This is a genomic window from Rhizobium sp. SJZ105 (assembly GCF_007828365.1).
Classification (GTDB): domain Bacteria; phylum Pseudomonadota; class Alphaproteobacteria; order Rhizobiales; family Rhizobiaceae; genus Agrobacterium; species Agrobacterium tumefaciens.
Map to the genome: position 1 here is coordinate 1 of NZ_VIUP01000016.1, position 51,902 is coordinate 51,902.

The following is a 51,902-nucleotide window of genomic DNA, read 5'->3' on the forward strand; positions in this document are numbered from 1 at the left end:
GATGTCATGGTCTGGCTGCATTCTCTCCATGACCCCATGCGGGCGACCTACATATACGCCCGTATTCGGATGCCGCCGACTTACGTGTCCGGCAGATTCATCAGCATTCCACCTGTTAAGCCGTGTAGGCGGAGGCGACATTTCAGCCCTCAGATGCGGGTTAACCGGTTCGTGTTCCTCAACCTTCCAATACTTCAGCCTCGGGAACCATCTTGGCGTAACGGCTTCGCCTCAATCCCCTTTACCTGCGGGCTACGTCACCCTGCCAGTTGACGGCAGGTCACCGCCGCTTGGGCTCATGCCCCCTCGCAGCAGGGGGCAGGCAAGTCTTCACATCCTCCTTTCTCTTTGCATTCCAGTCATATGCCTCCCCGTTTGGGGCGAGGCGCACCATAGGTGAAGTCCGACACCCACAGCCTGTTTGGTGCTGGGGCTTTGAACTGGCGGTTTACCCGGTCAAGCGGGCTCGGGGCTGCCTTGTCCGAGAATGTCGTGCGGACCGGCTTTCCTCGAATGATCCCCTGTAGGCTCATCGACCTCATAAGCCGAGCGACCGTGCAGCGGGCGATGTCGTAGCCTTCTCGCTGCAATTGCCGCCAGACTTTACGCACGCCGTAGACCTGGAAGTTCTCATTGAACACCCGGCGTATCTCGATCTTCAGGCCGATATCGCTGCGGGCGCGAACCGACAGGCGGTCCACATCCAGGCGCTTGGCGACGTACTCGTAGTAGGTTGATGGGGCAATCGGCAAAAGCTTGAAGATCGGCTCGACCCCGAACACGCCACGGTGTTCGTCAATGAACGAGATCATCGTTTGAAGGGGCGGTCGAGCGCCGCCATCGCGAAATAAGCAGACGCCTTGCGCAAAATCTCGTTGGCCTGACGAAGCTCGCGGTTCTCCCGCTCAAGAGCCTTCATCTTCTCGGCCGCGTCGCTCGGCAAGCCTGCTCGTTTGCCGCTGTCGACCTCGGTCTTCTTCACCCATTCATGCAGAGTGGCTGGCGAGCAACCGATCTTGCCCGCAATAGATGAAACGGCTGCCCACCGCGACGGGTGCTCTGCCTCGTGATCCAGCACCATACGGATGGCGCGTTGGCGGACTTCGGGTGAAAACTTGTTCGTTGTCTTGCTCATATCGGCTCCACTCTCTCAGAAGTTGGAGCCTCCGGCAAACCCGGTGCGGTTCAAAGAGTGCTGGTGACCGATCTCGATATGCGCTTTCAGGAATCCTGAATCGATGTGGCCGCAGAATGTAAGATCGTGCCCTCTGTGAGAGCGCGGCTATCGGTGAAAAACTCCTCAGATGCCGCTTTTTTCCAGAAGGATCAGTTGCGCCTCTGTGCCGGAACTGTACTCTCGCCTGAGTAGTAACGAGCTTCGGTCCGCAATGTCCCTTAGCATGAAAGAAGCAAGCGCCGTAGCCGCGCTGGCAAGCCTACTCTACGACTTTCTCCCAGGGAGCGGGAACAACGCAACCGCGTTTCCTCTCGCTGCGCAAAAGGTTGGCTTGGCCGAGTTCTGGCCAGGCAGCAGCAAGCTTCCCGCTGTCACCCGGTTACTAACCCTTACCTTGGAGCGGAAGCGTGGCTTGTTTTGCGTGCTGATCCTTGGGGTGGTGAAACAGTCGATGACCTAGCGGGGGAAGCGGGAGCCGCTAACCCGAGCTGAAATAGACCTGCTAAACAACTTGCTGCCGAGTGTTGGCTTCAAGATTACCGACCTGCTGGATCCTGACTTTCTCGCGACCCTCGCCGGCCCATCAATCGCCGTACCGTCCGGCGGGCTTGCCGCGTCCTTGTCCGCTACGCCTGAACCAGCCGCACTGGCCGCTTTAGCTGGTCGCCTGCTGGATCTCGCGGGCCTCGCCCCCCAGGCGCGCGGCTTTGCCTTCGAGAGTTTCTTGACGGATCTGTTTCAAAGCTATGGTCTTGCCCCACGTGGATCTTTTCGCCCGCGCGAAGGGGAACAGATTGATGGAAGCTTTGAGCTCGACAACGATACATATCTGGTCGAGGCAAAGTGGGCATCAGGGGCGTTCAAGTATCATTTGCATGGACGGCTTCGACCTTCATCAAACCCTCAGCCAGGGACTGCCGCTCGACCGCGTCATTGTGCGCAAGGCACGGCGGGCAGTGGAAACCGGTGACGTCTTCGTGCCGGTCCGAGACCTATTTCCCTGAGTACGAAAATAGAAAGACGGTTTGAACCGTGATGAAGCATAGACCCAAGAACAGGCCGAGCGGGAGGCGAACACCCAAGAAAGAAAATGTCACCGCGATCATAGTCGATGAGCGGTCAAAGCGAGTGATGTTTGTCACCAAAGATATGCTAACGAACCAGATTTACCGCGATGGGCTGCCGCAGGCTATCCTGCGGCGCCAGCAGACCCGTTCTCTAAATGCTTGATGGTAGTATCCTTGCGCCGGAAATGTTCATCGGAACATTGTAAATATGTTCAATCAATAACGGCTATCGTTTGGCGACCGTCTTTGAATTCGAAGGCGAGCTCGACGTCGCGCTCAATGGAGCGGCTTCGCGATAATGGTGGAAGTCGGCCGCGTTCGAAGAAACAAACTTCGCTGGTTTCCAGCCCGCTTGTCAGCGTCAGTTCACCCGTTCGGCGGCAAAGGAAGAACATCTTGTAAAAGTCCCGCGCATCTGGCTCATAACTGCTCTTGGCCTTGTGGCGAACGCTGTAGAGTTGACACACCGAAACGGCGATACCAGCTTCTTCCCGTACCTCCTTTACTACATTCTCGGAGGCCGAAAGCCCTACGTCTGCAAAGCCTCCCGGAAGCGTCCACAGACCGTCGGATCTCTCGCGCACAAGCAGTATTTTGCCATTTTCGATCAGAGCTGCGCGAACGTCGATTTTAGGCGTGGCATACCCTTTGGCAAAGTCAGAGACCAAGTCGCGAATGCGTTCCACCGGAACATCGGCGAGATCAGCCAACATGGCGTTCGCTATTGCTGCGATTTCCTCGTAGCGTTCACGATCAAACTCATCTTTGCAGAACGAAAGCCCGGTCGAAGCTATCGCTTGGAGACGCTTCGCCTTTGCCAACCAGGGTGCTTCAGACATCGATCGCTCCTTCACCAGACGGCTCGATCGAGACAGTATTGATCATAAAAGATGGCTGCAATGGGTCGCGGCTTACCTTCAAGTGGTCTGAAATATGCCGAGCTTGCCAGGCGGCTTCACCTGAAATCTCGGGCTTTAGGGAACGGGCTCGGCATAGTCTCCGGCTCGGGATAAACTCCTTTGTGCCGAACTCGGCATAATGGCGTGAACATGTCTCGTGGGACAACGGGCGTCGGCCTGTCGCGTGAATCCGGACCGCCGCCTGCATAGGAAAATTCATCGCCTCCCCCCGTCGGCAGCCTGAAGTCAGTGTCCCGATCGGCAACGCCGCTGAGGTCACCAGAGATCGAATAGCTGCTGGGTGACAAGATAGACGACCACCCCTTCTCGCCGGATCCTGCCATTGATGGCCATCATCCAGGATCGAAGCACGACGCGTTGGCGTTTCTCGAGCAGGGTGGGCCACACAACGATATTCGCAGGTACCGTTTCGTCTCGTGATAAACATCATGCCCTTGCCGATACTGGCTTCTGCCGTACGGGAAGAGATCAGTCTCGCATGGCGCTTTTTGACGGGCCGGCAACGGGCGTCTCGGCGCCGTTTTGCAAATCCGCCATATCGGCGACGATGGCCGCCGCTTCTTGCCGCAAGACGTCCTTTGAGTTCTTACGAGCGTTCTCGATGGCAATGTCATCGGTTAAGCTACGCTCATTTGCTTGTAAGCCGTCATCATCACGGCCGACCATCGCGCCGCCCGTCTGCTCGCGCACCTTGCTACGCTTGGCCTGTGCGGCCATTTCCTTGCGACGCTCCTGTTCATTGAGGGAAATAGTGCGCTTGTCGCGTAGCGCCTTAAGCTCTTCGATATCTTCGGCAAACTGCAGGAAATCCCGCTCTTTTTTGACACGGGCATCATGACGAAGCCTTGTGCCGCCTTCAGTCTATCACGGGATCAGTCGGCAGATGCAGGGCCTGCGCCTTCCAAGGGCTTGTGCTCGCTCCACTCGCAAAAGAAAGCCTGTCTTGAGCCATTTTAGAATGCATCAGAAGTCCTCCCAGGTTTCCTTGACGGCGGCATTACCGGAGAAGGCTTTTGCAACTTTGCCCGCCAGCTTTCTGACCGGTGAGACGACAGGACGATGGGCGGGACCTGCCGCCATGATGGATGCGGTGTGGCGAAGCGCGCCACCCAGTTGGAACTGGGAGATCAACTCGCGCAGTTTGCCGCTCTCGTTGGCAAGGGCCGCCCCCGCCGCACTGGTTTCCTCGACCATGGCCGCGTTCTGCTGGGTCACCTGATCCATCTGGTTGACGGCAGTGTTTACCTCGGCCAGTCCGACCGACTGTTCCTTTGCCGATGTCGCAATCGAGTCCATATGCTGATTGACGGTGACGATATAACTCTCGATCGTTTTCAGTGCTGCGCCGGTGTCACTCACCAGTTTGACGCCGCTCTGGACCTCGACGGAGGAGTTGCGGATCAGGTCCTTGATCTCCTTGGCGGCCTTTGCCGAACGCTGGGCAAGCTCACGGACTTCTTGTGCAACGACGGCAAAACCCTTGCCGGCATCGCCAGCACGCGCCGCCTCGACGCCAGCATTCAACGCCAGAAGGTTGGTCTGGAAGGCAATTTCGTCGATTACGCCGATAATATTGGAGATTTCGTCGGAGGACTGCTCAATCTTCTGCATGGCATCAACGGCGTCAGCGACCACCTTGCCGGACTGCGCAGCGCTTTCATTGGCAAGAACCGCCACCTTGCGAGCCTCATCAGCGCGCTTGGAGGAGTTGGCAACGTTGACAGTGATCTGGTCGAGAGCGGCAGCCGTCTCTTCGAGCGAAGCCGCCTGCCGTTCGGTCCGTTTGGATAGATCGTCAGCACTAGCGCTGACCTCACGGCTGCCGGTGTCGATGCCGTTGGTTGCATCTGATACGGCACGCAGCGTTTCCGAAAGTTGGCCGACCGCAGCATTGAAGTCTGCGCGGAGCACCTCGAAATCGGCTGCGAAGGGGTCGGAGAGCTGGAAGGTCAGATCGCCGCTTGCCAGATGCTTTAGGCCCTCGCCCAGCCCGGCTGTCGCCTGCGCCATTTCCTCAGCCTTCAAGCGTTCAGCGTCCGCCCTACGGCGACGTTCTTCTTCTGTCATATCGCGCTGAGCATTTGCTTCACGCTCAAGTTCGATCTTCGAAAGGGCAGCTTGGCGAAAAACCTCAACGGCGCTTGCCATTTCTCCAACCTCGTCCTTGCGTCCGTTGCCCGGAACTTCCAGGTCAGTTTTTCCAGAAGCTAACTCGGACATTGCGCCGTTGATGCCTATCAAAGGCCTAACAAGAGCACGGTGGAGGAGAAGGAGGCTAAAGCCTGCGACGACGAGCAGGGAAATCCCGCCGATCAAGCTCACCATGCGCGATGTCTCAACCGCGGCTTGCGCGAGCGCTGTGCGTTGCACGAGCAATGTTTGTTCGACCTCGATCATGTCTTTGGCCTTGGACTGCACGCCCTCCATGTATTCCTTCCCCGCGCTGGACCGGACATGCTCCATAGCCTTGTCTGCGGTCGCGGGATTGGACATCAATGTCATTCTCGGCTTTTGAACGTTCTCAATCCAGCCCTTCACAAACGCATCGAGTTCATCGAGCCTCTTCTGCTGCGCAGGATTGTCAGACGTCAGGCTCCTCACCTGCGCCAAATTTGCCTGATATGCAGCAGCGGCGGCATTCTGAGAGGCAATAAAACGGTCGGTTTGCGTCAGCAAATAGCCACGAAGTCCCGACTCCTGTCCCGTCATCGCGAGAACGACATTATTCAGGGACCCGATTACCTGGTAGGTATGCTCCGTCATGCCGCCCGTCTGTTGTTGTTTCGAGAGCGACCGAGCCCCCATGATCGTGACGGCCAGCGCGATGACGATAATGATCGTCAAGGCTACAGCAATTTTGGGGAGTATTCTCAGGTTATTGAAGAAATTCATGAATCTGTCTCCTAAGCGGACAACGTGATTACTGTACCGGGAGGCAAAATCATTCTACCGAGGGCGTTTCCGAACGAATGACATTTCGTCCATTTATCGCAAAATCGCAGTTAGCAACATTGTCTCTGCAACTTAGAAACTAATGTTTAATAATTGGATTAAATTTCCCGCTAACGCGTCGCTCGAGTTCTCGAAGACCGCTCGAGATATTTGCACCATCGTTCGAACGGCAGCTGTGCGAGGCAATTCTCGTCAAGAAAGGTCGCGACAAGCTGACACGGAGATTCTCGATCTGCGACGCGCGTAAGGTAAATCTGGTAGAACAAGATTGCCTCCCGCGTTCCGCGAAGGGCATGCACACTGCCTGCATCACCGCCTTGCGCCCCGAGGCTTGGAGCGAGAATGATCGAATGTGCCAGAAGCATGCCCATTCGTCTCCCCTCGGTTGGACAACCTGCTCTGTTCAACTGCGCCAACGGGGTGGCTCCCGAGTGGGAGTTGGCGCTGAGAGTTCATGTTTAGACGGCTCTGCCGTCGTAGCGTGGTAGGCTCTAATGCTGGCGTTCCCCCGATGCTCGCGACATTCGATAGTCGCTCATCAAACAGCGACGAGCTTACCCTGAATGCCCTTTCCCACGGTTTTGTTGCCGCCCCGCAATTATGCATCCGATCGCAGCGAGTTGTATCACGGCTGCGCAAAGGAAAATCGGTGCCGACCCCAGCGCATCAACTACATCACGTCCACGCAGCAACCCGAAAGCCGCGGGTGCAAAGGCATAACCGGCCAGACCAATGGCGACGACATGCCAGCCAAATAAACGGGCCGACGGTGGATGAGGGCTGGGACATGGGAACCTCTCGTTGATGACCAACCGGTATGGACCTTATCGTAGAGCAAATGCTTCGGTGACGGCCGAAGCATTCTTTGGATTTTCTGTGGCAGGGTGCCATCAGTCAAAGGAGCCGAGATGGCCACATCGAACCGCATTGCCGAGGTTGCTGCCGCTATCGGAGAGCCACCGCGCGGCGCCATGCTGGCCGCGTTGATGGATGGGCGTGCCTTGACCGCAACGGAACTGGCCGACGTCGCCGCAATCACGCCTCAGACAGCCAGCGGTCACCTCGCTCGGTTGAGCACCGTCGGGTTGATCGCCGTCGAAAAGCAGGGCCGCCACCGCTGCCACCGTCTCGCCAACCCTGAGGTCGCGCAGATGATCGAAAGCGTCATGAAGATCGCGGGCGGCGCCACACTGGCTCGCCCCCCACGTCGTGTCGGTCCAAAAGATACAGCCCTGCGCGAGGCACGCACCTGCTACGATCATCTAGCAGGCGCGCTCGGTGTCAGTATCGCTGGTGCCCTGCACACCAGTGGCGCGGTTGAAATCGCGGGCGATGCTGCGGCCCTCACCGAAAGAGGTCGGGCACAGATGCAACACCTCGGCATCCTCTGTGCTCGATACACGAAGCGCTCGGCCCATCTGTCGTGCGTGTCTGGATTGGAGCGAGCGCCGCCTCCATCTGGCCGGCGTTCGGGAGCCGCGATCCTCGCCTATGCATTGAAGGAGGGCTGGGTCCGGCGTCACTCCGGAACGCGGGCGCTGGAGATGACACCTGCGGGCAGAAGCGGTTTCAGGCTGGCCTTTGGGGTGGAAGACCCCGTTGGCTGATTGAGCCCCGCTGGGAAGGATTTCATTTTTCCGTTGACATGATCCGCATGCGCCGGGAGCGTGCGATGTACATCTTACTGACGGAGGAAGAAATGGTTCAGTCGATCGTGGAATTGCGCAATGTAGCAGGTACTGAAGCTGCGATTGGCTGGGCTGGCGGCCATACCGTCGTGGTTGACAGGTCGGAAGGCAAGGCCGGCGGAATGGGGCTGGGTTTCAACGGCGGGCAGTTGCTCGCTTTGGCAATAGGAGGTTGTTATTGTAACGACCTTCGATATGTGGCCCATGATCTCGGGATCAAGATCGGAGAAATAGCTGTAACGGTAAAGCTGGAGCTGCACGGCGCGCCTCTCGTCGCCACCAACGCCGTCCTATCCGTGAGATGCACGACATTGGATGGATCCGACCCTAAGACGATGATCGATCAAGCATGGTCGATCTGCACGATAGCAAATTCTCTCAATCGCGGCGTGCCGACCACGCTGAACGCGGTCTAATTGCCGGAATGAGTGGTCCACTGTCTGGCGCGCTGCGCGCGGTAGCGAGGCCCGTATTAGTTATCTGCATCGGCGCCATTGAACTGCAGTCCGCTCTTTGATCGCGAGATGCCTAGGGTAGCCAAGCGAACAAACAAGGCCGCCCTCGCTCGGCTCGTACGATAGATCGACGACAGCGCCTTTTGCCCTCTGCTAGCGTCTATGGTGCCATGCGCAACGCCCGCCGCGCAGCAACAAGCATCCTCGGCAAGCCGGGCAAAGGGCGATGACCGCGACTGTCATCGCGCTTTCGCTTTTTGCGGCCGTCCTTCACGCGACATGGAACGCCTTTTTGCGCCCGGGCGCGGATCGTTTGTTGATGGCTACATTGATGAGCCTGTCGACGGCTGCAGCTGGCGTATCGCTGACGCCGATGTGGCGAAAATGACGATGTATCGGCCCTTTTTCGGCAAGAACGGTCTGATCGTTGAAGTCCTCCGTTACAGGACAGAGAGGTTCAATACCCAACTTGACGATCTCGCCAAAACGGTGGCGATGGCGGACGAGACGATAGCCACCATGACGGCCCCGCTTATCAGGAAGCATTAAAGCACCGCCATCTTGGGGCTGACTATCGTTCCATGTTCATCGAAGGATTTACGGTCTGATCCAAGCGTACAGTGGCGTATAGTCCGCGCGCAGCATTATCGCAGCGCGCGGACAAATGCCACAAACGCCCGCATGCCTGCGCTCATGTGTCGGTTCCGTGCGTAGTAAAGGGCCATACCTGGGTAGGGCGGTGTCCAGTCCTTCAGACATTGGACAAGCCTGCCTGCGGCAAGATCTTCTTCTACTGTGGAGAGCAAAACATATCCAACACCAAACCCTGCCAGCGCCGCGGCAGGCACGAGGCGGCCATCATCCACAATCAGCTGCCCCTCCGTCTCTTGGCTGAAGGCGACACCGTGCCGAACGAACTCCCACCGGTATCGGCCAGCTTTGCCTAAGCGCAGCTGGATACAGTTATGCCCTGCCAGGTCGGCAGGTGTCTGGAGGGGCGGTCTGGTTTGCAAGTAGGTGGGTGCCGCCACCACGACGTGTTGTTGCTGACCTCCAACCGGGATCGCTACCATCTCCTCCGGCACGAGGTCCATCAAGCGTAGTCCACAATCAAAACCAGCGCTTCCAAGATCCAGCAAAGCATCATCGGAGCGAACATCCAGTTGCATGTCGGGATACTGCCGCAGGAAACCTAGGATTAACGTCTCCAGCACGAGGCTGACTGCGCCGGCCGATGCATTGATACGGATCGTGCCTCTCGGTTGGTCGCTGTAATCTTCTAAGGCACCCAGCGCAGCGCCAAGTTGTTGAAGCGCCGGTCGTAAGGCCTCTGCAAACCGTTCGCCCGCCTCTGTCAGCGACACATTGCGCGTCGTACGGACGATCAACTGAACCTTCAAACGCGCTTCAAGTCCTGCAACCGCATGACTGAGAGCGGATGGGCTGTTGCCGATTGCCCGTGCTGCGGGACGGAAACCGCCATGTTCCACCACTGCCAGAAACGCAGAAATCTCTCCCGGAGGGAGTTGTGCGACTGTGCGAAAAATCTCATCACTGCGTGCCATTCTGTGTGTCTAACCGAAACAATGATGTTCCGCTACATTCATTGAAGCAAAAATAGGATGACAGTGATGACACTTTTCGAAACGAAATTTGGCTTCTCCTCGACGGCAGCAGAGGTACTCGAAGACGTCGATCTTCGCGGCAAGACGATGATCGTCACGGGCGGAGCTAGTGGGATCGGCGTCGAGACCGTACGTGCTTTGGCCATCGCCGGTGCGGCGGTGACGATTGCGGCGCGGCGTCCGGATGCTGCGGAAAAAGTCGCTGCAGACCTACGAGAGGCAACGGGTAACGCAAATATTGAGGTTCGCAGTCTGGATGTCGCGGATCTTGCGTCCGTGCGCCGCTTCTCAAAAGAGTGGGACCGACCGCTGCATGCCCTGATCAACAATGCCGGCATCATGGCTCTTCCCGAACTGGAACGGACACCCGAAGGGCGTGAGATGCAGTTTGCGACCAATTACCTCGGACATTTTGCCTTGACGCTCGGGCTGCATTCGTGGCTCAGGGCTGCGCAGGGCTCACGGGTTGTATCGGTTTCTTCGACGGGAAGTCTCTGGAGCCCGATCTTATGGGACGACTTCGACTTTCGATTCACACCCTACAATCCGATCGTCGCCTACGGCCAGTCGAAGACTGCCTGCATCTTGTTGTCGGTCGGCATCGCCGAAAAATGGCGCGGCGATGGTATTATGTCGAACGCGCTCAACCCCGGCGCAATCGCAACAAATCTTCAGCGGCACACAGGCGGATTGAGGACACCCGAGCAGTTCCGGAAAACACCTCAGCAGGGCGCGGCAAACTCGGTTCTTTTGGCTGCATCCCCGATTCTCCATGGAGTTACGGGGCGCTACTTCGACAATTGTACCGAAGCAACGCCGGTGGATGCCCGCGGCGATCAGCCTATGGAGACGGTGGCTCGCTATGCACTCGACCCCGAAAATGCGACGCGAATGTGGGATCTCGCCTCGGGCCTGATCGGTGTAGCGCAATGACCCGTCTGAAGGTGGGTTTCATTGGCCTTGGCGATCAAGGTGCGCCCATGGCCGAAGCCCTTATGGAGCGACATGACCTGTTCATCTGGGCGAGGCGTGCAGAAGCCGTAAAGCCCTTCGAGACAACCGGAGCGACGATCATGGAAACGGCCAAGGCCGTCGCCCAGGATGTGGAGGTGCTGTGCCTTTGCTTGCCTGGAGATTCCGAGCTAGAGACCCTTTTGTGGGAGGATGGTTTGGCAACGGCTCTGCGCAGAGGCGCCGTCGTGATCAACCACGCTACCGGCGATCCGCAAAGGGCCGTTGCGATTTCGGGAAAGCTGACCAGCATGGACCTTGCCTTCTTAGACGCTCCGGTCAGCGGCGGGCGACCGGGCGCCGTGGCGCGATCGCTGACATGCTTCGTCGGTGGTGATGCGGAAACACTCGCCAACTGCGAAGCTATTATCGCCTGCCACAGCAAGGCAATCCGTCTGATGGGAAAGGCTGGTGCCAGGCAAATGACCAAGCTCTTGAACAATGCGCTGACAGTCAGCAACCTGCGTAATCTCGTCGAGGTCTTCGGATTGGCTGCTCAGGCCGGGCTTGACCTTGTTTCGCTTCAAGACGCGCTGGCAACCAGCAGCGGCGGCAGCTTCATGGCACAGGCCGTCGGCAAGCAAATCACGCGCGAAAACGCAGCACATATCGCAGGGTTGAATCGCAAGGATGTGAATGAGTTCAACGAAGCAATGGAGCATCTGGGACTGGATGCGCATGAGATCGTCAACTGGGCGATGAAAGGCCCGGATGGACTGGCAGACCTAGCCTGGGACCTTGATCCACGGCAAGTGGCGAGTGCGTGATTATCAGGTTGAGAAGCCGGCATTCTTGCCAGCCCTTATGTCAACGCGGGTTCAGCCGGAACGGTAGCGTCGGCGTTTTCGGTCGCGCCTGTCCATGACGCTTCGATAGATATCGCAGGCACCCCAATTGGAGAATAACATGTCAAACACTGAACTTTTCCATGAAGATCTGGAAAGCATTGAAGTAGATGCCTGGCACGATTTGTACGCGGCAGCTCCCAAAGAATATGCGGTCGAGAATGGATTGCATTCTCGGCGGTACGAAAACGGAGTTGCCCTTGTACACGAGCGGCTACCATCTGCGGAGTTTTGCCGGATCGTTGGTGTTCGGTCCTTAACGGAACTTGAGCGTGCCGTAGCTTGGACACGGGAACTGAAATCAAATTGCTTTATTCAGGTACCCGAAAAGGCGAGTACTCAGAGCCTCCGAGATGATCTCGCGTTACGCGGATACAAGCAGCGTGGAAACGGATGGTCCAAGCTCCGTCTTACGAACTCGCCGAGCGCGGCGAACTTTCCTTCCGCACTCTCGGTTGTGAGGGTGTCTATCAATGATGCGGACGTTTTCGGCCGAGTCGTACAAACAGCCTTCGGCTTGCCCGAATCGACTGTAGGCTGGTTCTCTTCGATTGTCGGTCGCAAAAACTGGGCAGCGTTCCTCGCATATTGGGACGGCGAACCTATCGCAAGCGGCGCAGCTTACTGCAACGATGGCAAGGCATGGCTTGGCATCGGTGCCACGTGCGCCGAATTCCGAAAAAAAGGTGCACAGTCAGCATTGCTAAGAGCACGCATTGCTCACGTGCAAGCTCTGGGAATTAACGTGATCACCGCCGAAACTGGTCAACCTTTGGCCGGAGCAGAGGATGACAGCCCATCCTATTCGAACTGCATCCGAGCTGGTTTCACGCCCGTTTACAGGCGGATCAATTATCGCGTTGACGAGTAGTTGGCAGACGCGGAGGAACTGCGATCACTGATGTGATGCTTGGCAAGCTCTGCAACGTCAGCCGTGGTGCATCATGAGTATTGCCCGAGGAAAGATGAAGTGGAATTAGCTGGCTTTCGCCGGTTTGTCGTCCCAATCTGCGCAAGATGTGCTTGAGAAACTTCCATGCGCGCCCTTGCATCAAGGGCGCGCATTTCTGCTGACGAAGCCAGTGCTAGCGCCGTAAGGCAGCCTCAGACGGTGCGGATAGTACCTCCATCAATCACGAACTCGGCACCATGGATCGCGGCAGCGAGATCGGCAGCGAGATAGGCGATAAGGTCGGCCACCTCTTCGGGCTCCGCGCCCCGCCCGATGGAAATTCCGCCCAGCGCATCGAGCACTGACTGACGCGCCTCTTCTGTCGTACCGCCACTGGCAGCCCGAAGCATTTCGACGAAGTCTCCAGCGGCCTCCGTCATGATCCAGCCGGGCGACACGGTATTGACTCGCACACCTTTGGGACCGAGTTCCTTAGAGATGGACTTGCTATAAGTCCTCAGCGCGGCTTTGGCAGCGGCATAGCCGGTCGTGGACTCTGGCAACGGCAGCACGGATTGGATGGACGTGATGTGCACCACAACGCCCTTGCCCCGCTCAAGCATCTGCGGGATGATCAGGCGATCAAGCCGAACTGCTGCCAGGAGATTGAGGTTTAGCTCGGCAAGCCAGTGGTCATCAGTCAGCGCAGCGAAGCCACCTGCGGGCGAAGATGAACCGCCGATGACATGAGCGAGAATGTCGATTCCGCCGAGCCGCTCCAGCGCCGCCTTAGCTACCGCTTCGCTGCCCTCAGCGGTGGTCAGGTCTGCCTGGACATATTCAACGCCCTCGACAGGGCCCTTGAGCGCGCGGGCGGCCGTGATAACACGGGCTCCACCGGCGAGAAAGCGCTCGACCGTGGCGCGGCCCAGACCCTTGGTGCCGCCGCTGACGAGCACGCGCTTGCCGGCGAACTCTTTGGGATCTGCCGGGATGCTCATACCGTGGTCTCCAGGCTCTTGATGGCGTCGTTCGCCAGCGTTACACGATAGGTAAAGCGGATCGGGCTGCCCGGGAAGTCGCCATGAGCGGGACCTTCAAGCACGACATCGCCGTCTTCTTCCCGAACAGTATCGGGCGTGAAGATCGCCTTTACCGCGATCACTTCGTCCTTGAGTAGCTTGCGGATCTCGGCCAGTCCTTCGTAACGCTTGCCGTTGTCGATAAAGACGGCGTCATCCAGGAAGGGCTTCATCATGCCGTCGATATCGAGACGAGCGTTTGCCCCGACATAGTCGGTGATTGGCTTGGGTAGGTTCATTGTCATGTTCATCTCCTCGATAGTGATGAAGCTAAGTTAGCGATGGACATTTCCCCTGATAAGCAAGATAAATTGGCATGACGTATTCTGGAAATCGGGACAATGACTCGCCATTCGCTAATCGAACTTGAAGCGGTTCTCGCGATCGTTCGGTGCGGCTCGTTTCGAGCGGCGGCGCTCGATCTCGGAATGTCGACCACGGCCATCAGCAGTGCGGTGGGCAAGCTCGAGCGTGAGCTCGACGTGCGGTTATTCAATCGCACCACACGCAGCGTCTCGCTCACCTATGCGGGGCGGATCTTCGTCGCACAGATCAAACCAGCGCTCGAGGGCATCCAAAAAGCGATGAATACGGCGCGTTCCCAACAGGAGACGCCGTCCGGCATCTTGCGCATCAATGCCTTTGCGACGGCCGCGCGTGAGATCATGGCGCCGCTGGTCCTGAGCTATCTGAAGCTCTATCCGCAGGTTCATATCGACATCGTCACCGAGGGGCGGCTTGTAGACGTCGTGGCAGCGGGTTTTGATATGGGAGTGCGCAGCGCGGATCTGGTGCCCAGCGACGCGATCGCCATACCGCTGGGCAAGATGCGACGCATGGCGGTTGCCGCATCTCCCGCCTTTTTCGCAAACAGGGCTATCCCCCAAGTGCCGCAGGATCTGCTCTCTTACCCTTGCGTTCGCGTGCGACTTCCCAATGGTGCACTGTTCCGATGGCGGTTCGAGAAGGATGGTGAAGAACTGCAGCTCGACGTCGAGGGGCCGATCACTCTTGACGAAGCATCCCTGGCGCGGATTGCGGTGACGAACGGCGTGGGGATCGGCTATTTCATGGAAACCAATGTGCGCGAAGACATCGCAGCGGGACGGCTCCTGCGCATTCTCGAAGACTGGACGCCACCGCTCGTGCCGCTGTGCCTCTATTATTCTAATCGCCGCAATTCCTCGGCGGCCTTCCAAGCCTTTATCGCGCTCGCGCGCGATTATGCGGCTGGACGGCTCGCGCAGCCTTGAGCCTGCCGGTGCGCGTCGCCGAGGCACAAAAGTCGACGCGACCGAGCCCCGTGTGCATCACAGCAAGGGCCCGGCTCGTTTACCTCTGCTTTCGTCATGTACGGCTGATGTCTGAACTGCAACGTTGAAGCTGAAAGCTGTCATCGCTGGTCAGCGGCATGAACTCGACCAAAAAGCCTTGCCTGCGGCGAACCAAGATGAAACTCGTCGCCGCGTCCGTGCGGGAGCGGAAGGCCCCCTTCCCGCGACCCCACACCAGCAAGCTCGCCCGAAAAGTCGGTCAGCCTGTGGACGACGAGGCGGACCACCTCGCCTTCTCGCTGGATCTTGCCATAGACACCGTTCATGCTCGCGCCTGGTACGACGCGGCGATACTTCTCGAAAACCACCCAGACCACCAGGTTCGCATGGCCGGGCTCATCCTCGATGTTAGTAAACATGACACCTTTAGCAGAACCCCGCCGCCGACGCACCAGCACCAGGCCGGCATCCTCCAGCCATTTGCCATCGCGAGCATTCATCGCTTCTTCACAGGTACCAATGCGTCGCTCCTTGAGATCGTCGCGTGGGAAGCTCAATGAATGAGCGCGCACGGTTGCAGGTCATATAACCTTCGGCTTCTTCGATTTCGAAGTCGGCGAACTCTTCGTTCGCAGTGGTCGGCGGTCACCTGTTGGCGCCAAAGGTCGGGCGCGGTTCGATGGAAATCCACGTGAGAACCCTATCAGGCCGGCTGGAACGGTCCACCAACGCGTCGATCGGCGCCAACGCCAGGCAACTCGGTCCGGCCGGTTAAGGCACAACTGGTTGCGCTGCCTCGTTTCAACCGCTAATAGCGCCGCGAGGGACCGACAGTCGGATCGCCAGTCCGTTCGGCATCCATTCGCGCGAGATATCGACCCCTAGGCTCTTTCCGATTATCTGCTCTAGCCGGCTTCCGAAACCGATCGAACGTGGCTCCGACATAACGAGTTGGGGACCGCTGCTCTCGAGCCAGACGATCTCCAGGATTTCGCGTTTCACCGTCACTACGATATCCAGCTTTCCCTCTTCGACGGACAGCGCACCGTATTTCGCGGCGTTGGTTGCGAACTCATGGAACAGCAGCGCGAAATCTGTGATCTTGTTGCCGCTAACCTCGATATCATCTCCGGCCAGCTCCCAACGATTGGCACCGTCCCGCTCATAGGGCGCGAGAATATTCGACAGAAGCCGGAACAGCGTGGTCTGTGGTGCGCCGGTCGCGGCCTCACCGTTCGGGCTTGGCAATGTCATCTCATGCGCCCGGGACAGGGCCACCAATCTGTCCTTCATCCCGGCGGCCAGTTCAGCAGTCGTCGTTGCCGTCCTTGCCGCAAGGGTGATGATGCTGCCGGTGATAGCGAACAGGTTTTTTACCCGATGATGCATTTCCCGAAGCAAAAGTTCCTGATGCTCCGCGGCTCGCTTGCGCTCCGAGATGTCACGGGCGATCTTCGATGCACCGATGATCTTTCCGTTACCGTCCCGAATAGGCGAGATGGTGAGAGAGATATCAATCAAGCTTCCGTCTTTACGTCGTCGTATTGTCTCGAAATGATCGACGCGCTCGCCGGCCTGGATGCGGGCGAGTATGGCCGGTTCCTCGTCGAGGCGATCGGGTGGAATGACAATCGTGATCGGCTTTCCGATAGCCTCCTCTGCCGCATAGCCGAAAAGACGCTCGGCGCCTTTATTCCAGGTCGTGATGATGCCGTTGAGAGTCTTGCTGACGATCGCATCGTCGGAGGACTCGACGATCGCCGCAAGAAAAGCTGCAGCAATATGTCCCGCCTGCGCAGCTTCTATATTAGCCTCTAACTGTCGCTGAGGGCGCTTCGCCGGGTCCTCGCGTTGCTGGTCATCGGAAATAGACATTTACGCCCCTTCAAACAGAGCATTCTTTGGACGCCGAACGGTCAAGCCAGCTGGCGCAGCGACGACCATATTCTTCAAACGTCACCAATAACAGCACGAAGGCTGATGAGGGTGACGCCATTCGATCATTTTCCCTAAAGATTTCGATAGCGATGTCGGGACCGATGGTTCATCTACGTCCTGGGGAAGAGAATGGGAGCGAAAACCGCAGGAGGCTGACATGGCGGTCAAGCGAATGGACAACATCGGGATCGTCGTCGAAGACCTTGGAGTGGCCATAGACTTTTTTCAGGAGCTAGGCCTCGAACTCGAAGGCCTCGCGACGATCGAGGACGAATGGGCCGGTCGTGTCACCGGTCTGGGCGACCAGCATGTCGAGATCGCCATGATGTGCACGCCCGACGGCCACAGCCGGCTGGAGCTTTCACGCTTCCTCAGACCTGAAATCGTCGCGGATCATCGGAACGCTCCGGTGAACGCCCTCGGTTATCTGCGAGCGATGTTCACTGTCGATGACGTCGAAGACACCGTTGAGAGATTGCGCGGGCGCGGCGCCCAGCTTGTCGGCGATGTCGTCCGATATGAAGACGTCTACAAGCTCTGCTACATCCGCGGACCCGAGGCTCTTCTCATCGGCCTTGCCGAGGAACTCGGGTAAGTAGAGAAAAAGATAGGCTCCGTCTGATGTTGTGCTCGTTGACGAGCCCACCGCACTTGCCGCTTTCGACAAGAATGGAACGATCCTGCTTTGGGATGCCTTCTTCCGCGACGCGAGGGCCGGGCTGCGGACTCAATTCAAGGTTCGATGCCAGTTCATAAGCGGCCTGCACATACCATCGACCCTCGGCGCCACGAGCGATCAACAATTCTGGGTTGGCTCATTGTGCTGTCGAGAATGACCTGAGACCCTGAACTTCCTCCAGATTTTGGTAGAGTCCGTCATATCAATGTGAAGTGCCCCCCCGTTTTTGGGCCAGCGGGAGCTGGAATTTTCCGGCAAGAACGACACAGGTATCCTTCGCATGAGGCGTTGGGACGCCATCACATCGGGGCAGGTTCATCTTTTCAGGGCCGATCTCGTAACCGCTTTTGCCTTCACTGGGCCGTGCACGATGCCACTGCTTGACGGCGCTAGAGCAGATCCTGTGATCGATGAATCGATTGTGAAGTGACAGGGCGATCGGAAGCTGATTCAACATCCACTGCGAAAGAGGTGGATGATGGGACGAGCACTGAGCGATGATCTTCGACTACGCCTGTTAAAAGCGTCTGCGGCGGGCATGTCTGCGCGCCAGTCTGCGGCGCGGTTCGGGGTTGGGATTTCGACGGCGATCCGGTGGATCGCACGAGCGAGTGACGGTGAACCTGCGTCCCGGCCACAAGGCTGGCGACGGCCATCGATCCTTGATGCACATGAGACGTTTGTGGTCGCCATGATTGACGACCGGCCGGACGTCCTGAAGCGCCGGCGAGCCTGGTTTGAAGGGCAGCTCGACCTCGATCCGGAGAAGCTGATCTTTATAGACGAGACCGGTCTCTCGACGAAGATGGCGCGCCTGCGAGGGCGCGCCATTCGAGGTCAGCGTTGCCGAGTTGGCGTGCCGCATGGCTACTGGAAAACAACGACATTCACCGGCGCGCTCCGCCTCACAGGCATGACCGCACCCTTCGTTTACGATGGAGCGATGAACGGCAATGTCTTCCTGGCCTATGTCGAGCAAGTGCTCTCGCCGACCCTTCAGACCGGTGACGTCGTCGTTATGGACAACCTGCCGGCCCACAAAGCAGCCGGGGTGCGCGACGCCATCGAGCGCGCCGGTGCCAAACTCATGTTCCTGCCACCCTATAGTCCCGACTTTAATCCCATCGAAAACGCATTCTCGAAATTGAAAGCTATGCTACGGGCTCGGGCGGAGCGGAAAATCGGCGCCCTATGGGATGCCGTCGGCACATTGATCCCCCGATTCACATCGGAGGAATGCGCAAACTACTTCAGGGCTGCAGGCTATGACCCGGATTGAACAGGATATGCTCTAGACCGGCATCCGGAACAGGAATGCTGTCTGGTTGTCGTCGGAGTGCACCTCGAAGCTGCCGCCATGGCTTCGAGCAATCTCACTGGAAATGAAAAGACCGAGACCAAGCCCTTGTTTTTCCGCAGAGCTTGTGGCCCGGAAAAAAGGCTCGAACAGGTGGCTCTTTATGTGCTCGGGGATCGGCTTGCCCTCATTCGCAACCGTTATCACGACTTCTTTCACGCCCGCTGCCGCGACGACCTTCACCGGCTTGTCTGGGGCCCCATGCGCCAACGCGTTACCGAGCAGGTTAGAAACCAATTGGGCGACCCGGCCGCCGTCGCAAGGCACATACCCCGCAATATCAAGCGAGCTATGGATGTCTCGCCCGGGATGCGCGGTCTGTAATTCCTGGACAACCTGCTCAAGGACGATGCGCAGGTCGGTTGGCTTCGGGTCGATGGCAATGCCTTGGCCAGCTCTGCAGCGCGCCAAGTCTAGCATGTCCTGGACCAGGCCGGACATGCGCTCGGTGCTTTTGCTCATCATCGTCAGGACGCGCCGGGCCTTGTCGGACTGAGGCTCCCTCGAAAGGATGTTAAGTCCGCCTGTAATCGAAGCCAGCGGATTACGAAGGTCATGGCCTAGGATCGCCACGAACTGCTCCCTCAGGCGCGCCACCTCCTTTTCTGCAAGCAGGCCCTGCTCAAGCTGGAGCCGCTCGGCAATGCCTGCATCAATACGTTCTTCCAGGGTTCTGTTCAGTTCCTCGAGCTCTCGGCGGGCTCGATCGGCGGCGTTCTTCGCATCCACCAGGTCGCGTTCATATCGGCGCCGATCCGCCGCCTGAAACAGGGTTATGCGGGTAAACTGCACGCCCCCGTCGCTCGAACGGCGTTCGGCTGCATTCGCCAATACGGGGAGCTTTCGTCCGTCCGGGCCGATGAGATCCAAAGCGACTTCGTTGAAGTATCCCTGCATTCGCAACAGGGGAGCAAAGTGTGTTTCGTAGAAAATCTTCCCTGGGGCGTTGAGCAGATCGTAGAACCTCTCGCCAAGGAGGTCGAAGCTCTGCATGCCAAGCCAACCGGCAAGGGTGCGATTGGCTTTGACGATGACGCCATCAGCGGCTAGAGAGAGGTAGCCGCATGGGGCGTTCTCGTAGAGGTCGTCCAGATCCTCCATGATGCCCTCCAGTCCTGTTTGAGCCTCCGCCTTACACAAAGGCTTTGATCGCGGAGATGACCTGGTCCGGCGCGCTCAGGTTCGGGCAATGCCCTGTTGCATCGATGACGACCATCTCCCCCCGTGGCAAGTGATCCCGGACATATTCCCCCACCCCCTGCTGGGCGATGACATCCTGCTTGCATTGGATCACAAGCGCACGTGCCTGGCAACGCGGAAGATCCGCCCGATTGTCCGACAGAAAGGTGACGCGCGCGAACGCCTTGGCAATATCCGGATCAGTACGGCAAAAACTGTTCACAAGCTCCTCGCTGAGCTCAGGGCGATCGGGGTTGCCCATGATCACCGGACCCATCGCGGCGGACCACCCCATGTGATTATCGTCCAGGAATTCCAGCAGTTCCTCGATCTGTTCGCGCGTAAAGCCCCCCTCATACCCTTCGTCGTTGATGTATCGGGGTGATGGCCCGATCAGGACAAGGTCGCTGAACAGGTCAGGCGCATTGATAGAGGCCAGAATGCCGATCATGGCGCTGACGGAATGTGCGACGAATATCCCACGTGTAATTTCCAGAGCCTGACCAATCTCGACGATATCGGCGGCGTAGCCCGCAAGACTGGAATATTTGGCATGGTCATAGGCGCTGAGGTCGGACTTGCCGCAGCCGACATGGTCGAAGAGGACGACCTTGTAGTCCGGTTCAAAGGCCGGCGTGACATGCCGCCACATGTTCTGGTCGCAACCGAAGCCGTGCGCAAACACCATGGCGCGCCGCCCTTCACCGCGCACGGTGACATTGTTCCTTGAAATAACTGACACGATTCCTCCGACTTGGGCAGAAGTACTAACCGCTCGTCTTGGGGCTTTCAGCCACCAGGCGAAGTCAATCATAGGAACATTAGCGGCAGCCGTCGAGTGTCTCTTTAACCCTTTGACCGAACCCAGTGGTCTATCGGAAGTCTGCAGGGTGTTGCGCGAACTAGAGCACGTCCATTTTACTCGGGGTCATAGCCGCACGATTTGAAGTAGTTGGCGCATTCCTGTGGTTCGAACAGCGTGACGATGTGGCCGACGGTATCCCACAAGCCGTCGATCGTTCGCTCTGCTTTGGCGCGCAAGACGGCCTTGAGCTTCGCGAATGCCTTCTCGATTGGGTTGAAGTCTGGGCTGTAGGGAGGAAGGTAAAGCAACCGGCATCCGGCGTCTTCGATTGCGTGACGCACGCCTTGCGCTTTGTGTGCAGGCAGATTGTCCATGATGACGATGTCGCCCGGTGCCAAAGTTGGAATGAGAACCTGCTGGACATAGGCCTGGAATGCTACCCCGTTCATCGCACCGTCCAACACCATGGGTGCGGTCATTCCGGATAGCCTGAGCGCGCCGGTAAACGTCGTTGTCTTCCAATGGCCGTGCGGGACCGGTGAGCGGCATCGATCTCCGCAAAGGGCCCGTCCGCGAAGCCGAGACATCTTCGTGCTCAAGCCGGTTTCATCGATGAAGACGAGCCGTGCCGGATCGAGATCGAGTTGGCCGTCGAACCAATGCTGACGACGTTTCAGGAGGTCAGGACGCTCCTGCTCCAGTGCATGTGCGGTCTTTTTTTGAATGTCCAGCCGCGCCTTCGCAGCCAGACATCGAGCGCGCTACGGCCAATGGAAACGGCTCTCGCCTCATACAATCGCAGGACCATCTCGTTGAGGGTAATGTCCTTTGCCTCTTCGATCATGCCGACGATGAAGTCCTCGTGGGCATCGAGGCGCGAGCCACCGCGTCGGCCCTGTTTAGCAGGGATCAACCGACCAGCCCGCGCACTCGCAATCCAGGCGATGGCTGTTGAAATCCCAATGCCAAATCGGGCCGCCGCTGATCGTGCCGACATGCCATCCCGTGAAGCAGCCAGAACGCGGCTACGCAGATCATCGCTGAACGCTCGGGTCATATTGCCTCCGACCAAATCACCAGTCGGGGCAAGAGAACCAGAATACAGCAGCCAAGGGAATCTTCAACGCGATTCCGCGTTCAGCGGACGCGCTCTAGATGGTCACTGCGAGTGAAACAGCGCTGTTAGCGTCAGCAAAAGGAACCACCACAGAAAGAGCTAATCGGCAACTTTCATAACGCTGACTGATGAGAGATGCTCTGTCATCAGGCCAGCCGCCGCTTGGCGTTTGCCTTCAAGCAGCAAGGTCACCAGTTGAACATGCTCGCGAGAGCGTACGATCGCATATTTCCTGTCAAGCGAACGTTTGTATTCAATCAGCCGTCGGATCCGATCAATCCTGCGCAGCGATTCGATAAAAAACACGTTGCGGCTACATTCGACAATGGCCTCGTGCAAATGACTATTGAGGTCGAACAGGTCGGGGTTGGATATTTCCCAGATCTCGCCATCGATCAGACGCTGCTGCTGGTCACGCACGGATTCAAGAGCTTCCCTGTCAAGCTTGAACGTTGGCTCAAGAATTGCCGCCGGTTCGATGGTGAGCCTGAACCGATAGCTGTCTTTGTAGGACTGCATGGAGGTCAGCATCGGCAGGAACTCCCAACCATGGCCAGGGAGCCGCTCTATCCAGCCCTCGCTGTGAATCCGGCGAAGGACTTTTGCAAGAGCGGCCTTCGTCATATCGTACAGGCGACACAGCTCTTTTTCAGTGACACGATCCGGAAGTCGGCCCTCGAGGCGATCGACAGCAATCTTCGCGTATATTTCGTTTTCGTCACTGGTCGGGCTGTCCAGAGACGGAAGAGCGAACTGTTCTCCCTTCCAAGACACAAGAAAACCACCGTTAGGAGCTGTTTGGACAAAGCCCTGATCCTCCAAAACCTTCAGTGCACTGCGCACAGGTGAACGGGAGACCTTGAGCTGTTCTGCCAGCTTTCGCTCGATCAGTCTCATCCCGACCGGGTTGTCTTGTGTTCTAACGTAATCGACAATCTGGACAGCGAGTTGGTTGATAAGCGGGGTAGTATTCAAAGACGCACCTTTTCCATCGACGTGAATAAACCGACAGACTTTAGTATCATCCTATGTTGTTAGCACATCGGAGCCACGCGCGGCCATACGTTCCTTCCACGTACAAGGGATTAGGTTTGACCCCCTTGCCAAAAAACGCAGGCGTGGGCACCCAATGGCCTTTCATCGGCTCACGGTTGGCAACGCGACCGTGGCGCTACCAACCAGAGCGATAAGAGTTCAGAGCAACGCGGCCATGGCAATTAGAGTCAGAGCAACGGTGATGCCGCCGCCTATACGCGTGGCGATCTGTGCGAACGGCATTAACTGCATGCGGTTCGAAGCAGAGAGAATGGCGATGTCTCCTGCTCCACCCATCCCGCTATGCGTGCTGCTGACAATTGCAGCCTCGATAGGATAGAGGTTTACGAAGCGGGCCGTGAAGAAACCGGATGCTGTCATCGCCACCACTGTGGCAACAATGGTGATCAGGTTTGCGGGCGCGAAGCCCTCGATAAGCTTTTCCCAGGGTGTCAACACGATGCCAAAGGCGAACAACATCGGATACGCGACGGCGGTCAGGCAAAAGCGATAGACCGTATAGGAGCCTGCTTGTAGGCGAGGCGTAATGCCATGGAAAAGCTTCAGCGCGACGGCTATCGCCAGCATTACCACCGGTGCGGGAAACGCCAGAACCTGTTGAGCAAGGATGCCCGCGAGATAGAGTGTGACAGCCACCATGCCAGCGGCCGCAATATTCTGAACATTACCATCCGGCTTAACGGTCTCGACCACACCGATGTCATCGTCGCCATTGGGCTGCAGCTTGCCATTGCCAGTAAGGTTCGTATAGCGGCGGCCAAGTGAATTCAGAGCTCCAGCGCAAATGATTGCCGTCAGATTGCCGACGAGAATGGCAGGCATGACACGGGCGAGAACTTCCCCCTGATCAATTCCGGTAATGCCGTGGTAGCCGACGGACAACGGAATGGCTCCCTCCCCAACGCCGCCTGCCATGATGGGTGCGACGATAAAAAAGAATGTATCCCAGGTACCCAGACCAAGAAGTGTGCCGGTTGTGACACCGACGACCATGGCCACAAGCGATCCTACGAACAGCGGCACGAAAATCTTCATGAAGCCCTTGATCAGGGTCGCCCTCTCCATGCTGAGAATGGAGCCGACGATGACCGCTGCGATGAACACGTAGAGAATTCCGGTCGATTTAAAGAAACCCTCGACCGCAGTGGTCATCTGCAACGGGATCCAGCCTCGGTAGGCAAGATAGGACGGCACGAAGGTAACGACGACGGCGGCACCCCCAATGTTGCGGATGATTGGCAGGCGCTTCCCAAGTTCGCCTAGCGTGAAAGCGAACGCTGCCATGATCCCGATGACGGTAGCGATATCGTTCTTGATCGTGCCGAGATAGGTAAAGGCGGCAAGAACTGCAACGAGCAAGAGATAGATCGGCAGAGGGATGATGCCGAGGTCGAAATCCATCCATCTCGACCAGGTATTGGGGCGATGCTTTATTTCACTGGGCGTGGGTGTTGGTGCAGGCTCGGCAGTCGATGCGGTATATGTCATTGCGTCCTCCCGGGAAGTTCTGATGTTATTAGGTGTTTGGAAAATCGAAGAGTTGCGCGGCATTGTCCGCGACGATCTTTAGGTAGCGAGCGTCGTTGCCAACCCAACGCTGAAGCCTTGCGAGGTCTGAACGATCATCGATCTCGCGGAAGGGCTCGATGCGCGTTGGGTCCTTGCCATCGCGCTGCCCGCCGCTTGTGTGGGGCCAGTCCGACGCCCACACCATTCGTTCGGGTGCTGTGGCGATCATTGCTTGCGCAGCGGGGCGCAGATCCTCGTAGGTCGGTAGATTGCTGCCCGTGCGGTACGGCGCCGAGAGCTTGACCCAAACGTTGCCTGTTTCGAGGGTCTTCAGAAGTTTTGTGAATATTGGGCTGTTGATATCCATGCCGCATTTGAACCCTGCGAAATGATCAAGGATCAGGGTGACACCCTGTTCCGCAAGCTCTCCGGCAGCATCAACTGCAGTCGCTGTATCCACGAACAGCTGCACGGCCAGGCGGGCCTCCTTGGCGCGTCGTGCGGTGGCGCGTATGACGGACATGCGATCAATCGGAACTGCCGACCTTGTCGCCTCGAAGTTCACGCGGACGGCCCGCACGCCTGCCTCCCGAAGTCCGATAAGCTCGTCCGTCGAGATGGTGTGGTGGTCAATCACCGCCACGCCGCGAGCGCGATCGGAACCAAAATGCCTCAGTGCGGCAAGCAGGCACGCATTGTCGCGGCCATAGACGCTCGGCTGGACGATCACGCATCTTCTGACGCCAAGGGACGACATCAAACCTTCCAAATCGCCGCACCTCGCGTAACCTGGCGTGTAGGCTCGGCCCTGTGCATAGGGATAGTGATCTGGCTCGAAGACGTGGACATGGGTATCGCACACGCCATTTACGGAGGTTATGTCCGACAGGGTCGTCATGAAGAATTTCCTTCGCTCTCGGAGCCGTCTGCACTGATGAGGCAGCGCGCCGTGACGGAAACTCCGAGGATCACAAAAACAATACGCGCATGGTGATGCGCGATGACGAAGCCAAGATCGGCACCTGCGATGATGCTAAGCAGACACATCTCGGCTGGCCTCCAGGCGCAAAGTCGGGGAAGACTTCGACCGGGGTCACAAACTTGGTAACGAGGACGGCAAAAACTGCGGTAGCCGCGACCGTCTGGATGTGTCTGCTAGAAACTCAGCCCAAGTCGACGTCGGCAGAATGGGTGACAACAGGAGGCTTGGAGAAAAAAGGCGATGCCAGCTCGCGCCAGCGCAGGAAGCCCTCAGACTGCCGGAATGTGACTGTATGGTCTTCGACGGTCCGCCATTTGACGATGAGGCGGTAGACGTTGGGCTTTTCGACCAGACGATGCAAGGCCAAGCCAAGGCATCCTTCAGTGGATAGGAAATGCGGCTTTGCCTTTGCAACGGCCGCTTCGAAACCAACGGTATCCGTGACTATGATCTCTGCGACTTCCACAAAATAGGGTTTTGACATGGGCTCTCCTCCCGAAAATTTGGCCGGGCAGTTACCCCCCGGCCTCAGGCGTCACTGCTTTACGTGACCGTGTTCGGCGTCGATCGTCTTCGTTTCACCGGTTGCCAGCATCGTTCGGGTGGCGTCGACGGTGGCGTAGGTCCAAAAGATGCGCATTGGTTTGTCGGACGCATTGATAAAGCGGTGCGGCATGTTCGCGGGGATCCACGTCGTATCGTTGGTGTTGAGGCGGTGCTCAACACCATCGATCTCAGCGATCGCTTCGCCCTCGATCACCATGACGCTCTCTTCGCAATTGTGCTTGTGCAAACCGATGGCCGCTCCCGGATCAAACGCCGTAATACCGTTGATCATGCTGGTCGAGCCGCAGCGGCGGGTCACCAGCGGAGTGGTACGTGCACCACCGCCGCGATCATTGGTTTTCAGTTCGTTGGGCCGTAAAATGGCTGGTTGTGTCATCGTTGATTTTCCTTATTCGGCGGCCTTGGGTGTCGGTGCAGCGGCAACCGCCGGTCCGATCCACACGGTCTTGATGTTGACGAACTCGCGGATGCCGTAGACGCCAAGCTCACGGCCGTAACCGGACCGCTTGATGCCACCGAAGGGATAGCGAGGATCGGATGCGGTCATACCGTTGATAAAGACAGCGCCAGCGTCGATGTCTCGTGACAACACCTTGGCGGCGTCGACGTTAGACGTCCAAAGCGCCGCACCAAGTCCGAACTCGGTATCGTTGGCGACGGTAATCGCTTCTTCCACGCCATTGACGCGGATAATCGCGGCGACCGGGCCAAAAGTTTCCTCGCAAAACGCGACCATTCCAGGTTTCACGTTATCGAGGACGGTCGGAGGATAATAAAAGCCATCACCTTCGACCGGCTTGCCCCCGAGCTTGAGCACGGCACCTTGCGCGATGGAGCGCTCGACCTGCGAATGCAAAGCATCGCGCAGGTTGGCGCGCGCCATTGGCCCAATCTTGGTGTCCCGCTCCATTGGATCGCCGATTTTGAGAGCTGCAGCCTTTTCGGCGAACAGTTCGACAAAGCGATCAGCGATCGTCTCGTCGACAATGAAGCGCTTTGCGTTGACGCAGGACTGTCCGACATTGACATACCGCGCTTTGACCGCCGTCTCCGCGGCGGCTTCGATATCTGCGTCAGCAAGAACGATGAACGGGTCGGAACCACCGAGTTCGAGAACCTGCTTCTTCAAGGCTTTGCCAGCCTGGGCGGCAACGATGGCACCAACCTCGGTCGAACCGGTCAGGGTGATAGCCGCAATCCGGTCATCGGCAATAATGCTGGCGACCTTAGAGTTATCGATTATCAGTGTGGCAGTCAGCCCTGCGGGAACGCCGGCCTTTTCCATGACCTCCTGAACCGCCAATGCGCATTCGGGGACATTGTTGGCGTGCTTGAGAATGGCGCCGTTGCCAGCGGCAATTGCGGGAGCTGCAAAGCGGAAATACTGCCAGAATGGATAGTTCCAGGGCATGATTGCCAGAACGACACCGAGCGGATCGAAGGCAACAACGCTTTCGGTGGCATTCGATGGCACGGCTTCGTCGGCAAGGTATGAGGCGGCGTGGGCTGCATAGAAGTCGCAGTTATAGGCACACTTTTCGACTTCGCCTTCCGCCTCGACAAGCGGCTTGCCCATTTCGCGGACGATCATCTCCGCATACTTGTCTTTGCCTTCGCGCAGGACAGCGGCGATGTTGGTCAAAAGTTTGGCGCGCTCGGTGACAGGCTTTTTCTTCCATTGCCTTTGCGCCTTCGAAGCAGCGGAAAGCGCTGCTTCGATATCCGCATCGCTCTGCAGTTCAAAACTGCGGATATTTGTCCCGTTGGTGGGATTGATGGAGGTGATGGTTGTCATGAATTCGCTCCTGCGTAAATCTGTGAAGGCGCAGCCGGTTCGGCTGGATGCTTCCATGTCTTGAGAAAATCTATGCTGTCGCGGGTTGAGCCAGTCGGCACATATTCAAAGCCCACCGCGCCGCGATAACCGCTTCGATCCAGAGCCTGGATGACACCGGGAAAGTCGATCGTCGCCGTTCCTGGTTCGTGTCTGCCTGGATGATCGGCGATGTGCATGTGGCCGATCCTGTCAGCATGCTCATCGATCCACGTGACAGGATCGACCTGCATGTTTGCAGCATGATAGGTGTCGACTAAAAGCTTGAAGCGACGCCCGAACCGTTCATGCAGCGCGACCGCGTCCGTCAGCGTCCTGAGGTGGTAGCCCGGCAAAGTGATAGGCTCGACAAGCAGAGAAACGTCCGAACCGACACAGGCTTCGATCGCCCACCCGATGTTTGCGTAATAGGTTTCGCTCGCATCGAGCATTCCCCGGCTGGGCTTACCAGCCATGGGATTTATCAGAGGGCAGCAAATCACCTGCGCATATTCAAGGGCGCGCAAGAAATCATTGCGAAACTCGCCCTCACGTCCGCAAAGCGCCGCTAGGCCCTTTTCGCCCTTGCCTGCATCGCCCATACCACTCGAGAGTTGCGAGAACGAAAGACCAAGATCATTCAGCCGGCGCCGCATCTCGGCTGCAGGAACCTCAAATGGTTCGTTATGCTCGATTGCGTTGAAACCATCTTTCGCCGCCGCGCTGATCCGGTCGGTGAATGGCAGCTCCGTGTAGAGGTAGCCGATATGCGCAGAGAATCGATCCATGGCTGAGTTCCTGACGTCGGGAGGGATCATGGAGCGTCGAGCTAACCCTGGACGCTACACCGTAAACCTTCGCGACAGCTACGCTTCCAATACTCATGCGGCGGACTGCTTGACGCCACCCTGTAGGGCGCGACACACGTGGTCCGTGAAGGCAACGGTACCAAGAGGTCCACCAAGATCGCCGGTCCGCGCGGAAGCATCGTCTAGCGTCGCGTCCACAGCAGCTTCGACCGCGCGGGCCGCTGAAGTGTACTCGGCCTTGCCATGCCGGATTGCCAGCCAGTCGAACAGCATCGCTGCCGAGAGAATGAGAGAGGTCGGATTGGCCTTGCCCTGTCCAGCAATATCGGGGGCTGAACCATGTTGGGCCTGAGCCACACAGATATTCTCGCCCTGATTGATTGAACCGCCGAGACCTAGGCTTCCGCACAGTTCCGATGCTTCATCGGAAAGAATGTCACCGAACATATTGGTCGTGACCATGACGTCGAAACGGTCTGGCTGGCGGATCAGCAGCGCAGCTGTCGCGTCAACGATTAGTTCTTCCAGTTCGACGTCGGGAAACTCTGTCGCGACCTTGCGAACTTCACGCAGGAAAAGTCCGTCCGAAAGCTTGACGACGTTGGCTTTGTGGACCGCTGTCACCTTCTTGCGGCGTGTGCTGGCAATCTCGAAGGCTGCCCGCGCGACGCGGCTGGATGCCCGTGCCGTGATCTTGCGAACGGAAAGTGCCATATCGGGGTCGGGCATGAATTCGCCGGAGCCCGCAAACATATTGCGGTCCGAATAAAAACCTTCGGTGTTCTCGCGAACGATGACCAGATCCATTGGTTTGCGCAGGATCGAAAGTTCCGGACGCGAGCGGCACGGCCGTACGTTCGCGAAAAGCTCGAACTTCACGCGAAGTTCGCCCGATGGATTGATACCACCCTTGTCACGGGTCGGATATTCGTAATGGGATACAGGACCAAGGATAACGCCATCCACTTCGGGGATGCGCTTCATCACTGCATCCGGCAGCGTGGTGCCCTGCTCTTTCAGAGCTTTAAGCCCGATATCGGCTTCTTCGATGTCAAGACCGAGCCTGAAGCGCTCGTCCGCCTGACGAAGGACGCGGAGTGTTGCTTCGGTGATTTCTGGGCCGATGCCATCACCGGGGAGTACAAGAAGACGCACGTGATTTCCTCGCTCTTTGAGGAGGTATGCGGGGCCTGAAGCCAAACACCGCACCAAACCTCCTCCGTTTGGTATTTTAACTCACTGAAATGCCAATACGTTGATTTTAGGTCTTTTGCAATATCAAAATACCATATTGCCGTGTTTCTGGACTGTATAATGTTAGCCAGCTTGTCCTGTTAGGCACGACCGCTCCTCCCTCCGCTCAAGAATTGTTCGTGATTGGAACTGCATAACCTTGAGGGAACTGAATCCCCTCCTTCGCTGCCTCTTCCGTGAGTTCGGCCACGATGTTTCCGCTTATCGGAATTCCCGATAATCGCCGCTCTGCTTCGCGCCGTGCTTCTGGTTGGCCGGGCATGAGAACTTCTTCGAAACCAGTAGCCACAGGCGTCTCTTTGATGCGTTGGTAATACAGGTCCATCCTGGCCTCGTAGTCTGCGAGGCTCATGAACAGGTCAGGCCTGATCGCGAAAAAGAGATGTCCGACATTTTGAGGTTCGCTGTGATCGAAATACAGGCTCTTCACGTCGCCTGCGAAGTTGGCACCGGTGAGCACACCCGCCATGATATCCATAAGCGTCGCCAGAACGGAGCCTTTGACACCTCCAAAGGGCAAGCAGACCCCCTCAAAGGCTTTTTGCGCGTCGGTTGTCGGATTACCATCAACGTCGAGCGCCAGACCCTCGGGAATGGCCTCACCGCGTATTGCCGCCAGTCGTATCTTACCGCGCGCAATAACGGTCATGGCCATATCCATGATGTAAGGCGGGTGTTTTCCGCCAGGCACCCCCGCTGCGATAGGGCTTGCACCAAGGAATGAGCTTCGTCCGCCCCACATCGCAATTGCAGGAGATGAATTTGTGAAGATCATCGAAATATAGCCAGCATCCGCGGCCTGAAGCGCGTAAAGCGCACCCATCCCGAAATGCGTGCTGCGATGAACGCCGACGAGCCCTATCCCGGACTTTTCCGCCTGCCTTATGGCTTCGTCCATGGCGGCATGCGCCGGAAGAAACCCCATGGCATTGTCGCCATCGACATGAGAGACCGCACCAGCGACCTCACGTATCTTGATGTCCGGTTGTGGGTTCACAAGACCCGCCCGAAGGCGGGACATATACATCGGGATACGCGAGACACCGTGGGATTCGACGCCGCGGAGGTTCGCACGCACCAGATCGCCAGCAATAACCTTAGCAGACGCTAGGGGCATGCCGGAGGTCTCAAATACGGCTGTGGCGAAGTCCGTCAGTTCGTCCGGTTGGTAGTAAAGAACCTTGCTCATCGCCTTCCTCCAAGAGTCGGCCACTTCACGCGACAGTGTCCGAAACTCGTCCGTTGCGACCGGACTGCCAGCGCATCACTGCCGGAACGACAACGAGCACAAAGGCGATGATAAGAAGCACCAAGGAGATCGGTTGGGTGAAGAACACGCTCGTGTCGCCCTGACTGATGGTCAGCGCTCTACGAAACTGCTGCTCAGCAAGCGGACCGAGGATAAGGCCGACGATGCATGGCGCAACGGGGACATCGAACACGCGCATGCCGAAACCGATGATGCCGATGAGCCAGAGAATACCAACGTCGACAATGTTGTTGTTCAGCGTGTAGGCGCCCATCGTTGCGAACACCAGGATGCCGGAATAGAGCCACGGGCGCGGGACCGCCAGTAACTTGACCCAAACGCCTGCCAATGGAAGGTTCAGGAGCAACAACATGACGTTGCCGATATAAAGGCTCGCGATGAGACCCCAGACCAGGTCGGGATTGCTGTCGAACAGAAGCGGGCCGGGCTGAATACCGTATTGCTGGAAGGCGGCCAGCATGATGGCGGCTGTGGCGGACGTTGGAAGCCCAAGCGCAAGCAAGGGGGCAAGGACGCCAGCCGCCGACGCGTTGTTGGCAGCCTCCGGTCCAGCAACCGCTTCGATTGCCCCATGGCCAAATTCCTCAGGATGTTTCGAAAGGCGTTTTTCCACCAGATAAGAAAGGAAGGTGGGAATCTCGCTGCCGCCAGCAGGAAGCGCGCCGATCGGAAAGCCCAGCGCCGTCCCGCGAAGCCATGGCTTCCAAGACCTTTTCCAGTCTTCTCGGCTCATCCACTTCGAGCCGGTCAGAGCGTAAATTTCTTCCGTTTCGAAACGGTGGCGTGCGACCGTGAACAGGGTCTCGCCGACCGCAAACAGGCCAACCGCCACGATGACGACATCGATGCCATCGAGCAGTTCCGGAATGCCGAGGGTGAAGCGCGCCTGTCCGGTCTGGAGGTCGATGCCGACCAACCCCAGCGCCAGGCCAAAGAGGAGACTGGCTAGACCCCGTGACAGCGATAACCCAAGCACCGCAGTGACGGTGGTGAGCGCCAGAACCATCAATGCAAAATATTCTGCAGGGCCGAAGAGAAGCGCGACCTTCACCATTAGGGGAGCTACGAACGTGAGCGCTGCCGTAGCGATCGTGCCGGCAACGAAACTTCCGATCGCAGCAGTCGCGAGTGCTTGCGCTCCGCGGCCCTTGCGCGCCATCGCATGACCATCGATCGCAGTCACGATCGACGCAGATTCACCCGGTGTGTTCAGAAGGATCGAGGTCGTCGAACCGCCGTACATGGCACCGTAGTAAATTCCGGCAAACATAATGAACGCACTTGTCGGCTCGAGACCGTACGTGACGGGCAGCAAGAGAGCGACGGTCAAAGCCGGCCCAATGCCAGGCAAGACACCGATCGCGGTTCCGAGAACCACTCCGATCGATGACCAGAGCAGATTGTATGGTGTCAGTGCAACGGCGAAGCCGTGCATCAAAGCTGCAACAGTTTCCATGGTGAATAGCCTTGCGGCAGCGACGGCAAGAGGGCTGGATGTTTCCGGCTCTTGCTGACGGCCGTTGGTAAGATTAGTTCGACGTGGTCACCAGATCCTCGAAATACGTGCCGACAGGCAGATCGAGGTCGAGACCGTAGTCGAAAAGGACAAAGGTGATGGCCGTTAAAGCCAGACCGAACAGAACGTTTCGAACGTGAGTTTTGCTTCCGAACGCAATTGCTGTGATTGCGAACAACAGCGTGCCCGAGATGATCCAACCCAAACGTTCAAGCAAAACATATTGAGAGGCGAAAGCGGCCGCCACGATGGCAGTCGCCTTCCAGTCAAGTTCCAGGCGCTCCCGCTCCAGAAAATTCCAGATCACGGCCTCGTAGGCAAGCCGAAGTCCGACGAGTGTCAGGCCCGTTGCAATGATCGCGGGGAACAGTCCCGGCCCCACAACGGATTGGGCGGGCATGGAAGGCGTCATCCAGGTCTGGATACCGATGAAGCCACCCACCGCGAGGGTAAACAGAGCGAGGACTGCCTCGCGGATGCGAATGTTACCAAAGCTCGACATGATGAAGCCTTCCCGATGCCGTGAATTAAAGGAGTCCGACTTCCTTCAGAGCAGTTTCAACGCGCTTCTTCTCTTCGGTCAGAAATTCACCAAATTGCTTTGCCGGAAGATAGGTATCGATCCAGCCGCGCCTGGTCAACGCTTCCTTCCACTGCGGCGTCTTTACAAGCTCACCCAGAACCTTATCAAGCTCAGCTCGTTCGTCGTCCTTCATCTTGGGATGCGCCATGATACCGCGCCAGTTCATGACGGAGAGATCGATCCCCGTTTCTTTCAGGGTCGGGACATCGACCCCGGCGATACGCTCGTCTCCTGTGACAGCAAGCGCACGCAATGCGCCGGCATCGACTTGGGAACGGAATTCCTCGTAGCCGCTGATGCCAACGGTGGCGTGACCACCAAGCGTGGACGCCAGCACTTCACCGCCGCCCGCATGCACGACGAAGTTCATTTTTTTAGGATCTGAACCGACTGCCTTGACGATAAGGCCAGCTGCGATGTGGTCGACACCACCAATCGATCCGCCTGCCCAGGAGACTTTACTTGGGTCAGCTTTCAAACGGGTGACAAGATCTGCCATGGTCTTGATGTCGGAATTGGCGGGGACAACGATTGCGTCTGCTTCGCCCATCAGGCGTGCGACAGGGGTTGCCTGATCTAGAGTTACAGCGGACTTTGTCGTAAGCACACCGCCAACCAGAGCAAAGCCGATAACGAGCGCACTTGGATGACGCGGCCGCGTTGTCACGAATTGCGAAAGACCGACCGTTCCGCCGCCACCTGCCACGTTCTGGACTTCAACCGGACCCGTCAGCTTCTGTCCTTGAAGGATGCCTTGAATAGTTCGAGCGAGCTGATCATACCCACTTCCGGCACTGCTCGGTGCGAGAATGTTCAGGCTCTTCAACTCCTGCGCCTGCGCAGACGCGACAATTCCGGCCGTCACGACGGCTGAAATTGCACCGATTGCGAGTATATTGAATGTGCGTCTTATGAGAATGGTCACGTAAGCTCCTCCACTACGTTGTCGTCTTTCTTCAGGTCTCAGCACACCCCTCCCGAGGGAATGCTGATATACTGGTGTTGGATACAAAATCGCAGAGCAGCGCCGAATTGAAAGTGATCGGCGCTCGCAGCGCATCACACTCAACGCACTCTATTTGGTATTTTGATCCTCTAAAGACCAAATACATTGAGATATGGTCTTTTGCAACACCTAAAGACCATAAATTTTGTAATTGACGTAAAAACACAAAGACCAACCCCGGTTCTCGGAGAAACAGCTCACCGTGCCGCGTCTCGGGCTTTGCGCTGCGGTGGATCAGATAGACTGTAGGTGGATGCAGGGTGATAGTGTCGCCGATAGCATATTCTACTGGCGACCGGAGGCTGCGGGAGTGTAGTCGTTGAAGCGGTGGAAGTAGAGCCGTACAGACCGTGACCCACTCTATCGCCGCCATCGCTTTCCCGCCGAGATCATTGCCCATGCGGTTTGGCTCTATTTCCGTTTCCCTCCGAGCCTGCGAATGGTTGAGGACTTGCTGCCCGTGGGATCGATGTCTCGCACCAAACCGTCAGGCTGTGGGCGGAGAAATTCGGTCGTGCCTTCGCCAACGAGATCCGACGCCGATCATCCGGTCGGCTCGGAGATAAATGGCACCTCGATGAGGCCGTTGTTTCAATTTGCGGCAAGAAGCATTGGCTGTGGCGTGCTGTCGATCAGGACGGTTTCGTCCTGGAGGTTCTCGTTCAAAGTCGCCGAAACGCAAAGGCGGCGAAACGCCTGATGCGCAAGCTGTTGAAAGGACAAGGCCGGTCACCGCGTTTGATGATCACTGATAAACTGCGATCCTACGGCACAGCAAAGCGAGAGATCATGCCCGGTGTCGAGCACCGCTCGCATAAAGGCTTGAATAATCGGGCAGAGAATTCTCACCAACCAATCCGGCGGCGAGAGCGGATCATGAAGCGCTTCAAGTCACAGCGACATCTACAATGCTTCGTCTCCATCCACGAACCGATCGCCAATCTGTTTTACATCTCGCGCCATGACATAACCTCCCGCCATCATCGCGAATTGCGTTCGCAGGCGATGGACCTGTGGGCGCGAATCGCTCGGCTAGAAGCGATACAACGCGGCCAGCAAGCCCCGCAATTATCAAACCATTGTCAGCGATGCTAGAGCACGTCCATTTTACTCGGGGTCATAGCCGCACGATTTGAAGTAGTTGGCGCATTCCTGTGGTTCGAACAGCGTGACGATGTGGCCGACGGTATCCCACAAGCCGTCGATCGTTCGCTCTGCTTTGGCGCGCAAGACGGCCTTGAGCTTCGCGAATGCCTTCTCGATTGGGTTGAAGTCTGGGCTGTAGGGAGGAAGGTAAAGCAACCGGCATCCGGCGTCTTCGATTGCGTGACGCACGCCTTGCGCTTTGTGTGCAGGCAGATTGTCCATGATGACGATGTCGCCCGGTGCCAAAGTTGGAATGAGAACCTGCTGGACATAGGCCTGGAATGCTACCCCGTTCATCGCACCGTCCAACACCATGGGTGCGGTCATTCCGGATAGCCTGAGCGCGCCGGTAAACGTCGTTGTCTTCCAATGGCCGTGCGGGACCGGTGAGCGGCATCGATCTCCGCAAAGGGCCCGTCCGCGAAGCCGAGACATCTTCGTGCTCAAGCCGGTTTCATCGATGAAGACGAGCCGTGCCGGATCGAGATCGAGTTGGCCGTCGAACCAATGCTGACGACGTTTCAGGAGGTCAGGACGCTCCTGCTCCAGTGCATGTGCGGTCTTTTTTTGAATGTCCAGCCGCGCCTTCGCAGCCAGACATCGAGCGCGCTACGGCCAATGGAAACGGCTCTCGCCTCATACAATCGCAGGACCATCTCGTTGAGGGTAATGTCCTTTGCCTCTTCGATCATGCCGACGATGAAGTCCTCGTGGGCATCGAGGCGCGAGCCACCGCGTCGGCCCTGTTTAGCAGGGATCAACCGACCAGCCCGCGCACTCGCAATCCAGGCGATGGCTGTTGAAATCCCAATGCCAAATCGGGCCGCCGCTGATCGCGCCGACATGCCATCGCGTGACGCAGCCAGAACGCGCCTACGCAGATCATCACTGAAAGCTCGGGTCATATTACCTCCGACCAAATCAAAAGTCGGGCGATGGAATCAGAATTTGGCGGCCAGGGGAATCCTCAACCCGATTCCGCTTTCAGCGGACGCGCTCTAGAGATCGCCAGGGCTGAGCATCACCTGTTCCGTCGCCAATCAACGCGCCGCTTGCTGTGCCCACTTAATGGCTGCGTCCAATGGCATTGGCTTGGCAAACAGATAACCCTGCATCGTGACACAGCCTATTTCCTTTAGCTTTACAAGGTCTTCCTGCGTTTCAACACCTTCAACTACCACTTCGAAGTTTAGAGAACGGCTCACGCTGAGAATAGACTGCACGAGGGCTTGGTTTTCCAACGATTTCGCGATGCCAGAAATAAAAGATCGATCAATCTTAACGCGATCGGCACGCAAAACCTGAAGTGATCCTAGTGAAGAATAGCCGACGCCGAAGTCATCAATTGCAATTCTGATGCCAGACTTTGATAAACGCGTTAGCTTCGAACTGACCGCCGCGAAATCGATAGCCGTCTCTTCGGTGATTTCGATCTCAAGAAGGGACGGTGCCAAGTCCATTCTTTTAAGCTTTTCAAGAACGATTTCGTCCACAGGAAGCTGGGCCATTTCCCGGGGCGATATATTCATTGCAATGTGTAAGTCGTTCAATTCAAGCAACTTGAATGTCCGAAGCATGATTCCAATGTCGCGGAGAATAAATCGGAGCAGAGGCTCGGAAAGGCCTGCCGATGCTGCAACCGAAATTAACATCTCCGGCGGAACCCAACCATGCTTCGGATGTAGCCAGCGGACAAGCGCTTCGAAACCGTCGAGTGCCTCACCACCGTCAGTCATGATTGGCTGATACCACACTTCAAGCGTCTCAGAGGCCAACCCTTTTCCAAGATCACGCTCGATATCACGGCGCATATCAACGTCTCGGCGTAATGCGTCATCGAATAGCCGGAGCCGATTACGCCCTTCGTGCTTGGCCGCGTAGAGTGCCGCATCGGCACAGAACAACGCCTCTTCCAGATCAAAATAATTCGAATGATAAATCCCTATACTCACGCCAATCCGGCACCCATCGAGATGTTGAAAGGGGCGTGCAGTGGCCGAAATCACGCGCTGGGCCAACGCTGCAGGCTCTTCGGAATGCTGTTCACGATTATAGAAGACCGTGAATTCGTCGCCTCCTAGCCGAGCGATTGTGAAGCCCTCCGGTAGAGCATTTTCCAAACGCCTTCCGACCTCCACTAACACCTGATCACCTACCTTGTGACCAAAGGCATCGTTCACGAATTTGAACCCATCGAGGTCAAGCAACATAAGACACGCGCCACGCGCCTGCATCCCTGTCATGGAAGACAATGCCTCGGTGAGCCCTCGCCGGTTGAGCAGACCGGTCAAAGCATCTCGTACGGCTTGATGGCGCATCTCTTTCGCAAAAGATGTCGTCTCCTCATGCGCTTTTTCAAGAGATCGGGACAAAGACGTCGCTTCATTTTTGAGCCGACTGGTTTCACGCACCCACACCTCACCGTGACGGGAACCCCTGATCAAGGCGAGAAGGTAAAGCGTTACCGTGGACGCCAGCACGAGACGGTCGAAATCATAGTGAAGGATCAGGAAAAAAATAACTGACAGTAAAGGGGGTGTTATAAAACTGATAGGTACACGAGCATAAGCGAAGCCATGACTGACTGCGCCTGCCGTTATTCCGCATACGACCGTCAGGTAGAACAGGGTTTCGGACGATGTGTACCCCTCACACAAAGCCGGAATGAAAGCCCAGACGATGCCTGAGAACAGGGCAAGGATTGTGTGCGATTTTAACTGCCCTGCGACACTGTCGAGCAATTTAAACCCAACGCTTCCCGCATGGTTACGCGCTTCGGACACGGTCATGACTGGAGTAAGACACAGCCATATTCTCAATCCATTTATGACTGAGGATACAGCGAACCAAGTCAAACCAAGGTTCCATAGACCAGAGTGCCAGGCCACGAGAGTCGACGCTAAGCCGAGCAAGATGTTAACAGGGATCGAGAGTGCTACTGTGCGGCGTAGGGCGAGAAGTTGATCTGCGAGAATTTGTTCACTTAGCCCCTGATCTTTCATTGCGCACCTCTCAACACATACCAAAATTCGCGGAGCGGCACCGCGGCGCGCGGCCTTATTCTCCTATAGGTTTAACAATCTTTAATAAAGAAAACAAAAAAGTGTAAATTTTCGACTGCGCTTCACATGTTTGCATATCAAGACTCGCTGGCCATTCCCGGTCGTCATCATTTGTTGGTATGGGATGGGCCGCCCTTCCGAGAACATAGAGTATGATGTCTCGTCATTGAAGGAAGAGGAGCCAGATCATGACGATTTCGATACTTGGCATCGACATAGGAAAGAACAGCTGCAGCGTTGTCGGAGTTGATGACAAAGGTGCGGTGATTGTCCGCCGAACAATGCGACGTCAGACACTCATTGAGTTTGTAGGCAAGATGTCGGCGTGCATCATTGCTATGGAAGCATGCTGCGGCGCTCACCACCTTGGGCGACTTTTTGCAACACGAGGACACGAAGTGCGACTGATGTCGCCCGAGTATGTTCGGCCGTATATTAAGCGCAGAAGAATGACGACAGGGATGCGGAGGGCATCGCGGAAGCCGCGTCGCGTCCTACAATGCGAATCGTCGGCCTCAAGAGTGAAGAGCAGCTCGATATTCAGTCGCTGCACAGAGTTCGATCGCGCCTGGTTGCACAAAGAACCACGTTGATCAATCAAATCCGGGCGATCAGCAGCCGCGCCCACCGAGAGCTTCGAGAACGTATCCCTCGCCCCGTGACGTGGCTCGATAATGGACCTTCTTCGCTATGATTTTGCTTGGGCTCTCGCGTTGACGGTGGGCACAAAGTGACCGTTCAAAGTCAACGCGAGAGCCCTTGTGTGCTAGACGATCTGCTCATTTCCTTGGTGGTTTGAGACCTGCTGTCCGATCTCGGTCGTATCGTTTTCGAAGCGCGGACAGCCAAGATTCTTGACCGCTCGCCGGACGATCGTCGATCCGGTCGCAGGGAGGCTAGCCACATGGATGGAATAAGCCCCCACTTCTCACTATCGAAAATGCATCTCCGTGCTTCCTCAGATTATTTATTTAATAAATTAACTATTGACCATCGATGAAAATATTGGTTCTTTGCGGCCGCGTCAGGTCTTGGAGACCCTGGCAGGAGGAGGAGATCTCATATGAATTCTACACTACAATTTCTGCCGACGTCTCGTCGTCGCTTTCTTCAAGGCACAGGCGTCGCGCTTGCTTCTGCCGCACTCTACACGCCTGCCATTGCGCAGAGCAAACAGCTCACCATTATCTCAAACCGTGGCAATGCGGATCAGCGCAAGGCGCTTGAGGCCATTTCCAAGGCTTTCGGTGATGCGAATGGCGTTACCGTGACCGTCAACAATATGGACCACGAGGCCCACAAGACCGCAATCCGCAATTATCTCGTCGCCAGCCCGCCGGATATCTGCTTCTGGTTCTCAGGCAGCCGCATGCGCAGCTTCGTGGAAAAAGGTCTGTTCGATGACATTTCCGACCTAGTCCAGCGAGAGAAATTTGCCGACGTCCTCGGCGCGACGCTCGGCTCCGTCACCGTTGATGGCAAGCAATTTGGCCTGCCGACCGGTGGCATTCTCTGGGGTCTCTTCTATCGTCAGGATACGTTCGACCAGTATGGCCTGAGCGTTCCCAAGACATTCGATGACTTCTTCACGCTGGCCGAACAGTCCAAGAAGGCCGGCATCATTCCGATGAGCATGGGCACGAAGGACCAGTGGCCGTGTGGTGGATGGTTCGATCACATGAACCTGCGCATCAACGGCCTCCAGCACCACATGGATCTGATGGCAGGCAAGGTGAAATACACCGATCCGTCGCTTACCGAAGTGTTCGATAAGTGGGAACAACTGATCAAGGCTGATTTCTTCACGCCGAACGGCACGTCTTTCGCTTGGGATCCGGCAGCGGCATCGCTGGTTCAGAAGAAGGCCGCGATGATGGATCTCGGCAATTTCATCAAATATGCCTTCCCGCCGGAAGACCTTCAGCATGTGCGCTTCGCGCCCTTCCCGACCATCAAGACGGGCGTCGAGCAGTTCGAGGATTTCTCGGTGGATTCGATCCATCTGCCATCCGGTTCGAAGAACAAGGAACTGGCACGCGAATTCCTCGCCTTTTTCTACAAGCCGGAAAATCTGAGCGCCTACCTCTCCCCGGAAGGCAACGTGCCTGCTCGCAGCGACTGCGCGATCGGCAACGACCCGATCCTGAAAATGGCGGTCGATGAGATGAAGAAGGTCAAGGGCACGGCGCAATATTACGACCGTGACACCGATCCAGATCTCGCACTTGCGGGTCTGAAGGGTTTCCAGGAATTCATGGTCAAGCCCGAACGCCGCGACCAGATCCTCACGCAGATCGAGCGGACGCGCCAGCGCATCCACGGTTAAGCTCTGCCCGAACGCAAAACGGGAGGCGTTGGCGCCTCCCCTCATCGACAGGATGGTCTCATGTCTATCTGGTGGCGCCGCCATCGCAACTGGCTGACGCCTGCGCTTCTTCTTGCGCCGGGTCTTATCCTTTTTCTGGTCGTCATCATCGCATCATCGATCGAGACGTTCTGGATTTCCTTTCACGAATGGGACGGCATGGGAGCCAAGACCTGGGTTGGCTTGGCGAACTATGCCGAACTGATCGACGATCCGCAGTTTTACGTCTCCTTGAAAAACAATGCCATTTGGCTGGTCATGTTCCTGCTGGCGCCACCCATGGGTCTGGCCATTGCGCTTCTGGTCAACCAGAAGATCGCAGGCATGCGCATCGTCAAGTCGCTGTTCTTCATGCCACTGGTGCTGGCAGCGGTGACTGTGGGCGTCATTTTCGGTTGGTTCTACGATCCGACGTTCGGCCTGCTGGCCATCATCTATCAGGCCTTTGGAGCCACGGCACCCGCGCTTTTGTCAGATGAAAACCTCGTGACCTTCGCTGTCGTCATCGCAGCGCTCTGGCCACAGGTGGCGTTCTGCATGGTGCTGTTCCTTGCTGGACTTAACAATCTCGATGAGGAAATGATCGGCGCTGGTCGGGTTGATGGCGCGCGCGGCTGGCCGATGTTGCGGCATATCGTGCTGCCTCAGCTGACGCAGGTCGCATTCATTGCGGTCGCCATTACGGTCGTTGGCGCGCTGCGTTCTTTCGATGCCATTTCCGTCATGACCGCAGGTGGTCCATTCGGTTCATCAACCGTCCTGGCTTACCAGATGTACGAGCAGTCGATCTTCTCCTACCGCTTCGGCTATGGCGCGGCGATTGCCACCGTTCTTTTCCTTATCATGTCCATATTCATCGCATGGTATCTGCGCGGCCTCGTCAAGGCCGAGAAGGGAGCGTGATCTGATGTATCCACGTCCTATTCCCGAAAACAAACCGGCTGCCCGAATTGCCTATATGACCATGGTCTGCGTCATTCTCGCGCTTTGGCTTCTGCCATTGTTCGCGGTCATCATGACATCCTTCCGGTCGTTCGATGACGTGATGGCAGGCAACTACTGGGGCTGGCCGACCAAATTCAGCCTGACAGACAATTATGTTGCCGTGTTCCAGCAGACGAAAATGCTGCGCTACTTCGCCAACAGCATGATCATCACCATCCCATCGGTGATCATGGTGCTGATCTTCTCGACACTGACCGGCTACGTGCTGTCGCGCTACCGCTTCCGTGGCTCGATGGTGCTGTTTACGCTGTTCGTCGGCGGCAACTTTCTGCCACAGCAGGTGATGATGATCCCGATCCGTGATCTGATGGTATGGGCAGGGCTCTACGATACCTACTGGGCGTTGATGATATTCCACATCGCCTTCCAGACCGGCTTTGCGACACTCTTCATGCGCAACTTCATCGCGGCCCTTCCAGATGAATTGTTTCAGGCAGCTCGCGCCGAAGGTGCGTCGCCCTGGCAAACGCTGGTCCATATCGTCGTGCCCTTGGTGCGACCCGCGCTGGCGGCACTTGCCATCCTCACCTTCACTTTCATCTGGAACGATTATTTCTGGGCGCTGGTGCTGACGCAAAGCGACGCCATCAAGCCCGTGACCGCTGGCCTTTCCAACCTCAAGGGCGAATGGGTCTCGGCCTGGAACATCGTGTCAGCCGCAACGATCTTCGTCGCCGTACCGCCCGTCGTGATGTTCTTCCTGATGCAGAAACACTTCGTTTCCGGCCTGACCATGGGAGCCGTCAAGGGATGACCGTTTCCGCACGCCGCACCAACCCACTCTCACCGAGCAGCAAGGATACGCCGGACATGAGCAGCGTCGAAATCCTCAACGTCCAGAAGCACTACACCAGCTTCCACGCCTTGAAGAACATCAACCTCACTATCGAAAAAGGCGAGTTCATCGTCATGGTCGGTCCCTCCGGCTGCGGCAAGTCCACGCTGCTGAAGACCATTGCCGGTCTGGAGACGATCTCGTCCGGCATGCTGATGATCAATGGCCGGGATGTGACAAAGGAAGAGCCTGGCGACCGTGGAATTGCCATGGTGTTCCAGTCCTACGCCCTCTATCCGCATATGACCGTCGCCGAAAACATGGGCTTTGGCCTTCGCATGGCAAAGCGCCCGAAATCGGAAATCGATGCCGCGGTGAAACGCGCCGCCGGTATTTTGCGGATCACCGAACAGCTGGACAAGTTGCCGAAACAATTGTCCGGTGGCCAGCGCCAGCGCGTGGCCATTGGCCGGGCGATCACCCGCTCGCCAGAGGTTTTCCTGTTCGATGAACCCCTGTCGAACCTCGACGCTGCCCTTCGCACCCAGATGCGCGTCGAACTGTCCACGCTGCACGCTGAACTCGGGTCGACGATGATCTATGTGACCCATGACCAGGTGGAAGCCATGACCATGGCCAGTCGCATCGTCGTTCTCAACAAAGGCGAGATCGAACAGGTCGGCTCTCCGTTGGAGCTTTACGCCAACCCGAAGAACCATTTCGTCGCGGGCTTTCTCGGCGCACCCCGTATGAACTTTTTCGAAGGCAAGGTCATCAGAACTGAACAAGGCGTTGCAATCGCTTTCTTTTCCGGCCTTGAAGAACTGCGCCTTCAGCTGACGAGTGACGCGCCCTTGAAGACGGGTGACACGGTAACGCTGGGCGTGCGGCCAGAGCGGCTGCAAACACAGGATACCGATGCTTCGCTCGTGGGCTTTGACGCGAAGGTGCGACTTGTGGAGCATCTGGGCCGGGAAACCATCGTCCATGCTGATGCCTCTCCACTGATGGCTGTCGGCTCCGACACCGGCACTCATAATGTCACGATCCAGCTTGGAAAGGTCGTGCCCTTCGATATCGGCTCATCCGTTCGCGTCGGCTTCGCCCTGGATGACTCCTACCTGTTCGGCCCCAATGGCAAAACGCTCACACCTCCCAAGCCTGTGACCCAAAAGTAAAACTGGAGTTTCCACGATGAAACGGACGAAACCTGCGCCGCTATCGGCTTGGCGCACCCTTAACCTTGACGATTTTTTGCTTGGCGTGCCGCATTATCCCGAACATGTGGACGAAAGCTACTGGCAGCGTGATGCCGACCGAATGAAGGAAGCAGGCTTCAATGCTGTGCGTATGGGCGAGTTCGCCTGGCACATCTGGGAGCCCTATGAGGGCAAATTCGATTTCGATCTGTTCGATCGGGCCATCGAAGGGCTTGGCAAGACCGGAATCAACACCATTCTGTGCACCCCAACGGCGACGCCACCGCGCTGGATGAGCATGAATTACCCCGAAATCCTGCGTGTCGACCGCAAGGGTCGCAGGGCAAGCCACGGTTCGCGCCAGCATGGCGACACCACAAGCCCGGTGCTGCGCCATCATAGCCGCCGCATTACCAAGGCGATGGCCGAGCATTACAAGGACAACCCCTACGTCATCGGTTGGCAGACGGACAATGAGCTTAATACCACCGACTCGGAATCGTTCTCCGATTCCGCAACTCTGGCGTTCCGCAACTTCCTGCGCCACAAATATGAGAGCATCGACGCGCTGAATTTCGCATGGGGCGGCCATTTCTGGGCGACATCCTACGATAATTTCGATCAGGTCGTACTGCCCTACCCGATGGCACCGTCCTATCTCAGCCCCGGCCACGTGCAGGATTACCATCGCTTTCTGGCTACGGCGACTGCGGCGTTCCAGCGCGATCAGGTTGAAATCCTCCGGGCAACGAACCCCGACTGGTTCATCTTCCACAATCTCGGCAATCTGACCGACATCGATTTCCGTGGCACCTTCGGACAGGATCTCGATTTCATCGGCTTCGATATCTACCCGATGCTCTATGACGAGTTTCGCCGCAACGGCGGCCATGGTGCCACGCAGGCACTGAAGCTCGATCTCTGCCGCAGCTATACCGGCAACTTCATCGTGCCGGAACAGGCTTCTGGCTTGGGCAGCCAGCCAGCCTTCACCACCATGACGCCGGAACCGGGCGAAATGCGGCGCATGGCGCTGTCATCCGTTTCGCGTGGGGCCGATGGCCTGATGTTCTTCCGCTGGCGTCCCGCGCATTTCGGTGCAGAAATCTACTGGATGGGCCTGATCGACCACGATGATGTCGGACGGCGCCGCTTCGAAGAAGCAAAGCAGTTCGCTCGCGATATAGCTAAGATCAAGGACAAGCTGCTCGGCACATCCGTGCATATGGATCTCGGCATCGCCGGTGCTGATTTCGACAATGAAGAAGCGCACAAGACCTACCCTATCGGCCTGCCATCCCCGCAGGACGACGCCACGCTTCTGCACCGCCATTGCTATGAGCGCGGCATTTCCTGTGGATTCATTCATCCCGAAGACGATCTGTCCCGTCTGAAGGCGCTCTACATTCCCCATTGGGTTATGTGGAACCAGGAATGGACCGCAAATGTCGAGGCCTTTGTCGAGGCCGGCGGCACGCTGATCGTCGGCGCCATGACCGGCACACGCGACATCAACAACCACATCATCCGCGAACTTGCCCCGGGCGGCGCTCTTGCCAAACTCTGCGGTGTGCGCGTCGAAGAATTCGGTCGCATCACGGCGAAGGACGGCGACGGTCTCTTCCAGAAAAAGGGCGTGGAGGACGGCCATTACGTGCCACCACACATTCTCCCTTCCTCCTCGGCCTTCCGCAAATACACTATAGACATCGGTGGGCGCACCATCGAGGCGGAGCATCTCTACGAATTGCTGGAACTCGACAGCGATGTCGAAACAATCGCCACATGGTCCAACCGCTTTGCCAAGGGACGCGCGGCAGCCACGCTGCGCAAGGTCGGCAAGGGTCAGGTCATTTATCTCGCGACCTACCTCACCGATGATCTGGTGGATGGACTGGATGAGGTCGTACTGGCAAAAGCCGGTATCGAACCACTGATTGCGGATTTGCCGGAAGGCGTGGAAGTGGTGATGCGCACGGCAGAGGACCGCAAGCTGCTGTTCGTTCTCAACACGGTTGAGACCGAACAAAAACTGAAAAACCTCTCATCCGGCAAGGACTTATTGACGGGAATGGATGTTTCCAGTGAGCATACGCTCGAAGGCTATGGCTGCCTCGTCATCGAGCTTGGCTGACCAAAGCCCATAAGGTTCTCCCAGAGGGGTGCAAATCCCCCGAAACGAGCGGCGAAGGTGTCACAGGAACCTTCGCCGCTTTGTTATGCGGGAAAGGCGGGCGTGGTCATCTCGAAATTGAACAGGCCCTGCGTTGCCAAGGCCGCCGCGCCGCTGCTCCAGAAATTGTCTCTCTCATCCGGCACCAGTGCAGGTGGCGGCGTGAAGCAATTGAGCTCAAGCGCCTTTCGCATAGGATCGAACAGCAGATCGCCGAAACTCACCGCTTCACCGCCAACGATGATAATTTCGGGATCGACAATATCGACCATGCGCGCCAGATGCAGGCCGATGGTCGCACCTGCTTCCTGCAGAATGTCTCGGGCAATAGGATCACCCTGTAGCGCGGCTTCCTTCATCGCGTAACGGTCGACGTTACCGTGTTTGCCTCTGGCCTGACGCCAACGCTCAAGGATGGCAGGCTCGGAATAAAATGCCTGAAGACAGCCATGCCGACCGCATTCGCATAAGGGTCCATCAGGGTGGTGCATCGAATGTCCGATCTTGCCCGCATGACCATGCGCGCCGCGCTGCACCTTGCCATCCACCACCGTTGCGCAGCCAATGCCCACACCGATGGCCACCGCCGTGAAGACCTTGTGTTGCCGCCCAAGACCGAAAAGATGTTGTGCCAGCGCAAAGGCCAGCGTGTCATCCTCCATCCAGACGGGAACATTAACCTGTTCCTGCAACATGCTGGCAAACGGCACATTTTCCCAGAAAAAGCGGTGGCTCTTGATGCAGATGCCCCTCTCCGCATCGATTGTGCCCGGCATGGAGAAACCGACACCGGTCAGCAGACCCGCCCCTTCCGGCGCCAAGCGCTGCAATCGAGTCACAGCTTTTTCAGCGGCGTTGAGAACCGATTGCGGAGACGGATCCTTGAACTCTATGGTCAGCGACGAGAGTGTTGCAGTGGAGAGATCCGTCAGCACGCATTCCAGACTGCCGACATTCATCTTGATGCCGATTGCGAGGTGTCCGGCATAGTTGATTTCGAGCGGAATGGGTCGACGCCCTCCACCGCCGGGTATCGTCTTGCCCTCGATGAGGTAACCTTCTGAGATCAGATCACTGACCACGAACGTCACCGCCGCCGGGCTCAAACCGGTCGCCGCCGCAACGTCCGCGCGGCTGAGCTGCTCTTCACGCCTGATGAGGTTAAGGATCAGACGACGGTTCATCGCCCGCGTCGTTTGTTGATCGATTTTCACGCGAATGCATACCTTCAGTTCATGTAAAGACGAGGCGTATTGACCACCTAGCATATTCTCACAGATATTTGCGTAAAAAGGCAAAAACCACGGTAAGACTGGCAAGCACCAGGGCCGGTCCGACCGAGAAAGTCAGGAAAGACGCACATATCATCAAGCGAGCTTCGTAGCTTCGTAGCTTCGTAGCTTCGCGAGAGATATCACGCCTTGAACGGATTCGAACCGCCTACCTTGTCGTTCAAGCAGCATACGTCTGTTCTAATTTTTATAAGCGGGGCAATAACTTGCGCTCCAGGAGCGCGGATCTGAAGCCAAGAACGGACCGATGGGTTTGCTTGTTCAGAACGGATTAACCGCCGTTGTTGGCACGTCCTATTTGAATGACTACTTCTCACCCAAGTGAAGCATTGAATGGTGAGAAAATTCGAGAAAATGGCAGCGGTCATCTGATCTGGCGGCTGGCATCGATGGCCGCAGCGTCAACGAGTCATATCAAATTTTCCGCAATAAGGGCGGATTTTCGAGAATGATCCAATAGGGCATCATATTGATTTTTCCGCGCTAAAAGCGGATAAGGAGATATGATGCAAACCGGACGATCAACACTATCTTCCTACGCTTCTGGTCTACTTGCTACGGGCCGGGGAGTTTTCTCTGCAGATGAAGCCCAGCAGGAGATCGGCATCAGCCGGGGAGCATTCCTTGACGCCGCCGAGCGTTTGCAGCGGCGCGGCCAGCTTATCCGGCCCCGTCGCGGCTTCTATGTGGTTGTGCCGCCTCAGCACGCCGTCATGGGAGCGCCGCCTCCGGAGTGGTATATCGACGCCCTGATGCGCCACGAAAAACGACCCTACTATGTGGGATTGCTGACGGCCGCCGCCGCCCATGGCGCCTCCCACCAGGCCACCATGGTATTTCAGGTCGTCACGAACAAACTCCTGTCCGATATTGAGGCTGGGCGAACGCGGATCGTCTTTTCGTATCGCAAGGACATGGGAGCAGTCTCGGCGGGAATCGAAGATTGCAAGACGCCCTCGGGATATATGAAGCTATCCTCGCCGGAACTGACGGCGCTCGATCTGGTACGCTATCCGCATTCCGGAGCTGGTCTAGACAATATTGCTACGGTGCTTTCCGAGCTTGCCGAGCGGTTGCAACCCAAAAAGCTTGCCTCCCTGTCGCGTGCTTTCGAGAAAGCGGTCGCACAACGCCTCGGACATCTGCTTGGGAGGCTGGGGCACTCGCAGATAGCGGAAACGATGTTTGCAGCGCTATCTCCACGTGGCCCGTTGTCGTGGGTCGAACTCGATCCCAAGCAGGCCGGAGATCCAGATTTGTCGCCGCCGCCATCCGAACGCGATGAACACTGGCGTGTGATCGTTCGCCGGCCGCCGGAGATCGACGAATGATACCGCAGGACTACATCACCGCCTGGAATGGGGTGGTGCCATGGGCAAGTCAACGGCAAGTCGAGCAGGATCTCATCATCAGCCGCGCGATTGTCGCCATCTTCTCCGATCCGTTCCTGCGCGACGAACTGCGCTTCCGCGGCGGCACTGCGCTCAACAAGCTGCACTTCCTCAAGCCGCTGCGCTATTCGGAAGACATCGACCTTGTGAGGACGACTGCCGGTCCTATCCGCCCGTTACTGGAGCATCTGCAGGACGTTCTCGATCCGTGGCTGGGCAAGCCGCGTTTCGATCAAAGCCCGGTTGCGCCCAAACTTAAATACGCTGTCGAAGCCGAAGACAAGGCTTCTCCCGGTCCGATAAAACTCAAAATCGAAATCAATACGCGCGAGCGTGAAGCTTACGATCCGCCCATCGAGATTCCTTTTGGTGTCGAAAATCCATGGTTCACCGGAACGGCTGCAATCCCGACCTTCTCTCGGGAAGAAATGCTCGCGACCAAGCTGCGTGCCCTGCTTCAACGCAACAAGGGCCGCGATCTGTTCGACCTTGACTACGCGCTAAGAGTGTTCGAAGGGCTGAACACGGCCAGGATCGTCGAGTGTTTTCTGCTCTACCTTGAAAAAGGAGAGGAAGCGATTTCCAGAGCCGAGGCGCAGCAGCGCATGTTCCAGAAACTCGTCAATCCGGGCTTCTTCACTGACATGGGGCCGCTGCTTCCGACAGATCTCGCCAAGGCTCTGACCGAAGAAACGCTTAAGGCCGCGTTTTCTAGGGTAATGAAGGGACTGATCGACCGGATGCCCGGCGACGAGTGGGCGAAGGCGGGGGAAATGCGAAAACGGTTCGGGCTGTAAACCAGCATAATGCGTCGGGATTGTGTGTGTGCGCTTGCTGGAACAGAGCCGCTATGTGAGCCTCGCTTGACAGCAAAACGGCATCGCGCACCATCTCTTCCCGGTGTACACTTTTGGCGGGTAAATCAACTGCTGGACTGAGTCGGCGGAACAGGACTTCTCGTGCGCGTAGCAAGGATCGTTATTAAGAATTTTCGGACGTTTCAACGCCTTGATGTCAATGTTGAAAACGATCTTTGCTGTATCATAGGAGAAAACAATACCGGAAAAACCGCAATTCTGCGGGCCATTCAGATCTGCCTTGATATTTCGCTTCCGTCGACGTTGCGCTCGCTTCTCCGAGAAGACATCAACGCCAATGTGGATATTTCGACACCCACACAGGTCCTCATTGGGGTCGAATTGACCGGTTTCGAAGGGATTGTGAATGAAGAGGCTCTGGTCAGCACGTGGAAGACGGGCGCCGACCGAGCGAGGATCTTTTACCGATTCCGGCCCAAACCTGGGGTTCGCGAGCAGCTCGCGAGCAGCACTATCCAACCGGGTAGCTTGACGCTGGACGATTACGCCTGGGAGATCCGCGGAGGAGGAAACCCGGCGATCGATCTCCTCGACCTCGAGTGGAACGAAGATGGCGTTGGGGAAGCAGTGCGATTTGCCGATCTTCAGTCGTTCCTTGTTATACATCTGCCGGCCCTTCGAGACGTCGAGGGCGATTTGCGCAATCCACGTCAATCGCCATTGATCAAGCTGATCGAGTCCTTCGAGATTCCAAAAGAAGAGCAGGAGGAACTGATCCAGATCCTCGATGAAGCAAACAATCTGATCGCGAAATCGAAAACCATCTCCCATGTAGCTCAGGCGATCGATTCGCGCTTCAAAGACGTCTCGGGTCCTGCTTTCGAGATGGGTGCAAAGCTGGGGCTTTCGGCGGCCACGTTTCGGGCCATCCTGCGCAACCTCAAACTTATCCTGTCGGACACGTCTCTCCAGGAGTTCGAGCCAGGCCGTAACGGCTTGGGGATGAACAACATCCTTTATATCTCGATCCTTATCGAATATCTCAAACGCCGCATTGCTGGCGGAAACTCTTCAGGACAGCTCATCCTTATCGAGGAACCCGAGGCTCACCTGCATCCCCAGCTTCAATATTCTCTCATCTCCGCGCTAAACTCGATCGGCGTTCAGACGGTTCTCACAAGCCACAGCACTCATGTGACGTCGCAGGTTCCCCTCAAGACTATCGTATCGCTCACAAAACGGGGCGACGCCAGCATCGCGGCTGGCAATCTCGCCTTGAATGCGAAGTTGACGTCCGGCGAAATTTCCGACCTCGAGCGCTATCTGGACTCGACGAAAAGCAGCCTTCTCTACGCGAGGAAGGTCATGCTGGTCGAAGGGGCCGCTGAGCTATTCTTGATACCCGCTCTTATCGAAAGCGTGCACAAGGTGAAGTTGGAGCGCGTTGGTATTTCACTGACTGCGATCCACGGTGTTCACTTCGACGTCTATGCCAAACTTTTCGCGCACGGGTCTTTGGAGAAGAAATGCGCAATCGTGGCGGACGCCGATCTCATCCCGTCAGATGCCAGCGCCCTTGATTTCAACCCGGACGACTCTGCCCCCGACCTGATGGCACTTGAGAATGATTTTGTTCAAGTTTTCCTTGGAGCAACGACGTTCGAACGCGAGCTCACCACCAAGGGCCTTTTGCCGATGCACATCGCGGCCGCAGAGGCATTGGGTGCACCGAGAATTCGTGAGGCCTTGTCCTCCGGTTATGCCAAACTATGCTCGGGATCTCTGCCGCTCGATGATGAGGTCAAGCTGCGGGTGGAACTCGGAGGAGCGGTGCTGAATACCGCCAAGAGATTTGGCAAGGCGCGCTACGCCCAGGTCGCCGCACGTTTTGCCGATCGTGCGAACGAGCTCCCTGAATACATCCAACAAGCCTTTGAATGGCTATCAGAATGATCTCGCTGACCGAGGAGCAACAGTCGGCCGTCGAAGTGGAAAAGCATCTTCTGCTTGCCGCCTGCCCCGGCAGCGGCAAGACCCGCGTGATCCTCGCAAAGCTTCTGGGGCTTGCAGATACCGTCGAGGAATCCCCCCGATTTATCGGTTGCATCACCTACACAAATGCCGCCGTGGATGGGGTCAGAACAAGATTAGCGCGAAATCGTACGCTCTCATGAGCGATTTAGGTTTTCCGGGCGCATTTAAACTACCCCGTTTTCGCGAGGTCGGTCAATTGATGCAGCCTGTGCAC

42 protein-coding genes, 7 pseudogenes and 1 other annotated feature are annotated in these 51,902 nt (G+C 57.1%); of the genes and pseudogenes, 20 read left to right on the forward strand and 29 right to left on the reverse strand.

Going from position 1 to position 51,902, the window contains the following annotated elements; genetic code table 11:
• Window positions 1-386 precede the first annotated feature (386 nt).
• Window positions 387-1,135: pseudogene (locus tag FB593_RS24905) on the reverse strand (IS3 family transposase); the annotation flags it as partial.
• Window positions 738-854 (reverse strand) — a sequence feature (AL1L pseudoknot). (Overlaps the previous pseudogene by 117 nt.)
• 553 nt (window positions 1,136-1,688) lie before the next feature.
• Here FB593_RS24905 and FB593_RS27740 point away from each other — a divergent pair.
• Complete coding sequence (locus FB593_RS27740) at window positions 1,689-2,147, forward strand: hypothetical protein (RefSeq protein ID WP_321186323.1); 459 nt, start codon at window positions 1,689-1,691, stop codon at window positions 2,145-2,147.
• Between the two features lie 309 nt (window positions 2,148-2,456).
• On the opposite strand, the gene FB593_RS24915 is transcribed toward FB593_RS27740, so the two are convergent.
• The 4 genes and pseudogenes from FB593_RS24915 to FB593_RS24930 form a co-directional block, all read right to left on the reverse strand.
• Entirely contained in the window at window positions 2,457-3,083 is a 627-nt protein-coding gene (locus tag FB593_RS24915) for an NUDIX hydrolase (protein WP_145167201.1), read from the reverse strand.
• 116 nt (window positions 3,084-3,199) lie between these two features.
• Window positions 3,200-3,623, reverse strand: a pseudogene (dnaE2, locus tag FB593_RS27955) (error-prone DNA polymerase); the annotation flags it as partial.
• Window positions 3,624-3,632: 9 nt separating this feature from the next.
• Window positions 3,633-3,995: pseudogene (locus tag FB593_RS24925) on the reverse strand (carboxy terminal-processing peptidase); the annotation flags it as partial.
• Between the two features lie 132 nt (window positions 3,996-4,127).
• The gene (locus tag FB593_RS24930; protein WP_145167203.1) at window positions 4,128-6,056 is read right to left on the reverse strand and encodes a methyl-accepting chemotaxis protein; all 1,929 of its coding nucleotides are present in this window, start codon (window positions 6,054-6,056) and stop codon (window positions 4,128-4,130) included.
• Window positions 6,057-7,024: 968 nt separating this feature from the next.
• Here FB593_RS24930 and FB593_RS24935 point away from each other — a divergent pair.
• Window positions 7,025-7,723 (forward strand): annotated as a pseudogene (locus FB593_RS24935) (ArsR/SmtB family transcription factor).
• Window positions 7,724-7,815: 92 nt separating this feature from the next.
• The gene (locus FB593_RS24940; RefSeq protein ID WP_145167234.1) at window positions 7,816-8,220 is read left to right on the forward strand and encodes an OsmC family protein; all 405 of its coding nucleotides are present in this window, start codon (window positions 7,816-7,818) and stop codon (window positions 8,218-8,220) included.
• Between the two features lie 309 nt (window positions 8,221-8,529).
• Here FB593_RS24940 and FB593_RS27640 read toward each other — a convergent pair whose 3' ends face one another.
• Together FB593_RS27640 and FB593_RS24955 are read right to left on the reverse strand one after the other, a co-directional pair.
• A complete protein-coding gene (locus FB593_RS27640) occupies window positions 8,530-8,805 on the reverse strand; it encodes a hypothetical protein (protein WP_186447969.1) in 276 nt (91 codons plus the stop codon).
• Between the two features lie 98 nt (window positions 8,806-8,903).
• The gene (locus tag FB593_RS24955) at window positions 8,904-9,824 is read right to left on the reverse strand and encodes a LysR family transcriptional regulator (protein WP_145167204.1); all 921 of its coding nucleotides are present in this window, start codon (window positions 9,822-9,824) and stop codon (window positions 8,904-8,906) included.
• A gap of 147 nt (window positions 9,825-9,971) precedes the next feature.
• Between FB593_RS24955 and FB593_RS24960 the strand changes: the two genes are divergently transcribed.
• The 3 genes from FB593_RS24960 to FB593_RS24970 all read left to right on the forward strand — a co-directional run bounded on the left by FB593_RS24960 (window position 9,972) and on the right by FB593_RS24970 (window position 12,611).
• A complete protein-coding gene (locus FB593_RS24960; RefSeq protein WP_145167235.1) occupies window positions 9,972-10,817 on the forward strand; it encodes an SDR family NAD(P)-dependent oxidoreductase in 846 nt (281 codons plus the stop codon).
• A complete protein-coding gene (locus FB593_RS24965) occupies window positions 10,814-11,662 on the forward strand; it encodes an NAD(P)-dependent oxidoreductase (RefSeq protein WP_145167205.1) in 849 nt (282 codons plus the stop codon). The genes FB593_RS24960 and FB593_RS24965 overlap by 4 nt, the downstream gene beginning before the upstream one ends.
• Before the next feature lie 139 nt (window positions 11,663-11,801).
• Window positions 11,802-12,611, forward strand: a complete 810-nt coding sequence (locus FB593_RS24970) for a GNAT family N-acetyltransferase (protein WP_145167206.1) — start codon at window positions 11,802-11,804, stop codon at window positions 12,609-12,611.
• Between the two features lie 233 nt (window positions 12,612-12,844).
• On the opposite strand, the gene FB593_RS24975 is transcribed toward FB593_RS24970, so the two are convergent.
• Entirely contained in the window at window positions 12,845-13,633 is a 789-nt protein-coding gene (locus tag FB593_RS24975; protein WP_145167207.1) for an SDR family oxidoreductase, read from the reverse strand.
• Window positions 13,630-13,959, reverse strand: a complete 330-nt coding sequence (locus FB593_RS24980; RefSeq protein ID WP_145167208.1) for a nuclear transport factor 2 family protein — start codon at window positions 13,957-13,959, stop codon at window positions 13,630-13,632. The genes FB593_RS24975 and FB593_RS24980 overlap by 4 nt, the downstream gene beginning before the upstream one ends.
• Window positions 13,960-14,055: 96 nt before the next feature.
• Here FB593_RS24980 and FB593_RS24985 point away from each other — a divergent pair, with 96 nt between their 5' ends.
• Window positions 14,056-14,967, forward strand: a complete 912-nt coding sequence (locus FB593_RS24985) for a LysR family transcriptional regulator (protein ID WP_145167209.1) — start codon at window positions 14,056-14,058, stop codon at window positions 14,965-14,967.
• 185 nt (window positions 14,968-15,152) lie between these two features.
• Here FB593_RS24985 and FB593_RS27960 read toward each other — a convergent pair.
• Window positions 15,153-15,563 (reverse strand): annotated as a pseudogene (locus FB593_RS27960) (DNA-binding protein); the annotation flags it as partial.
• Window positions 15,564-15,789: 226 nt separating this feature from the next.
• Window positions 15,790-16,863, reverse strand: a complete 1,074-nt coding sequence (locus FB593_RS25000; RefSeq protein ID WP_145167210.1) for a PAS domain S-box protein — start codon at window positions 16,861-16,863, stop codon at window positions 15,790-15,792.
• Between the two features lie 220 nt (window positions 16,864-17,083).
• On the opposite strand from FB593_RS25000, the gene FB593_RS25005 reads away from it, so the two are divergent.
• Together FB593_RS25005 and FB593_RS25010 are read left to right on the forward strand one after the other, a co-directional pair.
• A complete protein-coding gene (locus FB593_RS25005) occupies window positions 17,084-17,521 on the forward strand; it encodes a VOC family protein (RefSeq protein WP_145167211.1) in 438 nt (145 codons plus the stop codon).
• Window positions 17,522-18,083: 562 nt separating this feature from the next.
• Entirely contained in the window at window positions 18,084-18,884 is an 801-nt protein-coding gene (locus FB593_RS25010; RefSeq protein ID WP_145167236.1) for an IS630 family transposase, read from the forward strand.
• 12 nt (window positions 18,885-18,896) lie between these two features.
• Here the strand turns inward: FB593_RS25010 and FB593_RS25015 are convergent, their stop codons facing one another.
• The 15 genes from FB593_RS25015 to FB593_RS25090 all read right to left on the reverse strand — a co-directional run bounded on the left by FB593_RS25015 (window position 18,897) and on the right by FB593_RS25090 (window position 34,347).
• Window positions 18,897-20,063: a PAS domain-containing sensor histidine kinase gene (locus tag FB593_RS25015; RefSeq protein ID WP_145167212.1), complete on the reverse strand. Its 1,167-nt coding sequence runs from the start codon at window positions 20,061-20,063 to the stop codon at window positions 18,897-18,899.
• A 31-nt stretch (window positions 20,064-20,094) separates the two neighbouring features.
• Window positions 20,095-20,883: an alpha/beta fold hydrolase gene (locus FB593_RS25020; protein WP_145167237.1), complete on the reverse strand. Its 789-nt coding sequence runs from the start codon at window positions 20,881-20,883 to the stop codon at window positions 20,095-20,097.
• A 176-nt stretch (window positions 20,884-21,059) separates the two neighbouring features.
• A protein-coding gene (locus FB593_RS25025) for an IS630 family transposase (RefSeq protein ID WP_321186324.1) occupies window positions 21,060-22,003 on the reverse strand; the annotation gives its coding sequence in 2 pieces (ribosomal slippage) (window positions 21,060-21,667 and window positions 21,667-22,003; 945 coding nt in all).
• A 159-nt stretch (window positions 22,004-22,162) separates the two neighbouring features.
• Window positions 22,163-23,038, reverse strand: a complete 876-nt coding sequence (locus tag FB593_RS25030; RefSeq protein ID WP_145167213.1) for a GntR family transcriptional regulator — start codon at window positions 23,036-23,038, stop codon at window positions 22,163-22,165.
• Between the two features lie 219 nt (window positions 23,039-23,257).
• Window positions 23,258-24,607, reverse strand: a complete 1,350-nt coding sequence (locus tag FB593_RS25035) for a 2-hydroxycarboxylate transporter family protein (RefSeq protein WP_186447971.1) — start codon at window positions 24,605-24,607, stop codon at window positions 23,258-23,260.
• A gap of 28 nt (window positions 24,608-24,635) precedes the next feature.
• Window positions 24,636-25,526, reverse strand: a complete 891-nt coding sequence (locus FB593_RS25040) for an amidohydrolase family protein (RefSeq protein WP_145167214.1) — start codon at window positions 25,524-25,526, stop codon at window positions 24,636-24,638.
• Window positions 25,527-25,791: 265 nt separating this feature from the next.
• Window positions 25,792-26,094: an antibiotic biosynthesis monooxygenase family protein gene (locus FB593_RS25050; RefSeq protein ID WP_145167215.1), complete on the reverse strand. Its 303-nt coding sequence runs from the start codon at window positions 26,092-26,094 to the stop codon at window positions 25,792-25,794.
• Window positions 26,095-26,145: 51 nt separating this feature from the next.
• On the reverse strand, window positions 26,146-26,553 hold the full coding sequence (locus FB593_RS25055; RefSeq protein WP_145167216.1) for a cupin domain-containing protein: 408 nt from the start codon (window positions 26,551-26,553) through the stop codon (window positions 26,146-26,148).
• 12 nt (window positions 26,554-26,565) lie between these two features.
• On the reverse strand, window positions 26,566-27,972 hold the full coding sequence (locus FB593_RS25060) for an NAD-dependent succinate-semialdehyde dehydrogenase (protein ID WP_145167217.1): 1,407 nt from the start codon (window positions 27,970-27,972) through the stop codon (window positions 26,566-26,568).
• The gene (locus FB593_RS25065; RefSeq protein ID WP_145167218.1) at window positions 27,969-28,808 is read right to left on the reverse strand and encodes a hydroxypyruvate isomerase family protein; all 840 of its coding nucleotides are present in this window, start codon (window positions 28,806-28,808) and stop codon (window positions 27,969-27,971) included. The genes FB593_RS25060 and FB593_RS25065 overlap by 4 nt, the downstream gene beginning before the upstream one ends.
• A 63-nt stretch (window positions 28,809-28,871) precedes the next feature.
• The gene (locus FB593_RS25070) at window positions 28,872-29,954 is read right to left on the reverse strand and encodes an isocitrate/isopropylmalate dehydrogenase family protein (RefSeq protein WP_145167219.1); all 1,083 of its coding nucleotides are present in this window, start codon (window positions 29,952-29,954) and stop codon (window positions 28,872-28,874) included.
• 205 nt (window positions 29,955-30,159) lie between these two features.
• Window positions 30,160-31,242 carry an Ldh family oxidoreductase gene (locus FB593_RS25075; RefSeq protein ID WP_145167220.1) on the reverse strand — a complete coding sequence of 361 codons (1,083 nt, stop codon included), beginning with the start codon at window positions 31,240-31,242 and terminating at the stop codon, window positions 30,160-30,162.
• A 25-nt stretch (window positions 31,243-31,267) separates the two neighbouring features.
• The gene (locus FB593_RS25080; protein ID WP_145167221.1) at window positions 31,268-32,779 is read right to left on the reverse strand and encodes a tripartite tricarboxylate transporter permease; all 1,512 of its coding nucleotides are present in this window, start codon (window positions 32,777-32,779) and stop codon (window positions 31,268-31,270) included.
• A gap of 73 nt (window positions 32,780-32,852) precedes the next feature.
• The gene (locus FB593_RS25085; protein ID WP_145167222.1) at window positions 32,853-33,341 is read right to left on the reverse strand and encodes a tripartite tricarboxylate transporter TctB family protein; all 489 of its coding nucleotides are present in this window, start codon (window positions 33,339-33,341) and stop codon (window positions 32,853-32,855) included.
• A gap of 25 nt (window positions 33,342-33,366) precedes the next feature.
• Window positions 33,367-34,347 carry a Bug family tripartite tricarboxylate transporter substrate binding protein gene (locus tag FB593_RS25090; RefSeq protein WP_145167223.1) on the reverse strand — a complete coding sequence of 327 codons (981 nt, stop codon included), beginning with the start codon at window positions 34,345-34,347 and terminating at the stop codon, window positions 33,367-33,369.
• Window positions 34,348-34,816: 469 nt separating this feature from the next.
• On the opposite strand from FB593_RS25090, the pseudogene FB593_RS25095 reads away from it, so the two are divergent.
• Window positions 34,817-35,523, forward strand: a pseudogene (locus tag FB593_RS25095) (IS6 family transposase).
• Between the two features lie 12 nt (window positions 35,524-35,535).
• Here the strand turns inward: FB593_RS25095 and FB593_RS25100 are convergent.
• Both FB593_RS25100 and FB593_RS25105 read right to left on the reverse strand, forming a co-directional pair.
• Window positions 35,536-36,479 (reverse strand): IS630 family transposase gene (locus FB593_RS25100; RefSeq protein WP_321186325.1). Its coding sequence is split into 2 segments (ribosomal slippage): window positions 35,536-36,143 and window positions 36,143-36,479, totalling 945 coding nucleotides; the frame shifts between segments, so codons are not numbered across the junction.
• A 135-nt stretch (window positions 36,480-36,614) separates the two neighbouring features.
• The gene (locus FB593_RS25105; RefSeq protein WP_145167224.1) at window positions 36,615-38,576 is read right to left on the reverse strand and encodes a putative bifunctional diguanylate cyclase/phosphodiesterase; all 1,962 of its coding nucleotides are present in this window, start codon (window positions 38,574-38,576) and stop codon (window positions 36,615-36,617) included.
• 248 nt (window positions 38,577-38,824) lie between these two features.
• On the opposite strand from FB593_RS25105, the pseudogene FB593_RS25110 reads away from it, so the two are divergent.
• From FB593_RS25110 to FB593_RS25135, 6 genes and pseudogenes are all read left to right on the forward strand, one after another.
• A pseudogene (locus tag FB593_RS25110) lies at window positions 38,825-39,249 on the forward strand (IS110 family transposase); the annotation flags it as partial.
• A 450-nt stretch (window positions 39,250-39,699) separates the two neighbouring features.
• Window positions 39,700-40,962 (forward strand): ABC transporter substrate-binding protein, encoded by a 1,263-nt coding sequence (locus FB593_RS25115; RefSeq protein WP_145167225.1) that lies wholly within the window; start codon window positions 39,700-39,702, stop codon window positions 40,960-40,962.
• Window positions 40,963-41,022: 60 nt separating this feature from the next.
• Window positions 41,023-41,904, forward strand: a complete 882-nt coding sequence (locus tag FB593_RS25120; protein ID WP_145167226.1) for a carbohydrate ABC transporter permease — start codon at window positions 41,023-41,025, stop codon at window positions 41,902-41,904.
• Between the two features lie 4 nt (window positions 41,905-41,908).
• Entirely contained in the window at window positions 41,909-42,760 is an 852-nt protein-coding gene (locus FB593_RS25125; RefSeq protein WP_145167227.1) for a carbohydrate ABC transporter permease, read from the forward strand.
• A 56-nt stretch (window positions 42,761-42,816) separates the two neighbouring features.
• Window positions 42,817-43,959 (forward strand): ABC transporter ATP-binding protein, encoded by a 1,143-nt coding sequence (locus FB593_RS25130; protein WP_186447973.1) that lies wholly within the window; start codon window positions 42,817-42,819, stop codon window positions 43,957-43,959.
• Between the two features lie 16 nt (window positions 43,960-43,975).
• A complete protein-coding gene (locus tag FB593_RS25135; protein WP_145167229.1) occupies window positions 43,976-46,114 on the forward strand; it encodes a beta-galactosidase in 2,139 nt (712 codons plus the stop codon).
• A gap of 83 nt (window positions 46,115-46,197) precedes the next feature.
• Here FB593_RS25135 and FB593_RS25140 read toward each other — a convergent pair whose 3' ends face one another.
• Window positions 46,198-47,337 carry an ROK family transcriptional regulator gene (locus tag FB593_RS25140; RefSeq protein WP_186447974.1) on the reverse strand — a complete coding sequence of 380 codons (1,140 nt, stop codon included), beginning with the start codon at window positions 47,335-47,337 and terminating at the stop codon, window positions 46,198-46,200.
• 611 nt (window positions 47,338-47,948) lie between these two features.
• Here FB593_RS25140 and FB593_RS25145 point away from each other — a divergent pair.
• From FB593_RS25145 to FB593_RS25160, 4 genes are all read left to right on the forward strand, one after another.
• Window positions 47,949-48,776: a type IV toxin-antitoxin system AbiEi family antitoxin domain-containing protein gene (locus FB593_RS25145; RefSeq protein ID WP_145167231.1), complete on the forward strand. Its 828-nt coding sequence runs from the start codon at window positions 47,949-47,951 to the stop codon at window positions 48,774-48,776.
• Entirely contained in the window at window positions 48,773-49,633 is an 861-nt protein-coding gene (locus FB593_RS25150; protein WP_145167232.1) for a nucleotidyl transferase AbiEii/AbiGii toxin family protein, read from the forward strand. Before FB593_RS25145 ends, FB593_RS25150 begins: the two co-directional genes overlap by 4 nt.
• Before the next feature lie 162 nt (window positions 49,634-49,795).
• Window positions 49,796-51,607: an ATP-dependent nuclease gene (locus tag FB593_RS25155; RefSeq protein ID WP_145167233.1), complete on the forward strand. Its 1,812-nt coding sequence runs from the start codon at window positions 49,796-49,798 to the stop codon at window positions 51,605-51,607.
• Window positions 51,592-51,828, forward strand: coding sequence for a UvrD-helicase domain-containing protein (locus tag FB593_RS25160; RefSeq protein WP_321186326.1), 237 nt, complete (start codon window positions 51,592-51,594; stop codon window positions 51,826-51,828). The genes FB593_RS25155 and FB593_RS25160 overlap by 16 nt, the downstream gene beginning before the upstream one ends.
• Window positions 51,829-51,902 lie beyond the last annotated feature (74 nt).

What these genes read in the sequence shown, in the direction of transcription:
- FB593_RS25015 (WP_145167212.1), bottom strand. Translation starts at nt 20,063, where the DNA reads ATGGAGGATCTGGACGACCTCTACGAGAACGCCCCATGCGGCTACCTC.
- FB593_RS25145 (WP_145167231.1), top strand. Translation starts at nt 47,949, where the DNA reads ATGATGCAAACCGGACGATCAACACTATCTTCCTACGCTTCTGGTCTA.
- FB593_RS25130 (WP_186447973.1), top strand. Translation starts at nt 42,817, where the DNA reads ATGAGCAGCGTCGAAATCCTCAACGTCCAGAAGCACTACACCAGCTTC.
- FB593_RS25060 (WP_145167217.1), bottom strand. Translation starts at nt 27,972, where the DNA reads ATGACAACCATCACCTCCATCAATCCCACCAACGGGACAAATATCCGC.
- FB593_RS25075 (WP_145167220.1), bottom strand. Translation starts at nt 31,242, where the DNA reads ATGAGCAAGGTTCTTTACTACCAACCGGACGAACTGACGGACTTCGCC.
- FB593_RS25050 (WP_145167215.1), bottom strand. Translation starts at nt 26,094, where the DNA reads ATGTCAAAACCCTATTTTGTGGAAGTCGCAGAGATCATAGTCACGGAT.
- FB593_RS24960 (WP_145167235.1), top strand. Translation starts at nt 9,972, where the DNA reads ATGATCGTCACGGGCGGAGCTAGTGGGATCGGCGTCGAGACCGTACGT.
- FB593_RS25135 (WP_145167229.1), top strand. Translation starts at nt 43,976, where the DNA reads ATGAAACGGACGAAACCTGCGCCGCTATCGGCTTGGCGCACCCTTAAC.
- FB593_RS24980 (WP_145167208.1), bottom strand. Translation starts at nt 13,959, where the DNA reads ATGACAATGAACCTACCCAAGCCAATCACCGACTATGTCGGGGCAAAC.
- FB593_RS25120 (WP_145167226.1), top strand. Translation starts at nt 41,023, where the DNA reads ATGTCTATCTGGTGGCGCCGCCATCGCAACTGGCTGACGCCTGCGCTT.
- FB593_RS24970 (WP_145167206.1), top strand. Translation starts at nt 11,802, where the DNA reads ATGTCAAACACTGAACTTTTCCATGAAGATCTGGAAAGCATTGAAGTA.
- FB593_RS24930 (WP_145167203.1), bottom strand. Translation starts at nt 6,056, where the DNA reads ATGAATTTCTTCAATAACCTGAGAATACTCCCCAAAATTGCTGTAGCC.
- FB593_RS24965 (WP_145167205.1), top strand. Translation starts at nt 10,814, where the DNA reads ATGACCCGTCTGAAGGTGGGTTTCATTGGCCTTGGCGATCAAGGTGCG.
- FB593_RS25115 (WP_145167225.1), top strand. Translation starts at nt 39,700, where the DNA reads ATGAATTCTACACTACAATTTCTGCCGACGTCTCGTCGTCGCTTTCTT.
- FB593_RS25085 (WP_145167222.1), bottom strand. Translation starts at nt 33,341, where the DNA reads ATGTCGAGCTTTGGTAACATTCGCATCCGCGAGGCAGTCCTCGCTCTG.
- FB593_RS25010 (WP_145167236.1), top strand. Translation starts at nt 18,084, where the DNA reads ATGGGACGAGCACTGAGCGATGATCTTCGACTACGCCTGTTAAAAGCG.
- FB593_RS25065 (WP_145167218.1), bottom strand. Translation starts at nt 28,808, where the DNA reads ATGATCCCTCCCGACGTCAGGAACTCAGCCATGGATCGATTCTCTGCG.
- FB593_RS25150 (WP_145167232.1), top strand. Translation starts at nt 48,773, where the DNA reads ATGATACCGCAGGACTACATCACCGCCTGGAATGGGGTGGTGCCATGG.
- FB593_RS25035 (WP_186447971.1), bottom strand. Translation starts at nt 24,607, where the DNA reads ATGACATATACCGCATCGACTGCCGAGCCTGCACCAACACCCACGCCC.
- FB593_RS25105 (WP_145167224.1), bottom strand. Translation starts at nt 38,576, where the DNA reads ATGAAAGATCAGGGGCTAAGTGAACAAATTCTCGCAGATCAACTTCTC.
- FB593_RS24915 (WP_145167201.1), bottom strand. Translation starts at nt 3,083, where the DNA reads ATGTCTGAAGCACCCTGGTTGGCAAAGGCGAAGCGTCTCCAAGCGATA.
- FB593_RS27640 (WP_186447969.1), bottom strand. Translation starts at nt 8,805, where the DNA reads ATGCTTCCTGATAAGCGGGGCCGTCATGGTGGCTATCGTCTCGTCCGC.
- FB593_RS24955 (WP_145167204.1), bottom strand. Translation starts at nt 9,824, where the DNA reads ATGGCACGCAGTGATGAGATTTTTCGCACAGTCGCACAACTCCCTCCG.
- FB593_RS25005 (WP_145167211.1), top strand. Translation starts at nt 17,084, where the DNA reads ATGGCGGTCAAGCGAATGGACAACATCGGGATCGTCGTCGAAGACCTT.
- FB593_RS25000 (WP_145167210.1), bottom strand. Translation starts at nt 16,863, where the DNA reads ATGTCTATTTCCGATGACCAGCAACGCGAGGACCCGGCGAAGCGCCCT.
- FB593_RS24985 (WP_145167209.1), top strand. Translation starts at nt 14,056, where the DNA reads ATGACTCGCCATTCGCTAATCGAACTTGAAGCGGTTCTCGCGATCGTT.
- FB593_RS25080 (WP_145167221.1), bottom strand. Translation starts at nt 32,779, where the DNA reads ATGGAAACTGTTGCAGCTTTGATGCACGGCTTCGCCGTTGCACTGACA.
- FB593_RS25040 (WP_145167214.1), bottom strand. Translation starts at nt 25,526, where the DNA reads ATGACGACCCTGTCGGACATAACCTCCGTAAATGGCGTGTGCGATACC.
- FB593_RS25140 (WP_186447974.1), bottom strand. Translation starts at nt 47,337, where the DNA reads ATGAACCGTCGTCTGATCCTTAACCTCATCAGGCGTGAAGAGCAGCTC.
- FB593_RS25125 (WP_145167227.1), top strand. Translation starts at nt 41,909, where the DNA reads ATGTATCCACGTCCTATTCCCGAAAACAAACCGGCTGCCCGAATTGCC.
- FB593_RS24975 (WP_145167207.1), bottom strand. Translation starts at nt 13,633, where the DNA reads ATGAGCATCCCGGCAGATCCCAAAGAGTTCGCCGGCAAGCGCGTGCTC.
- FB593_RS24940 (WP_145167234.1), top strand. Translation starts at nt 7,816, where the DNA reads ATGGTTCAGTCGATCGTGGAATTGCGCAATGTAGCAGGTACTGAAGCT.
- FB593_RS25160 (WP_321186326.1), top strand. Translation starts at nt 51,592, where the DNA reads ATGGCTATCAGAATGATCTCGCTGACCGAGGAGCAACAGTCGGCCGTC.
- FB593_RS25055 (WP_145167216.1), bottom strand. Translation starts at nt 26,553, where the DNA reads ATGACACAACCAGCCATTTTACGGCCCAACGAACTGAAAACCAATGAT.